Annotated in this window: 50 protein-coding genes and 1 pseudogene (2 of these 51 cut by a window edge); 35 read left to right on the forward strand and 16 right to left on the reverse strand. The window is 73.7% G+C overall.

Annotated elements, in window-relative coordinates:
* On the reverse strand, positions 1-2,577 hold the 5' portion of the coding sequence (locus tag ABZ883_RS16665) for an alpha-L-rhamnosidase N-terminal domain-containing protein (RefSeq protein WP_360906367.1). The gene continues 501 nt to the left of window position 1, outside the view; 2,577 of the gene's 3,078 nt are visible here — the first part of the coding sequence; its start codon is at positions 2,575-2,577; the stop codon falls past the left edge of the window.
* A gap of 250 nt (positions 2,578-2,827) precedes the next feature.
* Between ABZ883_RS16665 and ABZ883_RS16670 the strand changes: the two genes are divergently transcribed.
* Complete coding sequence (locus ABZ883_RS16670) at positions 2,828-3,280, forward strand: GNAT family N-acetyltransferase (protein WP_360906369.1); 453 nt, start codon at positions 2,828-2,830, stop codon at positions 3,278-3,280.
* Here ABZ883_RS16670 and ABZ883_RS16675 read toward each other — a convergent pair.
* Complete coding sequence (locus ABZ883_RS16675; protein ID WP_360906370.1) at positions 3,264-3,950, reverse strand: gamma-glutamyl-gamma-aminobutyrate hydrolase family protein; 687 nt, start codon at positions 3,948-3,950, stop codon at positions 3,264-3,266. The genes ABZ883_RS16670 and ABZ883_RS16675 overlap by 17 nt on opposite strands.
* Before the next feature lie 106 nt (positions 3,951-4,056).
* On the opposite strand from ABZ883_RS16675, the gene ABZ883_RS16680 reads away from it, so the two are divergent.
* The 4 genes from ABZ883_RS16680 to ABZ883_RS16695 are packed head-to-tail and all read left to right on the forward strand — an operon-like array spanning position 4,057 to position 8,617.
* Positions 4,057-5,433, forward strand: a complete 1,377-nt coding sequence (locus tag ABZ883_RS16680) for a glutamine synthetase family protein (protein WP_360906372.1) — start codon at positions 4,057-4,059, stop codon at positions 5,431-5,433.
* Between the two features lie 17 nt (positions 5,434-5,450).
* Positions 5,451-6,827 carry an aldehyde dehydrogenase family protein gene (locus ABZ883_RS16685; protein WP_360906504.1) on the forward strand — a complete coding sequence of 459 codons (1,377 nt, stop codon included), beginning with the start codon at positions 5,451-5,453 and terminating at the stop codon, positions 6,825-6,827.
* Between the two features lie 8 nt (positions 6,828-6,835).
* Complete coding sequence (locus ABZ883_RS16690; RefSeq protein ID WP_360906374.1) at positions 6,836-7,624, forward strand: 3-oxoacyl-ACP reductase; 789 nt, start codon at positions 6,836-6,838, stop codon at positions 7,622-7,624.
* Positions 7,625-7,678: 54 nt separating this feature from the next.
* Positions 7,679-8,617, forward strand: a complete 939-nt coding sequence (locus ABZ883_RS16695) for a DUF2510 domain-containing protein (RefSeq protein WP_360906506.1) — start codon at positions 7,679-7,681, stop codon at positions 8,615-8,617.
* Positions 8,618-8,682: 65 nt separating this feature from the next.
* Here the strand turns inward: ABZ883_RS16695 and ABZ883_RS16700 are convergent, their stop codons facing one another.
* A complete protein-coding gene (locus tag ABZ883_RS16700) occupies positions 8,683-9,885 on the reverse strand; it encodes an amino acid deaminase/aldolase (protein ID WP_360906376.1) in 1,203 nt (400 codons plus the stop codon).
* 148 nt (positions 9,886-10,033) lie between these two features.
* Here ABZ883_RS16700 and ABZ883_RS16705 point away from each other — a divergent pair, with 148 nt between their 5' ends.
* Positions 10,034-11,044, forward strand: a complete 1,011-nt coding sequence (locus tag ABZ883_RS16705; RefSeq protein ID WP_360906378.1) for a hypothetical protein — start codon at positions 10,034-10,036, stop codon at positions 11,042-11,044.
* Positions 11,041-12,252 (forward strand): type VII secretion-associated serine protease mycosin, encoded by a 1,212-nt coding sequence (mycP, locus tag ABZ883_RS16710; protein WP_360906380.1) that lies wholly within the window; start codon positions 11,041-11,043, stop codon positions 12,250-12,252. The genes ABZ883_RS16705 and mycP overlap by 4 nt, the downstream gene beginning before the upstream one ends.
* Here mycP and ABZ883_RS16715 read toward each other — a convergent pair.
* Complete coding sequence (locus ABZ883_RS16715) at positions 12,218-13,234, reverse strand: serine hydrolase (protein ID WP_360906383.1); 1,017 nt, start codon at positions 13,232-13,234, stop codon at positions 12,218-12,220. The genes mycP and ABZ883_RS16715 overlap by 35 nt on opposite strands.
* Before the next feature lie 94 nt (positions 13,235-13,328).
* Here ABZ883_RS16715 and ABZ883_RS16720 point away from each other — a divergent pair, with 94 nt between their 5' ends.
* Positions 13,329-14,060: an SseB family protein gene (locus ABZ883_RS16720; protein WP_360906385.1), complete on the forward strand. Its 732-nt coding sequence runs from the start codon at positions 13,329-13,331 to the stop codon at positions 14,058-14,060.
* A gap of 68 nt (positions 14,061-14,128) precedes the next feature.
* Here the strand turns inward: ABZ883_RS16720 and ABZ883_RS16725 are convergent, their stop codons facing one another.
* Entirely contained in the window at positions 14,129-14,506 is a 378-nt protein-coding gene (locus ABZ883_RS16725; RefSeq protein WP_360906387.1) for a DUF1844 domain-containing protein, read from the reverse strand.
* A 404-nt stretch (positions 14,507-14,910) separates the two neighbouring features.
* Here ABZ883_RS16725 and infC point away from each other — a divergent pair, with 404 nt between their 5' ends.
* The 10 genes from infC to ABZ883_RS16775 all read left to right on the forward strand — a co-directional run bounded on the left by infC (position 14,911) and on the right by ABZ883_RS16775 (position 26,853).
* Complete coding sequence (infC, locus tag ABZ883_RS16730) at positions 14,911-15,570, forward strand: translation initiation factor IF-3 (protein WP_360906508.1); 660 nt, start codon at positions 14,911-14,913, stop codon at positions 15,568-15,570.
* A gap of 130 nt (positions 15,571-15,700) precedes the next feature.
* The gene (rpmI, locus tag ABZ883_RS16735; protein ID WP_319662038.1) at positions 15,701-15,895 is read left to right on the forward strand and encodes a 50S ribosomal protein L35; all 195 of its coding nucleotides are present in this window, start codon (positions 15,701-15,703) and stop codon (positions 15,893-15,895) included.
* Positions 15,896-15,995: 100 nt separating this feature from the next.
* A complete protein-coding gene (gene rplT, locus ABZ883_RS16740; protein ID WP_018564305.1) occupies positions 15,996-16,379 on the forward strand; it encodes a 50S ribosomal protein L20 in 384 nt (127 codons plus the stop codon).
* A gap of 116 nt (positions 16,380-16,495) precedes the next feature.
* On the forward strand, positions 16,496-17,329 hold the full coding sequence (locus tag ABZ883_RS16745; protein WP_360906390.1) for an RNA methyltransferase: 834 nt from the start codon (positions 16,496-16,498) through the stop codon (positions 17,327-17,329).
* A 44-nt stretch (positions 17,330-17,373) separates the two neighbouring features.
* Positions 17,374-18,510: an ATP-binding protein gene (locus tag ABZ883_RS16750; RefSeq protein WP_360906392.1), complete on the forward strand. Its 1,137-nt coding sequence runs from the start codon at positions 17,374-17,376 to the stop codon at positions 18,508-18,510.
* A 134-nt stretch (positions 18,511-18,644) separates the two neighbouring features.
* Positions 18,645-19,778 (forward strand): phenylalanine--tRNA ligase subunit alpha, encoded by a 1,134-nt coding sequence (pheS, locus tag ABZ883_RS16755; RefSeq protein WP_360906394.1) that lies wholly within the window; start codon positions 18,645-18,647, stop codon positions 19,776-19,778.
* Entirely contained in the window at positions 19,778-22,282 is a 2,505-nt protein-coding gene (gene pheT / locus ABZ883_RS16760; protein WP_360906396.1) for a phenylalanine--tRNA ligase subunit beta, read from the forward strand. Before pheS ends, pheT begins: the two co-directional genes overlap by 1 nt.
* Positions 22,283-22,573: 291 nt before the next feature.
* Entirely contained in the window at positions 22,574-23,746 is a 1,173-nt protein-coding gene (locus tag ABZ883_RS16765) for a PP2C family protein-serine/threonine phosphatase (RefSeq protein WP_360906398.1), read from the forward strand.
* Positions 23,747-23,863: 117 nt separating this feature from the next.
* Positions 23,864-24,157, forward strand: a complete 294-nt coding sequence (locus ABZ883_RS16770; protein WP_360906400.1) for a hypothetical protein — start codon at positions 23,864-23,866, stop codon at positions 24,155-24,157.
* A 68-nt stretch (positions 24,158-24,225) separates the two neighbouring features.
* On the forward strand, positions 24,226-26,853 hold the full coding sequence (locus ABZ883_RS16775) for an AAA family ATPase (protein WP_360906402.1): 2,628 nt from the start codon (positions 24,226-24,228) through the stop codon (positions 26,851-26,853).
* Here ABZ883_RS16775 and ABZ883_RS16780 read toward each other — a convergent pair.
* Complete coding sequence (locus ABZ883_RS16780; RefSeq protein ID WP_360906404.1) at positions 26,844-27,707, reverse strand: 3-hydroxybutyryl-CoA dehydrogenase; 864 nt, start codon at positions 27,705-27,707, stop codon at positions 26,844-26,846. The genes ABZ883_RS16775 and ABZ883_RS16780 overlap by 10 nt on opposite strands.
* Before the next feature lie 249 nt (positions 27,708-27,956).
* Between ABZ883_RS16780 and ABZ883_RS16785 the strand changes: the two genes are divergently transcribed.
* Positions 27,957-29,195 carry a family 10 glycosylhydrolase gene (locus ABZ883_RS16785; RefSeq protein ID WP_360906406.1) on the forward strand — a complete coding sequence of 413 codons (1,239 nt, stop codon included), beginning with the start codon at positions 27,957-27,959 and terminating at the stop codon, positions 29,193-29,195.
* 202 nt (positions 29,196-29,397) lie between these two features.
* On the opposite strand, the pseudogene ABZ883_RS16790 reads toward ABZ883_RS16785, so the two are convergent.
* From ABZ883_RS16790 to ABZ883_RS16800, 3 genes and pseudogenes are all read right to left on the reverse strand, one after another.
* Positions 29,398-29,631, reverse strand: a pseudogene (locus ABZ883_RS16790) (hypothetical protein); the annotation flags it as partial.
* Between the two features lie 168 nt (positions 29,632-29,799).
* The gene (locus tag ABZ883_RS16795) at positions 29,800-30,009 is read right to left on the reverse strand and encodes a DUF1918 domain-containing protein (RefSeq protein ID WP_360906408.1); all 210 of its coding nucleotides are present in this window, start codon (positions 30,007-30,009) and stop codon (positions 29,800-29,802) included.
* A gap of 101 nt (positions 30,010-30,110) precedes the next feature.
* On the reverse strand, positions 30,111-31,571 hold the full coding sequence (locus ABZ883_RS16800; protein WP_360906410.1) for an aldehyde dehydrogenase family protein: 1,461 nt from the start codon (positions 31,569-31,571) through the stop codon (positions 30,111-30,113).
* 325 nt (positions 31,572-31,896) lie between these two features.
* Here ABZ883_RS16800 and argC point away from each other — a divergent pair, with 325 nt between their 5' ends.
* Genes argC through ABZ883_RS16830 form a run of 6 tightly spaced genes read left to right on the forward strand, consistent with a single transcriptional unit; the run spans position 31,897 to position 36,999 of the window.
* Entirely contained in the window at positions 31,897-32,925 is a 1,029-nt protein-coding gene (gene argC, locus ABZ883_RS16805) for an N-acetyl-gamma-glutamyl-phosphate reductase (RefSeq protein WP_360906412.1), read from the forward strand.
* Complete coding sequence (locus ABZ883_RS16810; protein WP_360906414.1) at positions 32,922-33,119, forward strand: hypothetical protein; 198 nt, start codon at positions 32,922-32,924, stop codon at positions 33,117-33,119. Before argC ends, ABZ883_RS16810 begins: the two co-directional genes overlap by 4 nt.
* Positions 33,116-34,267, forward strand: a complete 1,152-nt coding sequence (argJ, locus tag ABZ883_RS16815; protein ID WP_360906416.1) for a bifunctional glutamate N-acetyltransferase/amino-acid acetyltransferase ArgJ — start codon at positions 33,116-33,118, stop codon at positions 34,265-34,267. Before ABZ883_RS16810 ends, argJ begins: the two co-directional genes overlap by 4 nt.
* A complete protein-coding gene (argB, locus tag ABZ883_RS16820; RefSeq protein WP_360906418.1) occupies positions 34,264-35,205 on the forward strand; it encodes an acetylglutamate kinase in 942 nt (313 codons plus the stop codon). The genes argJ and argB overlap by 4 nt, the downstream gene beginning before the upstream one ends.
* Complete coding sequence (locus tag ABZ883_RS16825; RefSeq protein WP_360906420.1) at positions 35,202-36,449, forward strand: acetylornithine transaminase; 1,248 nt, start codon at positions 35,202-35,204, stop codon at positions 36,447-36,449. The genes argB and ABZ883_RS16825 overlap by 4 nt, the downstream gene beginning before the upstream one ends.
* Positions 36,450-36,456: 7 nt before the next feature.
* The gene (locus ABZ883_RS16830) at positions 36,457-36,999 is read left to right on the forward strand and encodes an arginine repressor (RefSeq protein WP_360906422.1); all 543 of its coding nucleotides are present in this window, start codon (positions 36,457-36,459) and stop codon (positions 36,997-36,999) included.
* 291 nt (positions 37,000-37,290) lie between these two features.
* Here the strand turns inward: ABZ883_RS16830 and ABZ883_RS16835 are convergent, their stop codons facing one another.
* From ABZ883_RS16835 to ABZ883_RS16850, 4 genes are read right to left on the reverse strand one after another with little or no spacing between them, the layout of a single operon-like run.
* Positions 37,291-38,070: an SDR family oxidoreductase gene (locus ABZ883_RS16835; protein ID WP_360906424.1), complete on the reverse strand. Its 780-nt coding sequence runs from the start codon at positions 38,068-38,070 to the stop codon at positions 37,291-37,293.
* Positions 38,071-38,103: 33 nt separating this feature from the next.
* Positions 38,104-38,841: an FAD:protein FMN transferase gene (locus tag ABZ883_RS16840; RefSeq protein WP_360906510.1), complete on the reverse strand. Its 738-nt coding sequence runs from the start codon at positions 38,839-38,841 to the stop codon at positions 38,104-38,106.
* A 44-nt stretch (positions 38,842-38,885) separates the two neighbouring features.
* Positions 38,886-39,428, reverse strand: coding sequence for an FMN-binding protein (locus tag ABZ883_RS16845; protein WP_360906426.1), 543 nt, complete (start codon positions 39,426-39,428; stop codon positions 38,886-38,888).
* Between the two features lie 7 nt (positions 39,429-39,435).
* Entirely contained in the window at positions 39,436-40,821 is a 1,386-nt protein-coding gene (locus ABZ883_RS16850) for a ferredoxin reductase family protein (protein WP_360906428.1), read from the reverse strand.
* A gap of 549 nt (positions 40,822-41,370) precedes the next feature.
* On the opposite strand from ABZ883_RS16850, the gene ABZ883_RS16855 reads away from it, so the two are divergent.
* The 5 genes from ABZ883_RS16855 to ABZ883_RS16875 all read left to right on the forward strand — a co-directional run bounded on the left by ABZ883_RS16855 (position 41,371) and on the right by ABZ883_RS16875 (position 50,701).
* Positions 41,371-42,564 (forward strand): argininosuccinate synthase, encoded by a 1,194-nt coding sequence (locus ABZ883_RS16855; protein ID WP_360906430.1) that lies wholly within the window; start codon positions 41,371-41,373, stop codon positions 42,562-42,564.
* Between the two features lie 92 nt (positions 42,565-42,656).
* Positions 42,657-44,084 (forward strand): argininosuccinate lyase, encoded by a 1,428-nt coding sequence (argH, locus tag ABZ883_RS16860; RefSeq protein ID WP_360906432.1) that lies wholly within the window; start codon positions 42,657-42,659, stop codon positions 44,082-44,084.
* A 108-nt stretch (positions 44,085-44,192) separates the two neighbouring features.
* Positions 44,193-44,774, forward strand: a complete 582-nt coding sequence (locus ABZ883_RS16865) for a TetR/AcrR family transcriptional regulator (protein WP_360906434.1) — start codon at positions 44,193-44,195, stop codon at positions 44,772-44,774.
* Positions 44,771-46,207 (forward strand): MFS transporter, encoded by a 1,437-nt coding sequence (locus ABZ883_RS16870; protein ID WP_360906436.1) that lies wholly within the window; start codon positions 44,771-44,773, stop codon positions 46,205-46,207. Before ABZ883_RS16865 ends, ABZ883_RS16870 begins: the two co-directional genes overlap by 4 nt.
* Positions 46,208-46,285: 78 nt before the next feature.
* A complete protein-coding gene (locus tag ABZ883_RS16875; protein WP_360906438.1) occupies positions 46,286-50,701 on the forward strand; it encodes a tetratricopeptide repeat protein in 4,416 nt (1,471 codons plus the stop codon).
* A gap of 9 nt (positions 50,702-50,710) precedes the next feature.
* On the opposite strand, the gene ABZ883_RS16880 is transcribed toward ABZ883_RS16875, so the two are convergent.
* Entirely contained in the window at positions 50,711-51,406 is a 696-nt protein-coding gene (locus ABZ883_RS16880) for a lysophospholipid acyltransferase family protein (RefSeq protein WP_360906440.1), read from the reverse strand.
* Positions 51,407-51,669: 263 nt separating this feature from the next.
* Between ABZ883_RS16880 and ABZ883_RS16885 the strand changes: the two genes are divergently transcribed.
* The 3 genes from ABZ883_RS16885 to ABZ883_RS16895 all read left to right on the forward strand — a co-directional run bounded on the left by ABZ883_RS16885 (position 51,670) and on the right by ABZ883_RS16895 (position 54,098).
* Positions 51,670-52,869, forward strand: a complete 1,200-nt coding sequence (locus tag ABZ883_RS16885) for a glycerophosphodiester phosphodiesterase (protein WP_360906442.1) — start codon at positions 51,670-51,672, stop codon at positions 52,867-52,869.
* Positions 52,870-52,942: 73 nt separating this feature from the next.
* Entirely contained in the window at positions 52,943-53,473 is a 531-nt protein-coding gene (locus ABZ883_RS16890) for a sigma-70 family RNA polymerase sigma factor (protein WP_360906445.1), read from the forward strand.
* Between the two features lie 121 nt (positions 53,474-53,594).
* Entirely contained in the window at positions 53,595-54,098 is a 504-nt protein-coding gene (locus tag ABZ883_RS16895) for a GNAT family N-acetyltransferase (RefSeq protein WP_360906447.1), read from the forward strand.
* A gap of 7 nt (positions 54,099-54,105) precedes the next feature.
* On the opposite strand, the gene ABZ883_RS16900 is transcribed toward ABZ883_RS16895, so the two are convergent.
* Together ABZ883_RS16900 and ABZ883_RS16905 are read right to left on the reverse strand one after the other, a co-directional pair.
* Complete coding sequence (locus ABZ883_RS16900; RefSeq protein WP_360906449.1) at positions 54,106-54,549, reverse strand: hypothetical protein; 444 nt, start codon at positions 54,547-54,549, stop codon at positions 54,106-54,108.
* Entirely contained in the window at positions 54,542-54,910 is a 369-nt protein-coding gene (locus tag ABZ883_RS16905; RefSeq protein WP_360906451.1) for a hypothetical protein, read from the reverse strand. The genes ABZ883_RS16900 and ABZ883_RS16905 overlap by 8 nt, the downstream gene beginning before the upstream one ends.
* A 463-nt stretch (positions 54,911-55,373) precedes the next feature.
* On the opposite strand from ABZ883_RS16905, the gene ABZ883_RS16910 reads away from it, so the two are divergent.
* Together ABZ883_RS16910 and ABZ883_RS16915 are read left to right on the forward strand one after the other, a co-directional pair.
* Entirely contained in the window at positions 55,374-56,447 is a 1,074-nt protein-coding gene (locus ABZ883_RS16910) for an ATP-binding cassette domain-containing protein (RefSeq protein ID WP_360906453.1), read from the forward strand.
* Positions 56,444-57,015, forward strand: the 5' portion of a protein-coding gene (locus tag ABZ883_RS16915; RefSeq protein WP_360906456.1) for a methionine ABC transporter permease. It continues 148 nt past the right edge of the window; the window shows 572 of its 720 coding nt (coding positions 1-572); its start codon is at positions 56,444-56,446; its stop codon lies beyond the right edge, outside the window. The genes ABZ883_RS16910 and ABZ883_RS16915 overlap by 4 nt, the downstream gene beginning before the upstream one ends.

Below are 57,015 nucleotides of genomic sequence, written 5' to 3' on the forward strand. Positions count from 1 at the left end.
GAGGATCCGCACCAGCGTGTCCGGCCGGTCGGTGACCCGCAGCGCCTCCAGCAGGGTGCGCAGCGTCATCGGGCCCTGCTGCATTCCCAGCGCGTCCATGCCGTCGCCGAGGGCCGCGTACTCCGACGGCGCGGCCACGCCGTAGGCGACCGGGAAGGACTGCGCGTGCTCGCCCTGGTGGGCGATGCGCGAACCGTCCGCCGTCAGGCCGTCCGACCACAGACCGCTGACGGGGTCCCGCAGCTGCGCGCGCATCGCGGTGGCGACGCTCTCCGCCCGGTCGCCGTACGTGGCACCGGTGGTGTGGTCGCCGAGCTCCGCCGCGGCCTCCGCGACGGAGCGCAGCGCGCCGACGCCGAGCGCGTTGACGACGGTGCGGTCCACGTTGCCGTCGGTGACGTAGCCGTACCGCATGGGCGCCGGCCAGTCGATGATGCCGTGCAGGTAGGCGCCGCTGCCGCCGGGCAGGTCGGCGACCAGGCCTCGGTCGTCGACCGCCGACCAGATGTAGTCGGCGATGTTGCGCATCACCGGGAGCGCCTGCGCGAGCAACTGCCGGTCGCCGGTGGTCCGGTAGTAGCGCAGCACCCACTCGGGGAACATCTCGGTGTAGTCGGGGATGTCCCGCTTGGCGTCGCCGTTGGGGTAGACGGCGTTCATGGCGCCGTTCGGCCAGTAGCGCGCCTGCGAGTTCATGAAGGAGACGATGGCCTGGCGGGTCAGGCCGCGCTCCCCGTTCGCCGTCATGGTCGCGAAGGACTCGTCGACGGTGTCGCCGAGGAACTGGCCCTTCTCGCGGGTCGGGGTGTCGAGGAAGACGTTCTGCGCCGACTGGAGCGCCGAACGCTGCATCAGGTCGAAGACCTGGTCCAACGTGTCGTCGCTGCTGCGGAAGGTCGCGTCGTGCGGCGCGTCGGTGTTCTGGACGACGGCGCTGATGTCGTGCGCCGTCAGCTTCTCGCCGGGGTCGCTGATCTGGAGGTAGCGCCAGCCCCAGTAGGTGAAGGGCTGCGCGGTCTGCCGGCCGTCCTTCTCGGTGAAGAAGAAGCGCATGTTGCTGCCCTGGGTGTCCAGACCGGACGTCCCCGCACGGGAGTTGTCCACCCAGCGGCCCGCGGCGTGGTCCTCGCGCAGCGGGCGGTCCAGGGTGACGGTGGTGCCGTCCACCGCGGTGACGGTGCGGGACTCCGGGTTCCCGGCGCCGTACCCGTCGGCGGGCCCGTCGACCGTGATCGCGTCTCCGGCGTGGACGTTGGCCGTGTTCGCGAGCGTCACGGCGGTGTCGCCCCTGGCCGCGGCCGCGCTCAGTGTGGAGTTGCTGCGCCGGTAGCTGGTGGTGAACGTCAGCTGCCGGCCCGCGGTGCCGGAGTCGAGCCGGACGGAGGGCACCGCGGCGTACACCTTGCCGAAGTCGGCGAAGACGGTGCCGTCGGGCAGGCGCAGCACCGAGACCGGGTGGATCGTGCTCTGCGACAGGTGGGCCTGGAGGGCCGACAGGTGGGTGAAGGCGCACGGCGACGAACCGCCGGAGTACGCCGCGCAGCTGACGGGGTTCGGGCGCGGGTGCGTGCCGACGACGGTGGCGGCGGCCCAGCCGCTGTCGTCGTATCCGGCGGTGTCCCAGCCGGTCAGCTCGGCGGTGGCGTCGTAGTACTCGACGCGGTCGCCGGAGTCGCTGTTGCGGTACGTCAGGGTGTCGACGCGCTGGGGGTCGTAGCGGTGCACCTTCCAGCTGCCGTCGGACACCGCCACGTCACGGCTGCCGTCGGCGTGCTCGACAACCACCTTGACCAGCGTGCCCGAGGGGCCCTCGGGGCTGCCCGGCCCGTTGGCCCGGCCCTGGCACTTGCACGACCAGTAGTGCGTCAGCACGCCGACGGCCAGGTCCCGGCCGGCCTTGACGCCCTGCACGGCGGCGACGTCGTAGAAGCCCTCGCCCGCGTACTCGTACGAGGAACTGCGCTGCACCTGGGCGCCGTTGACGTCGACCTGCCAGTCCCCGGCGGCCGCGACCCAGATCCGGGTACGGACCACGGGGCTGCCCGCCGAGACCCGCAGCACCTTGCGCGCGGCCGTCCACTCGTTGGCGGCGTCGTTGCCCGTGGCGGGGCGGCGGATCCACTGGGCGCCCGACCAGTCCTGGTCGCCCAGCCCGGCGCCGAAGGAGGCCTCGCGCGAGTAGGGGGACGCCTCGCCCGCGCGGTCCCAGGTCCTGACCTGCCAGCGGTACGTGGCGCCGGGGGCCGGCGCGGGACCGCCGTAGGGCACCCAGGACTGCTCGGAGCCGGCGACCTTGCCGCTGTCCCAGACCGTGCGCCCGGCGGCGTCGCGGACGAGGATGCGGTAGGCGGTCTGGATCTCGCCGGGGTCCTTGTCCTGGGGCAGCCAGCCGAACTGCGGCGCTCCGTCGACGGCGAGGGGGTCGGTCCGGTCGTCGACCGTCAGGCCGTCGGGCGCCTGCGGGGCGTGGTTGCGGGGTGCCCGGTCGGCGAAGGCCTGGGGCGTGCCCGCGAGCACCATGCCGAGGGCGAGCGCGAGCAGCGCGAGCCGGCGGGCGAGGGATGAACGTCGTTTCATGAGCGGTTTCATGAACACCTCATTGGTATCGCGACGCGTTTTAACGTTTCAATCCATGGGCGCGCAAAAGGGCGGCGCGCCGGGGGCGGCCGTGTTCGAGGGATGGAGGAGTGGTGGATGTCAAGGGGGTGATTGATACGTTTCAATCACCCTTGCGGAGCCTAGGGAGCACCGCGGCCCACTGTCAACGGTCGTGCACGCGCCAACCCCGCTTCCCGGCCGGGCCGCCGCCGACCCTAGGGTGAACCGCATGAGTGACCTGCACATGCGCCCCGCCACGCCCGCCGACCTGCCCGAGATCGTCGCGATGTTCGCCGACGACGCGCTCGGCAGCAGCCGCGAGACCCCCGACGACATGGCGCCGTACCTCGCGGCGTTCGAGCGCGTCGCGGCGGACCCGGGGCAGCACGTCGTCGTCGCGGAACGGGACGGGCGGCTCGTGGGCGTGCTGCAGCTGTCGGTGATCCCCGGGCTCTCGCGGCGCGGCGCGACGCGCTCCATCATCGAGGCGGTCCGCGTGCACCGCTCGGCCCGCGGCGGCGGCCTGGGAACGGCGATGATCGAGTGGGCCGTCGAGGAGTCCCGCCGGCTGGACTGCGCGCTGGTGCAGCTCACCTCCGACGTCTCCCGCACCGACGCGCACCGCTTCTACGAGCGGCTCGGCTTCACCGGCTCCCACGTCGGCTTCAAACTGCAGCTCTGACCAGCGCCCGCATCACCCGGTCGTCCGTGTCGTCCATCTCCGGGTGCCACTGCACCCCCAGCACGAAGGCGTCGCCGGGCAGCTCGACCGCCTCGGGCGTGCCGTCCTCGGCGTGGGCGGCGACCAGCAGCCCCCGGCCGAGGGCGTCGACCGCCTGGTGGTGGTAGGTGGGCACGGAGACGGCCTCCGGGACCGCCGCCGCGTACCGCGTGCCGGGCACCGGCTTGACGACGTGGCCGCCGAAGACCCCGGCGGCCGGTCCCCGGTGGCCGTCCAGGTGCTGCACGAGCGTGCCGCCGAGGGCGACGTTGAGCAGCTGCATGCCGCGGCAGATGCCCAGCAGCGGCACACCGCCCGCCAGGGCGGCCCCGATCAGGGCGAGTTCCCAGGCGTCGCGCTCCCGGGCCGGCGGGTCGGTCCGCGGGTCGCGCTCCGCCCCGTAGGTCCCCGGGTCGACGTCCGGGCCGCCCGCCACGACGAGCCCGTCCAGCCGCGCCACGGTCTGCGCGGCCAGCTCCGGCAGGTCCGGCGGGAGCAGCGCGGCGAGCCCGCCCGCACGCTGCACCAGCAGCGGATACCCGGCCGGCAGCAGGGCCGCGGGCAGCTCCCAGCCACCCCAGCGGGCGGAACCGACCCAGTAGGTGCTGATCCCGATGAGCGGACGGGCCACACGATCCTCCCGGCGACGCGCGGATTTCTTCCCGCACCGTACCCAACCGGCCCTCCCGGCCCGTACTTTTGGATCACCTGTCGGCCGGTAGAAGAGGTGACCACCCGTGGAGCACCGAACAGCCCCGCTCAGCACCCACGACCTGAGGCGTCTTGTCGACACCGGCGAGGTCGACACCGTGGTCGTCGCCTTCACCGACATGCAGGGCCGCCTCCAGGGCAAGCGCTGCGCCGCACGCCACTTCCTCGACGACGTGCTGGAGCACGGCACCGAGGGTTGCAACTACCTGCTGGCCGTGGACGCCGACATGAACACCGTCGACGGCTACGCCCTGTCGTCCTGGGAGCGCGGCTACGGCGACTTCGCGCTTCACCCCGACCTCGGCACGATGCGCCGCACCCCCTGGGACGCGGGCACCGCTCTGGTCATCGCCGACCTGCGGCTGCTGGACCACGACGCGGCACCGGTCGGCCCCTCGCCCCGGCAGATCCTGCGCCGCCAGCTGGAGCGGCTCGCCGGGCGCGGCTGGACCGCGTACACGGGGACCGAGCTGGAGTTCATCGTCTTCAAGGACACCTACGAGCAGGCCTGGAACAGCGGCTACCGCGGCCTGACGCCGGCCAACCAGTACAACGTCGACTACTCGCTGCTGGGCACCGGCCGCATCGAGCCGCTGCTGCGCCGCATCCGCAACGAGATGGGCGCGGCCGGCATGCGCGTGGAGTCCGCCAAGGGGGAGTGCAACCTCGGGCAGCACGAGATCGCCTTCCGCTACGACGAGGCCCTGGTCACCTGCGACCAGCACAGCGTCTACAAGACCGGCGCCAAGTCGATCGCGGCGCAGGAGGGTTACGCGCTGACTTTCATGGCCAAGTACAACGAGCGCGAGGGCAACTCCTGCCACATCCACCTCTCGCTGCGCGACGACGACGGCACCCCCGTCTTCGCGGGCGACGAGCCCGGCGGGATGTCGGAGACGATGCGCCACTTCCTCGCCGGGCAGCTCGCGGCGCTGCGCGACTTCGCGCTGCTGTACGCGCCCAACATCAACTCCTACAAGCGCTTCCGGCCCGGTTCCTTCGCCCCGACCGCCGTCGCGTGGGGCCCGGACAACCGCACCTGCGCGCTGCGCGTCGTCGGGCACTCCCCGGCCGCGCTGCGCCTGGAGAACCGCGTGCCGGGCGGCGACGTGAACCCGTACCTGGCGGTGGCCGGCATGGTCGCCGCCGGCCTGTACGGGGTGGAGAACAAGCTCGCCCTCCCCGAGCCCGTCACGGGCAACGCCTACGCGGCGGACGGCGTGGCGCACGTGCCCACCACGCTGCGCGAGGCTGCCGCCCTCTGGCAGGACAGCCCGATCGCGCGGGCGGCGTTCGGCGACGAGGTCGTCGAGCACTACGCGAACATGGCCCGCGTCGAGCAGGACGCGTACGACACCGCCGTGACCGACTGGGAGCGCTACCGCTCCTTCGAACGCATGTGAGGCCCGCAGTGCCCGATGTGCTGGACGCCCTGGAAGTGCTCAACCCGGCCACCGAGGAGGTGATCGCCACCGTCCCCGCGGCGGGTCCCGCGGACGTGGACGCCGCCGTCGCGCGGGCCGCCCGCGCCCAGACCGCCTGGGCGGCCCTGACCCCGGCGGACCGGGCCCGGCTGCTGCGCCGCTTCGCGGCCGAGGTCGACGCCCACGTGGAGGAACTGGCCGCCCTGGAGGTGCGGCAGGCCGGTCACACGATCGGCAACGCGCGCTGGGAGGCCGGCAACGTCCGCGACCTGCTGGAGTACGCGGCCGGCGGGGTGGAGCGCCTGATGGGACGTCAGATCCCGGTGCCCGGCGGCATCGACGTCACCTTCCTGGAACCGCTGGGTGTCGTCGGCGTCATCGCGCCCTGGAACTTCCCGATGCCCATCGCCGCCTGGGGCACCGCCCCCGCGCTCGCGGCGGGCAACGCGGTGATCCTCAAGCCCGCGGAGACCACCCCGCTGACCGCGCTGCGGCTCGCGGAACTCGCGCTGGAGGCGGGGCTTCCCGAGCACCTCTTCCAGGTGCTGCCGGGCCGGGGGCCCGTCGCGGGCAACGCCCTGGTGGAGCACCCGGGCGTGGCGAAGATCGTCTTCACCGGCTCCACCCGGGTCGGCAAACAGATCATGGCCAAGGGCGCGGACACCCTCAAGCGGGTCACCCTCGAACTCGGCGGCAAGTCGCCCAACATCGTCTTCGCCGACGCCGACCTGGAGAAGGCGGCGGCGACCGCCCCCCTGTCCTTCCTCGACAACGCCGGACAGGACTGCTGCGCCCGCACCCGCATCCTCGTGGAGCGCACCGCGTACGACCGGTTCATGGAACTGCTGGAGCCCGCCGTCCTGGCCGTCGCCGTCGGCGACCCCGCCGACCCCGCGACCGCCGTGGGACCGCTGATCTCCGCCGTGCAGCGCGACCGGGTCCGGGAGTACGTGGCCACCGCGGCGCCCGCAGTGCCCGCGGTGATTCGCGGCACCGCGCCGGAGGGCAAGGGCTTCTGGTACCCGCCGACCGTGCTCGCGCCCGCCGACCCGGGGGAGCGCATCGCGGTGGAGGAGGTCTTCGGCCCGGTCGCCGTCGTCCTGCCCTTCGAGGACGAGGCCGACGCGCTGCGGCTGGCCAACGCCACCCCGTACGGCCTGTCGGGCTCGATCTGGACCCGTGACGTCGGCCGCGCCCTGCGGCTCGCCCGCGGCACCGCGGCCGGCAACCTGTCGGTCAACTCCCACAGCTCGGTGCGCTACTGGACACCGTTCGGCGGCTTCAAGCAGTCGGGACTCGGGCGCGAGCTCGGTCCCGACGCGCTGGCCGCCTTCACCGAGACCAAGAACGTCTTCATCAGCACGGAGGAGTGATCCCGGCAATGACGCAAGCAGAAGCAGCGGTGTGCCGCCGCCTGGTGGGCCGGACGGCGGTGGTCACCGGCGCCGGCAGCGGCATCGGCCTGGCCGCGGCGCGCCGGCTGGCCTCCGAGGGCGCCCACGTCGTGTGCGCCGACATCGACGAGAGCGCGGGCAAGGCGGCGGCCGAGGAGGTCGGCGGGCTGTTCGTGAAGACGGACGTCACCGACGCCGATCAGGTCGACGCGCTGTTCAAGGCCACGTACGACACCTACGGCTCGGTCGACGTCGCCTTCAACAACGCCGGCATCTCGCCCCCCGACGACGACTCGATCCTCACCACCGGCATCGACGCCTGGCGCCGCGTGCAGGAGGTGAACCTCACCTCGGTCTACCTGTGCTGCAAGGCGGCGCTGCCCTACATGCAGCGGCAGGGCAAGGGCTCGATCATCAACACCGCGAGCTTCGTGGCGGTCATGGGCGCGGCGACCTCCCAGATCTCGTACACCGCCTCCAAGGGCGGCGTGCTGGCGATGTCGCGCGAGCTGGGCGTGCAGTTCGCCCGCGAGGGCATCCGGGTCAACGCGCTGTGCCCGGGACCGGTCAACACCCCGCTGCTGCGGGAACTGTTTGCCAAGGACCCCGAGCGCGCCGCCCGCCGGCTGGTGCACATCCCCGTCGGGCGCTTCGCGGAGGCGGAGGAGATCGCGGCCGCCGTGGCCTTCCTCGCCAGTGACGACGCGTCCTTCATCACCGGTGCGGAGTTCCTGGTCGACGGAGGGATCGCCGGGGCGTACGTGACCCCTCTGTGACCGGTGGTCTGACGGGAATCTTAGGGCCCTGGCCTTAAGGTGACGCCCGTGACCATGACGACCCCGCCCGGCTGGTACCCAGAACCCGGGCAGACAGGAAACGGCCCGGCACTCGAGCGCTGGTGGGACGGGTCCGCGTGGACCGAGTACACCCGCGGCACCCAGGTCCCCGCCCCGGTGTTCGACGCCGGGGCGCCGGGCTGGCCGGCGTACCCCGCCGCCTTCCCCGCCGCGCCGCGCAAGCGGCGCGGCGGCCTGATCGCGATCGCCGTCGTCGCCGCGGTCGTGGTGGCCGGCGCGGTCGTCGGCGGCGTCGTCGCCCTCGGCAGGGGCAGCGACTCCGGCGCGGACTCCGCCCGGCCCGCCCCCTCGGTCACGGCCCCCGGCCCCGGCCTGGAGGGCGGCAACGGCCCCGACGGCAACGGCCCGGGCGGCGGCCAGGACAACCGGCCCAAGGCCGACCCCGGCTTCGCCGTCGACCTGGTGGACGGCATCAGCATCCCCGTCCCCGACAGCTGGACGGGCGGTACGAGCCGCGACGGGCTCGCCCAGCTCACCGTGGGCGAGTACACCTGCCCCGGCGACGCCGTGAACACCTGCGTGCGCGGCGGCGTCTTCTCCATGCCCGCCGCGGCCGTGAAGCTGAAGTCCACCACCGCCGAGGCCGCGGCCAAGGAGGACATCGCGGGCAACGCCGAGGAGTCCTACGGCGGCAAGATCTACGGCGGTCTCACCTCGCACACGCAGCTGCTGTCGCAGAAGACCACGGTCGCCGGCCAGCAGGGCTGGCTGGTGCGCTGGAAGGTCGTCACGAAGAAGGGCGACGACGGCTACGTCCAGTCGCTGGTGTTCCCCTCGCCGCAGGACCCCGCCAGGCTCGTGCTGGTCCGCTCCGGCTTCGACATCAACGACAAGGCGCCGGAACTCTCGGTGATGGACGAGATCGTCAAGGGCATCAAGGCCGTCGGCTCCGGGGGCGGCACGGGCATCTGACCCGCCCGCCGCACGCCTCCGTTCCCGCCGGTGCACCGGCGCGCACGGAGGCGTGCCCGCGACCTCTAGAGGAACGTCCTGCCCTCGCCGCGGTACGTCGGGACCGTCGCCACGACCCGGTCGCCCTCCACGAGCCGCAGCGTGTCGAACCGCTCGCACAGCTCGCCCGCCTTCGCGTGCCGGAACCACACCTTGTCGCCGATCAGCAGATCGTCCGCGGCCGACCCGATCAGCGGGGTCTGCACCTCGCCCGGACCCTCCTGCGGGTCGTAGCGCAGCCCCTCCGGCAGGTACGGCACCGGCAGCCGGTCCGCGCCCGCCGCACCCGAGGCCGGGTAGCCGCCGCCGAGCACGGTCACCACGCCGACCCCCGGGCGCCGGACCACCGGCTGGGCGAAGAGCGCCGCCGGGCGGCCCCGGAACGAGGTGTAGTTGTCGAACAGCCGCGGCACGTACAGCCCGGACCCGGCCGCGATCTCCGTCACCGCGTCCTCGGCGGCCGTGCTCTGCACACTGCCCGTGCCGCCGCCGTTGACGAACTCCAGCCCCGGCGCGACCTCCCGCACCGCCCGCACGACCGCGGCCCGTCGCGCCGCCAGTTCCCCGCGCGCCCGCGCCTGCATCAGCCGGATCGCCCGCGAGCGCAGCGGACGTCCCGCGATCGCGTCGCCGACCCCGGCCACATGCCCCTCGTACGCCATGATCCCGACCAGGCGGAAGCCGGGCCGGCGGGCCACCTCGCCAGCCAGCGCGGCCAGTTGGGCGGGCTGGTGCAGCGGGGAGCGCAGCGCGCCGACGCGGACGCGGCCGCCCAGCATCCGCAGCGAGGTGTCCATCTCCAGGCAGACCCGCACGATCTCCGAACCGCCCGCGCGGGAGGAGTCGATCAGGTCGAGCTGGGCCACGTCGTCGACCATGACCGTGACGGCCGCCGCCAGCTTCGGGTCCGAGGCCAGTTCCGCGTAGCCGGCCCGGTCCGCCGAGGGGTAGGCGAGCAGCACGTCGTCGAAGCCCGAGCGGGCCAGCCACACCGACTCCGCCAGCGTGTACGACATGATCCCGGCGAAGCCCTCGCGGCCGAGCACCCGCTCCAGCAGCGCCCGGCAGCGCACGGACTTGGACGCCACCCGTATCGGTTTGCCGCCGGCACGTCGTACCAGGTCGGCGGCGTTGGCGTCGAACGCCTCCAGGTCCACGACCGCCACGGGCGCGTCGAGGTCGGCGGTGGCCCGGTCGTAGCGGGCCCGGTCTGCTGCGCGATCAGACATGCGCGCAGCTTGCCAGAATGCCCCTACCGAGCGGTAGGGGCAAGTGATCCGTACTCGCACCGCGCGGGGCCGTCACGACCAGTAGAGTGACGCCGCAGGTCCAATGGGCGAACAGGCCGTGTCCGAACCGGCCGTGAGGGGGCACCGGGTGAGCACCGGTTTCGACAGCGGGGGCACCACCCCCCGGCCGAGCTGGTCACCGCGCCCCATACCCCCCACCTCCGCCGCCTGGCCCCCGCCCGCCGCCGGCGCCATCCGGCCCGGGATCACGGGTCCGCCGCCGCAGCCCGGCCACCCGCCCACGATCGCGTGGTCCTCGCCCGTCCCGCAGCCCGCCCCGCCACCGCGTCCACCGGGCGTCGCCGCCCACGCCGCGCAGGCCCGGCCGCGCGCCGCCGCAGCCGCGCTGTGCCTGGTGCTCGGCCTCGGACTGCTCGGCGGAGCGGCGGCCGGACTGTGGATCAACCACGAGCCCGCCACCCCCGCCCCCACCGCGGCGCAGATCAGCGCGCGGCAGTTCGCGCAGGCCCGCGCCCTGTGGCACAGCACGCCGGTCGACACGCTCTTCCCGCCCGTACTGGACGGCCGCGGCGCGGGCCCCGGCGGTGCCGACCGCACCTGGACGCGGATCGGCGTGGCGCCGCCGAGCGGCTGCGCCGAGGCCTTCGACCCGCTGCTGGCCCAGGTGCTGCGGCCGGCCGGCTGCGTGAAGTTGCTCCGCGCCACGTACACCGACGCCTCGGCCGGGGCGGTGACGACCGTCGGACTCCTCGTCACCTCGGCCGGCGCCCCGGTCATGCGCGGGCTCCACGACCGGTGGACCACCCAGCGCCTCGGCTCCCGCGCCGATCTGATGCCCCGTCCGGTCGCCTTCCCCGGAACGGTGTCGGCGGGCTTCGGCGACAAGCAGCGCGCCACCTGGACCGTGGACATCGCCGCCGACCTGCCCGTGGTCGTGTACGCGGTCAGCGGTTTCGCCGACGGCCGCGACACCGCCGTCCCCCAGCCCGTCGCCTCCGCGGTCGCCGACGGCGCCACCGCGGCCCCCGCCCAGGCCGGCCTCGGCCACGACGCCAAGGCCCTCGCCGACACCGTCGGCAGCCGGGCCCGGCAGGCCGCGCGGTCGCTGACGGCGTCCCCCTCGGGAGGCGCGCGATGAGGACCGGCACGATGCGGCGCGTCGCCGCGGGAGTGGTCGCGGCCGCCGGACTCGCCCTGGTGCCGGTCGTCCCGGCGCACGCGGACGCGGTACGGGACGCGGACTGGGCACTGGACGCCCTGCACGCGCGGGACGCGTGGCGGACGACGAAGGGCCGCGGCGTCACCGTCGCCGTCCTGGACACCGGCGTGGACGACTCCCACCCCGACCTGACCGGGCAGGTGCTCCGGGGCAAGGACCTGATCGGCTTCGGCGACGGCCGCGGGGACGACGCGTGGGCCCGGCACGGCACCGGCATGGCGGGCATCATCGCGGGCCACGGCCACGGTCCCGGCGGCGAGGACGGCGTGATGGGCATCGCGCCCGAGGCCAGGATCCTCCCGGTGCGCGTGATACTGGAGGACAAGGACCCGCAGCGCAAGAAGGCCCGCACGACCCGCGGCGGCGCGCTGTCCGAGGGCATCCGGTGGGCTGCCGACCACGGCGCGGACGTCATCAACCTCTCCCTCGGCGACGACAGCCGCACCGCCCACCCCGAGGCGCAGGAGGACGACGCCATCCAGTACGCCCTGAGCAAGGGCGTGGTCGTGGTGGCCTCCGCGGGCAACGGCGGCGAGCAGGGCAACCGGGCCTCGTACCCGGCCGCGTACCCGGGCGTCATCGCCGTCGCGGCCGTCGACCGCTACGGCACCCGCGCCGCCTTCTCCACCCGGCGCTGGTACGCGGCCGTCTCCGCGCCCGGCGTCGACGTGGTCATCGCCGACCCCAACCGCCGCTACTACGAGGGGTGGGGCACCAGTACGGCCTCGGCCTACGTCTCCGGCACCGTCGCGCTCATCCGCTCCGCCCACCCGAAGCTGAGCCCGGCCCAGGTCAAGCGGCTGCTGGAGGACACGGCGCGGGACGCCCCGCCCGGCGGCCGCAGCGACTCCGTCGGCTACGGACTGGTGGACCCGGCGGCCGCCCTCGCGGCGGCGGACCACCTGCGGCCGCAGAGCCCGGCCCCGAGCCCCGCCGGCTACCCGCGCAGGTACTTCGGCCCCGGTCCCGGCACCGCGCGGGCGGCGGCCGCCGTGCACGGGGACACCTTCGGCGACGGGATCGCCGCGGCCTTCGCCGCCGGCGGCGCCGTCCTGGTCGGTGTCGCCGCCGCCCTGTGGCTGCGGCCCCGGCTCACGACGCGGCGGAGCCGCCCGCAGCCCTGGTGAACGCCGCCACCGCCGCCTCGGCCGCGTCCTCGACCAGCGCGATGCCCTCGGCCTGCGTCGCGCTGCCGCGCGAGACGACGGCGACCAGGTAGGTGTGACCGCCCGAGGCGATCCGGCCGATGCTGTTGATGTCCCACAGCGAGGTCGTACTCCGTTGCAGCCAGCCGTTCTTGACCTCGAAGGCGCCGTCGGCCGCACTCGTCACCCCCCAGTCCTGCCCCGCGTCGACCCGGCCCATCAACTGGCGTATGTAGCCGCGCGAGGCCGCGTCCAGCACCCCGTGCGATCCGAACACCGCCCGCAGCAAGGTCAGTTGGTCCGCCGCGGTGGTCTGCGTCAGCCCCCACAGCAGTCCGCTGCCGCCGCTCGTCCCGGTCAGGCCCAGGCGCTTGTTGGCGGCGTCCAGACCGGCGGCGCGGCCTATGCGCTGCCACAGTTCCAGGGCCGCCGCGTTGTCGCTGTCCTCGATCATGACCTCGGCCCGGGCCCGCTCGTGCGCGGTCAGGGCCCGCCCGGCGTCCTGCGCCTGGAGCAGCAGCGTGGCGAGGATGTCCACCTTGACGATGCTCGCGGTGTCGTACGCGCCCTGCCCGTGCACCGCGCTGTCGCCCGAAGCGGTGTCCGTGATCGCGACCGAGTACTCGGCGCGGCCGCCGCCGGTCACGCCCGCGAGCGCCGTGCCGACGACGTCGTCGAAGTCCACCTCCACGCGTCGTTCGGCCTCGCCCGAGACCACGTCCGCCGGCACCTCCGGCGTCGGCTTCGCGGGCACCGCGGAGACCGGCGCGGACGGCAGGTGCCGGTGGGTCGCGGACACGGACAGCACGGCGCTCAGGGCCGCGGTCGTCACGACCGCGACGGCCGCCACGTCGCGCACCGCCCCGTGCGGGCGCGCGCCGTCCGGGCCGGAGCGTTCACGGGAGCGGTCGCGACGGCGGCCGGCGAGCCGGCGCCGCCACGGGGCGGACGAGTCGGGTGCCATGTCCGTGAAGCTAGGGGCCGAACCTGCGTGTGCCATGAGAGAGGCATGAAGGACTGCTGACAATCGCCCCGAGTCCTGCGGCTACCCTCGGGGGGTGCCTCCCAAGAACATCCCGGACTCCGGATTCCCCGACGACGACGGCTCCGCCGACCCCCGGCTGGCGGCGGCACTGGCCGCCTTCGGCGCCGACCCGTCGGCGGAGGACGAGGTGCTGGCCGCGCTCCCGGGCGCGCGTCTGCTGGTGCCGGTCGTCGCGCTGCTGGGCGAGACCGAGGAGGGGCCCGGGGGGCTGCGCCGGGAGAAGACCAGCGACATGGCCGTGCCCACCATCGAGGCCGGCGGCCGCCGCGCCCTGCCCGCGTTCACCTCGACCGGGTCGCTGGCCCGCTGGCGCGCGGACGCCCGTCCCGTGGCCGTGCCCCTGGCCCAGGCCCTGCAGGCGCTGGTCCACGAGAAGGCCGACACGCTGCTGGTCGACATCGCCGGCCCGGTCCCCTACGCCCTGACCGGCGCCGCGCTGCGGGCGGTGGCCGCCGGCCGCGGCAGCGGCGACCCGCTGGCCGACCCCGCCGTCCGCGCGGCCCTGCGCACGGCCGTCGCCAGCGAGCCGGACGTCCTGCGCGCCCACCTGGTGCCCTCCGCCGGCTCGGACGGCACCCTGGGCATCGTGCTGGGGCCCGCCGCGGACGTGCGCGCCGTCGCGCAGCGCGTTTCCGCGGCGCTGGCGGGCGACGAGGTGCTGCGGGGCGCGCTCGTGCGCGGCATCGAACTGGCGCTGCTGCCCGACAGCGCGACGCTGCCGGGCGAGCCCCTCTTCACGCGCTGACGGCGCCCGCCCCGGCAGGGCCGGGAGGTCCCCCAGCGGCAGCCGGGGAGGGACTTTCGAAGCATGCCCTAGCCGTGGACGGCACCGGTGAACTTCTCGCCGGGGCCCTCGCCCGGCGCGTCCGGGACCGTGGACGCCTCGCGGAACGCGAGCTGCAGCGACTTCAGGCCGTCCCGCAGCGGGGCGGCGTGGTAGGAGCCGATCTCGGGCGCGCCCGCGGTGATCAGCCCGGCCAGCGCCGTGATCAGCTTGCGCGCCTCGTCGAGGTCCTTGTGCTGGTCGCCCTCCTCCGCGAGGCCGAGGTTCACCGCCGCCGCGCTCATCAGGTGCACCGCGACCGTCGTGATCACCTCGACCGCGGGAACGTCCGCGATGTCGCGGGTCATCGTGTCGAAGTCGGGGCGGTCCGCGGAGGGGGACTCGTGCTGGGAGGTGGCGTCGCTCATGCCTCACACGATAGGCCCACGTCGTCCGATTACGGTCTGCGGTCGATGGCTGGTATGCTTGACGATCGACCGGCTGGACAACCCTCCGCAGACGAGCGGCACACCGAAGCAGTACCCGGTGGAGCCCATGGACGCGGTGGACACCAGCCCACAAGTGGAGCTCCGATCTCCCACCTTGCCGGCCCTGGAGGCCGACGGGTCACCGGTCAGGCGACGTGTCCTCGACGAGGACGCGGTGCCCGACGCGCCCCGCGGGGAATACCGCGGCGGTGCTCCCGGTTGTGAGGAGCCCGCCTGTGACCCGTTAGGGGCGTTTTTTGCGTCTTCTCGCGGGCGGCAACCAACGACACAGATGTTACGCGGCTGTCGGCCAGTCAGCCGCGTGGTGCTACCGAGGAGGCCCCATCAGCGCCGAGCCCCGCATCAACGACCGGATTCGCGTCCCCGAGGTGCGACTCGTCGGTCCCAGTGGCGAGCAGGTCGGCATCGTGCCGCTTGCCAAGGCACTGGAGCTTGCGCAGGAGTACGACCTCGACCTCGTCGAGGTGGCGGCGAACGCACGCCCGCCGGTCTGCAAGCTCATGGACTACGGCAAGTTCAAATACGAGTCGGCCATGAAGGCCCGTGAGGCGCGCAAGAACCAGGCGCACACGGTCATCAAGGAGATGAAGCTCCGGCCGAAGATCGATCCGCACGACTACGACACCAAAAAGGGTCACGTCGTCCGGTTCCTCAAGCAGGGCGACAAGGTCAAGATCACGATCATGTTCCGCGGTCGTGAGCAGTCGCGCCCGGAACTGGGCTTCCGGCTGCTGCAGCGGCTCGCGGACGACGTCCAGGACCTGGGCTTCGTCGAGTCCTCGCCGAAGCAGGACGGCCGCAACATGATCATGGTCCTCGGTCCGCACAAGAAGAAGACCGAGGCGATGGCCGAGGCCCGTGAGGCGCAGGCCGCCCGCAAGGCCGGTCGCCTGCCGGGCAGCCCGGACGACGAGTTCGACCCCGCCGACGAGCACGGTGAGGAGCAGGAGCAGCAGCAGGACGCTCCCGCCGACGCCGGCTGACGCCACCGGACCGGTGTCCGGCGGCTACGCCAGGGCCCGGAGCACCGCTCCGGGCCAGGAAACGAAGGACTGACGCTCTCCGTCCGCCCCCGGGCGGACGGGAGGGCCAGCGACGAGGAGACTACGGCGCATGCCGAAGAACAAGACCCACAGCGGTGCGAGCAAGCGATTCAAGATCACCGGCTCCGGCAAGGTGATCCGCGAGCGCGCCGGCAAGCGCCACCTGCTTGAGCACAAGCCGTCATCGAAGACCCGCGCCCTGACCGGCACGGTCGTCCTGGCCAAGCCCGACGCCAAGAAGATCAAGAAGCTTCTCGGCAAGTGACGGCACGCCCCCTTCGACCAGGGGGCGCGCCGCTGGACCGGGACCCATTCGCTTTCGGACCGTGTGACGACTTCCGCGGTCCCTCAAAAGGAGTTATCAAGTGGCACGCGTCAAGCGGGCAGTCAACGCCCAGAAGAAGCGCCGGGCGATCCTCGAGCAGGCCAGCGGTTACCGCGGTCAGCGTTCCCGCCTGTACCGCAAGGCGAAGGAGCAGGTCACCCACTCCCTCGTCTACAACTACAACGACCGCAAGAAGCGCAAGGGCGACTTCCGTCAGCTGTGGATCCAGCGCATCAACGCCGCTGCCCGCGCCAACGGCATCACCTACAACCGCTTCATCCAGGGTCTGAAGGCCGCCAACGTCGAGGTGGACCGCAAGATCCTCGCGGAGCTGGCCGTGAACGACGCCAACGCGTTCGCCGCGCTGGTCGAGGTGGCCCAGAAGGCCCTTCCGAGCGACGTCAACGCCCCGAAGGCGGCCTGACCCACGCTCCTTCCGGACCCGCAGGCCGCGTGCCTGCGGGTCCGAGGTGTGTCCGGGGCGCCGTCGCCGTCCGCCCCCGCAAGCCCGCCAGACCCGACCGAATCGAGTGCACCCCCATGGCCGGCCCCGAGCTGACATCCCTGCGGTCCCCGCGCGTCGTCGCGGCACGCCGCCTCGCCAAGCGCAGCTTCCGCGGCAAGGAGCGCCGCTTCCTGGCCGAGGGGCCGCAGGCCGTGCGCGAGGCGATGGCCCACCTCGTCGAGGTCTACGTCACCCCCGAGGCCGCGGAGCGCCACGCCGGGATCGTCGCCGCCGCCCGGGCCGCCGGCGTGCCCGTGTTCACCGCGACCGACGAGGTCGTCGCCGAGATGTCGGACACCGTCACCCCTCAGGGTGTCGTCGGCCTCTGCCGCTTCCTGGACACCCCGTTCGAGGAGGTCCTGCGCGCCCGGCCGCGGCTGGTAGCCGTCCTCGCCCATGTGCGCGACCCCGGCAACGCGGGCACCGTGCTGCGCTGCGCCGACGCGGCCGGCGCCGACGCGGTCGTGCTGACCGACGCCTCGGTGGACCTGTACAACCCCAAGGCCGTGCGCGCCTCCGTCGGCAGCCTGTTCCATCTGCCCGTGGCGGTCGGCGTCCCCATGGAGACCGTGGTCGACGGCCTGCGCGGGGCCGGCGTGCGGCTGCTGGCCGCCGACGGCGCGGGGGAGCGCGACCTCGACGCCGAGCTGGACGAGGGCACGATGGGCGGCCCGACGGCCTGGATCTTCGGCAACGAGGCCTGGGGCCTGCCGGAGGAGACCCGCGCACTGGCGGACGAGGTGGTGCGCGTCCCCATCCACGGTCGCGCCGAGAGCCTCAACCTCGCCACGGCCGCCGCCGTGTGCCTCTACGCCTCCGCCCGGGCGCAGCGTGCTCCCGGAGGGTGCCGCACGGTAACCCTGAGCTAGTAGGGTGGCGCCCCGGGGACCGCCCTGGAGAGGGGGTTGCGCCAATGGATGTCAGGACGACCGACGGTACGGCGCCACGCGAGCTGCCGGCCTGGACCGCCGTCCTGACCGAGTTCGGCATCACGACCGACGAACTGCCCGACGGCCTCGTCGTCGCCGACGAGCGGGGACTGGTCGTCTGCTTCAACGCCGCCGCCGCCCGCATCACCGCGCTCGAACCCGCCCGGGTCATCGGCCTGCCCATCGACCGGGCACTGCCGCTGGAGGACCTGGACGGCCGCCGCTGGTGGCAGCTCACCCAGCCGTACGAGGGACTGTCCACCCGCACCGGGCAGCCCGAGCGCAACCTGCTGCTGCCCGGCGGACGCGAGGTGCTGGTCTCCGCCCGCTACGTCCGCGACCACCCCACCGGCCCGGTGCGGCGGCTGGTCGTCGCGCTGCGCGGCACCGAGGCCCGGCGGCGCACCGAACGCAGCCACGCCGAGCTGATCGCCACCGTCGCGCACGAACTGCGCTCGCCGCTCACCTCGGTCAAAGGGTTCACCGCCACCCTGCTGGCGAAGTGGGAACGGTTCACCGAGGACCAGAAGAAGCTCATGCTGGAGACCGTGGACGCCGACGCCAACCGCGTCACGCGGCTGATCGCCGAACTGCTCGACATCTCCCGCATCGACTCCGGCCGGCTGGAGGTACGGCGCCAGCGGGTCGACATGGTCGCCGCGATCCGCCGCCACGTGGACGCGCTCGTCGCCGCGGGGGAGTCTCCGGACCGCTTCCTCGTCCGGGTGGCGGAACCGCTCCCGGAACTGTGGGCCGACCCCGACAAGGTCGACCAGATCCTCGGGAACCTGCTGGAAAACGCCGTGCGCCACGGCGAGGGAACTGTCACCATTGACGTATCCGCGGCACCCCGCCCGGCGGACACCCCTCGCGAGCGGGACCAGGCCGGCACGGCGGTGACCGTCAGCGACGAGGGACCAGGCATCCCGGAGGAGTCCATGAACCGCGTCTTCACCCGCTTCTGGCGGGGCAGCAAGCGCGGTGGCACGGGCCTGGGGCTGTACATCGTCAAGGGCATCGTCGAGGCCCACGGCGGCACCATCATCGTGGGCCGCGCGCCCGGCAAGGGCGCCCAGTTCCGATTTATCCTGCCCGTCGGGGCGCCGGCCTTCCTGGCCTGAGCGCGCGTGGTCCTCCACCGGCCCCGACGGGCGTGACCAGCCTTTCCCCGTGGCCCCGATAGACTCGACCCTTGGCATTCAGCGGTCGGGCAGGCAGGTCGGCCACGCCATCACCCACATCGGAACGGGAAGAAATGTCGGCACCGAACAAGTCGTACGACCCTGTCGAGGTCGAGGCACTGAAACCGGAACAGATCGAGCGCCGGCGCGACGAGGCGCTCGCCGCGATCGCCGAAGCCGCCGACCTCGACGCGCTGCGCGAGGCCAAGGTGGCCCACACCGGGGACCGCTCGCCGCTCGCCCTGGCCAACCGTGAGATCGGCGCGCTGCCGCCGCACGCCAAGGCGGAGGCCGGCAAGCGCGTCGGCCAGGCCCGCGGCGCGGTCAACCAGGCGCTCAAGGCCCGCCAGGAGGTGCTGGAGAACGAGCGCGACGAGCGCGTGCTGGTCGAGGAGGCAGTGGACGTCACGCTGCCCTACGACCGCACCCCGCGCGGCGCCCGGCACCCGCTGACCACCCTGTCCGAGCGGATCGAGGACATCTTCGTGGCCATGGGCTACGAGGTGGCCGAGGGCCCCGAGGTCGAGACCGAGTGGTTCAACTTCGACGCCCTCAACATCTGGGCGGACCACCCGGCCCGGACCATGCAGGACACCTTCTTCGTCGAGGGCGACAAGCCCGCCGGGTCCGACCCGCAGGAGAGCGGTGTCGTGCTGCGCACGCACACCTCCCCGGTGCAGATCCGCTCGCTGCTCGGCCGCGAGGCCCCGGTCTACGTGATCTGCCCCGGCCGGGTGTACCGCTCCGACGAGCTCGACGCGACGCACACCCCGGTCTTCAACCAGGTCGAGCTGCTCGCCGTCGACGAGGGCCTGACCATGGCCGACCTCAAGGGCACCCTCGACCACATGGTCCAGTCGCTGTTCGGCGCGGACATCACGACGCGGCTCCGCCCGAACTACTTCCCGTTCACCGAGCCCTCCGCCGAGATGGACATGGTCTGCTACGTCTGCCGCGGCGAGTCCGTCGGCAACCCGGACCGGCCCTGCCGCACCTGCGGCAGCGAGGGCTGGATCGAGCTCGGCGGCTGCGGCATGGTCAACCCGCGGGTGCTCACCGCCTGCGGCGTCGACCCGCGGAAGTACAGCGGCTTCGCCTTCGGCTTCGGCATCGAGCGCATGCTGATGTTCCGTCACAACGTCGAGGACATGCGAGACATCGTCGAGGGTGACGTGCGCTTCACCCTTCCGTTCGGGATGGAGATCTGATGCGGGTCCCGCTTTCTTGGCTGCGGGAGTACGTCGACCTGCCCGCCGGCGAGTCCGGCCGCGACGTCCAGGCCAAGCTCATTTCCGCCGGCCTCGAGGTCGAGACCGTCGAGCAGCTCGGCGCCGGCCTCAAGGGCCCGCTGGTGGTCGGCAAGGTGCTCACCATCGAGGAGCTGACGGGCTTCAAGAAGCCGATCCGCTTCTGCACCGTCGACGTCGGTATCGCCAACGGCACCGGTGAGCCCCAGGAGATCGTCTGTGGCGCGAACAACTTCGCCGTCGGCGACAAGGTCGTGGTCGTCCTCCCCGGCGGTGTGCTGCCCGGGAACTTCGAGATCGCCGCGCGCAAGACCTACGGCCGCACCTCGCACGGCATGATCTGCTCGGGCGCCGAGCTGGGCATGGGGGACGACGGCACGCACGGCATCATCGTGCTGCCGCCGGAGCACGAGGCCGGTACCGACGCCATCGAGCTGCTGGAGCTCGTCGACGAGGTGCTGGACATCGCGGTGACCCCCGACCGCGGCTACTGCCTGTCGATGCGCGGCGTCGCCCGTGAGGCGGCCATCGCCTACGGCCTGCCGCTGCGCGACCCGGCGCTGCTCGACGTGCCCGGCCCGAACTCCTACGGCTACGAGGTCAAGGTCTCCGACCCGGTCGGCTGCGACCGCTTCACCGCACGGACCGTCACCGGGCTGGACCCGGAGGCCGGTTCGCCGGTGTGGCTGCAGCGCCGCCTGCAGAAGGCCGGCATGCGGCCGATCTCGCTCGCGGTCGACGTCACCAACTACGTGATGCTGGAGCTCGGCCAGCCGCTGCACGCGTACGACCGGCAGCGCGTCGAGGGCGCGATCGGCGTGCGTCGCGCGCAGCCCGGCGAGAAGCTGACGACGCTCGACGGACAGGTCCGGGTCCTGGACCCCGAGGACCTGGTCATCACCGACAACCGCGGGCCGATCGGCCTGGCGGGCGTCATGGGCGGCGCCAACACCGAGATCGACGAGACGGGCGCCACCACGACCGACGTCGTCATCGAGGCCGCGCACTTCGACCCGGTCGCCATCGCCCGCACCGCGCGCCGCCACAAGCTGTCCTCCGAGGCGTCCAAGCGCTTCGAGCGCGGTGTGGACCCGCTGGCCGCGTCCGCCGCCGCGCAGCGCACCGTGGACCTGCTGGTGCTGCTCGCGGGCGGTACCGCCGAGGCCGGCGTCACCGAGATCACCGCGCCCTCCGCGCCGCACACCATCACGATCCCGGCCGACCACCCGGACAAGGTGGCGGGCAGGGAGTACGGCCGCGAGACCGTCGTGCGCCGGCTCCAGCAGGTCGGCTGCGACGTGTACGGGGCCGACGAGCTGATCGTCACCGTGCCGTCCTGGCGCCCCGACCTGCGCGACCCCAACGACCTCGCCGAGGAGGTCATCCGGCTGGAGGGCTACGAGAACCTGCCCTCCACGCTGCCGAACCTGCCCTCCGGCCGCGGGCTGACCGAGTCGCAGAAGCTGCGCCGCCGGGTCGGCCGGGCGCTGGCCGGGGCGGGCTACGTCGAGGTGCAGAACTACCCGTTTCTGGGTGAGGGCGTCTTCGACCAGCTCGGTCTGGACGCGGACGACCCGCGCCGCATCACCGTCAGGCTCGCCAACCCGCTGTCGGACGAGGAGCCCGCGCTCCGCACGACCATGCTCCCCGGCCTGCTGGGCGCCCTGCGCCGCAACGTGGGGCGCGGCGCGCACGACCTCGCGCTCTTCGAGACCGGTCTGGTCTTCCGCCCCAGCGGCGAGGAGCCCGCGCCGCCGCGGCTGCCGGTCGACCGGCGTCCCACCGACGCCGAGATCGCCGCGCTCGACGCCGCTCTCCCGCGGCAGCCCCGCCGGGTCGCCGTGGTCCTGTCGGGCGCGCGCGAGCAGGCCGGCTGGTGGGGCGAGGGCCGCGCCGCGACCTGGGCCGACGCCGTCGAGGCCGGGCGGATCGTCGCCGGTGAGGCGGGGGTCGAACTGATCGTGCGCCAGGACCGGCACGCCCCGTTCCACCCGGGCCGCTGCGCGGCGCTACTGGCCGTCGTGGACGGCGAGGAGGTCCTCGTCGGCAACGCGGGCGAGCTGCACCCGCGGGTCATCAAGGCGATGCACCTGCCCGAGGGCACCGCCGCCATGGAGCTGGACCTGGACCGCCTGGAGCGCGCCTCGGCCGGCGTGGTGGCGGCCCCCACGGTGTCCGCCTTCCCGGTCGCCACCCAGGACGTCGCGCTCGTCGTGGACGCCTCCGTCCCGGCCGCCGACGTCGAGTCCGCCCTGCGGTCCGGTGCCGGCGGGCTGCTGGAGGCGCTGCGCCTGTTCGACGTCTTCACCGGCGACCAGATCGGCCCAGGGAAGAAGTCGCTGGCGTACTCGCTGCGGTTCCGTGCCGCCGACCGCACGCTGACCGCGGAGGAGGCCTCCGCGGCCCGTGACGCCGCGGTCGCCGTCGCCGCCGAGCGCACCGGCGCCACCCTGCGCGGCGCGTAGGACGGGCAAGGGCGCCGGGGCACCGGCGCCGGCGCGGAGCGGGGCGCTCCCGGGTCACCGGGGGCGCCCCGCGCGCGTGTCCGGGCGATGCGGGGCACGGGAGGCACGCGGGGCACGAGGGGCGGGGACGATCACCCCAATACCCCCGGCCGGGCCACATAAGGGTCACGTCGCACGATCGGGTGAACTGGCAGGGGAGAGGCTGGATCCCGGCCGGTCGGTCGACAGAATCGGGGGCGAACCAGCCCCGCTCGACGCGGGAGCGACGGCTGCGAGGGGGAGCCCGGCGGCATGATCGGACCCAGGGTGGCCATGGCGGTGACGGGCCGGGTGCGGGGGTGGCTGCTCCTCGTGTGGCCGGGTGCGTGGGTGGCCGCCGTACTGGGGCTGGCCTGCGGGGTGCCCGGCGGGGAGGAGTGGCTGCCCGGAGTCGCGGCGGCGCCCGCGCTCGCCTGCGCGGGCACCGGACGGCGGCGGTGCGTCGCGCTGAGCGGCGGGCTGGCGGTGGCCGCGCTGTTCGTACCGGGGCCGGGCAGACCACGGGCCGGTGCCGCGGTGGCGGTCGTCGCGGTGCTGGCGGCCTGCTTCTGGCTGGCGGACCGCAGGAGACGGCTCGCCGCCGAACTGACCCGCACCCGCGAGGTCGCGCTCGCCGCCCAGCGGGTGCTGCTGCGCCCGCTCCCGCAGCGGGTGAACGATCTGACGGTCGCCGCCGACCATGTGTCCGCCAGCCGGGGCGCGCACGTCGGCGGCGATCTGTACGAGGTCCTGGCCACGCCGCACGGCGTGCGCGCCGTCATCGGCGACGTGCGCGGTCACGGACTGGAGGCCATCGGCACCGTCGCGGCGCTGCTCGGCACCTTCCGGGAGGCCGCGTACGACGAGCCGGAACTCGGCGGGCTGCTGGCGCGGCTGGACCGGGCCCTCGCCCGGCACATCCAGGAACGCCCGTTCGCCGCCGAGGAGTTCGTCACCCTGATGCTGCTCCAGCTCGACGAGGACGGCCAGGTCGACGTCCTCAACTGCGGCCACCCCGGCCCCTACCGGCTGTCCGCGGACCGGCCCGGCAGCGTCCTGGCGCTGCCGCTGGACGCGGGGGAGCCCCTGCCGCCGCTGGGGCTGGTGGACGCGGCCGCCGGGGCGAAGGCGGTGCGCTGCGGGCGGCTGCTGCCCGGGCAGGCGCTGTTCCTGCACACCGACGGCGTGGCGGACGCCCGGGACGCGGACGGCACGTTCTTCCCGCTGGCGGCGGCCCTGGAGGGCGCCGCGCGTGCCGCGGGCGGCCACACGCTGTGCGCGCGGGCCCTGGTGGACGCCGTGCGCGCCGCCTACATGCGGCACACCCGCGGCCGGCTCACCGACGACATGGCGCTGCTCGTGCTGCACCGGGACGCTCCGCGGGTGCCCGAACAGGCGTCCGTCGCCCGGACCGTGACCCGGCGTCCCGGAGTGCCGCGCGTCTGATCGTGCTCATCCTTGGTACACCTTGGTCGATCCGTGAGCAAAACGCTCATTGTCTGCCTTGTGCGCACGCGCCGCACGAGGGGTGTCACCGGAGGAGAACCGAGCAGAGGGGCAGACATGGCACCACCGACCGCCACCGACATCGCGCTGTCCGCGCCCGCGGGCGAACTCATCGCCGTCGTCGGCCCGCCCGGCCCGCAGCGCTCCGCGCTCCAGCACGCGCTCAACGACGCGCCCTGGCACCGGGGTCCGGCCGTGACGACCACCGTCATCAGCGACGGCGCGTGGCACGAACTGCGCCGGGTCGCCGCCGCGGGCATCACCGTGGTCGCCGCCTGCGACGCCACCGTCGCCGCCGGGGCCCATGCCCACCGGGTCGTGCTGCTCCCCGATCCCGACGGGGTGGCGTGACCGATCCCTCCGCCCCGGGCGGACTCCCGCCATTGACAAGGTAGTTGCACAAACGTTGTCATGTGCATATGCCGTCCCTGATCGGGCGTCGGGAGATCCTCGACCATGCCCGGACACAGCTGAGCGCCGGTCCGGGCGTCCTGTTCCACGGGTCCGCGGGCATCGGCAAGTCCGCGCTGCTCACCGCGCTGAGCGCGCCGGCCGCCGGGCAGGCCGACGCCGACGGCTTTGTCCTGCGCTGCGCCCCCGTCGAGGAGGACGCCAAGCTCCCCTTCGTCGCGCTGATGGACCTCTTCGCCCGCGTCCCGGACAGCTACGTGGACGGGCTGGCCGAAGGCCCCCGCGCCGCGCTGCGCGCCGCGCTGCTGCGCGAACGTGAGCCGGTCTCCCCGCAGAGCCGGCTGGCCGTGCGCGACGCGGCTGTCGACCTCCTGCGGGCGCTGTCCGCCGCCGGCCCGGTCCTCCTCGTCGTCGACGACCTCCAGTGGGTCGACATGCCCAGCGCCGAGGTGCTCGCGGTCGCCCTGCGGCGCCTGTACGACAACGCCCCCGTGCGCTTCCTGGCCGCCGAGCGCGTCATGGACGGCGAGGAGCCGCTCGGCCTGCGCTGCTGCCCGCCGGGCACCACCACCGTGCCCGTGCCCCCGCTTGCCGACGGCGAGGTGGCCGACCTGCTGCGGGAACGCACCGGCCGGCAGCTCCCCGAGCACGCGCTGCGCGCGATCCAGGAGACCGCCGCGGGCAACCCGCTCTACGCGATCGAGCTCGGCGTCGCGGCGCTGCGCGACGGCATGCCCGCCGAGGCCGGCGACACCCTGTCCGTGCCGCCCCGGCTGCGGGACCTGCTGCTGGACCGGGTACGGCTGCTGCCCGCCTCCGCCCGGCAGACGCTGCTGGTCGCCTCCGCCGCCGCCCGTCCCACGCTGCCGCTGCTGACCGCCGCCGGCATCCCGGACCCGGCGGCCGACCTGGCCACCGCCGAAGCACTCGGGGTCGCCGTCGCCGACGCCGAGGAGACGATCCGCTTCCACCATCCGCTGATCCGCGCGGCCGTCTACGCCGACGCCCCGGAACACGGCCGCCGCGCCGTCCACAAGCTGCTCGCCCGCGCCGTGCCCGAACCCGTCGAGCACGCCCGCCACCTGGTCCTGGCCCATCCGCACGCCGACGAGACCACCGCGGCCACCCTCACCTCCGCCGCCGGGTCCGCACGCCGCCGCGGAGCCCCCGCCACCGCCGCCGAACTGGCCGCGCTGGCCGCCCGCCGGACCCCCGCCGACCGCCCCGCCGAGCGCGCCGAACGGCTGCTGGCCGCCGCCGAGTACGCCAGCGACGCGGGCCTGCGCGCCGACGCCGACCGCTTCGCGGAGACCGCCCTCGCCGAGGCGGCCTCCGCCCCGCAGCGCGTGCGGGCCCGGCTGATCATGCTCGGCAACGCCGGGCAGGCCCTGGGCGGCACCGGCCGGCTCATCACGGACGGCCTCGTCGAGGCCGAGGGGCACCCGGAACTGGAAGCCCGCCTGCACCACTGGGCCGCGGTACGGCACCTGATCGGCGGCCGTCCCGCCCAGGCCGCCGCGCACGCGCGGCGGGCCGCCCACCCGGCGCCCGGGACCGGGCCCTTCGCGGGCGCGGACGCCGTCACCGCCGACACCCGGGTGGCCGCCCTGGCCCTGCTCGCCCGGCTGCACGCGCTGCACGGCGAGGCCGACGCCGCCGAGTCCGCGCTCGACGAGGCGGCGGCGCTGCTGGGCCCCGCCGACGAGCCGGGCGCCCGCGAACTCGTACGGACCCGGGCGCTGCTGGCCGCCGACGCCGACCGCATCGACGAGGCGGAAGCCGCGATGGCCGGGCTCCTCGGCCGGACCGGCGAGTACGCCTCCGTGGAGGAGACCGCGGCCACCCTCGTCGCCCTGGTCCGCATCCAGGTCAGGTCCGGCCGCTGCCGCGAGGCCATGGACAACGTCGCCCGCTGCGGCGTCCTCCCGGTCCGCGCCGGCAGCGACTCCCCGCCGGTGCTCTACGCCGCGACGCTCGCGGAGACCGCGGGCGGCCGGCTGGACCGCGCCCTGGAACTCGCCGACCGCACCGTGCGCGCCTGCACGACCGACGGCGACCAGCTGTTCCTGCTGCGGGCCCTGGGCGTGCGCGGCCGGGCCCAACTGCTCGCCGGGGGACGGGAGAACACCGCGGCGGCCGTCGACACCCTGCGGCAGGTACGGCGGCTCGGGGAGACGATGGGCATCGGCGACCCGGTGCTGCTGCGCTGGTACGGGGACCTCGCCGAGGCGAGCGCCATCCTCGGCGACACCGACGCCGCCGCCGAGGTACTGCGCGCCGCCCGCCGCCGCGCCGGGCCCCGCCCGCCCGTGAGCGTGGCCGCCGCCCTGGAACGGGCCGAAGGGCTGCGGGAGACGGCGCTGGGCCACCACAAGCGCGGCATCGCCCGTATCCAGTCCGCCGTCACCCGGCTGCGCGGGCGGTCACTGCCGCTCGACCTCGCCCGCAGCCTGATCGTGCTGGGCGCCGCCGACCGCCGCCCGCGCCGGGCCGCCGCCGCGCGCGCGGCGCTGACGGAGGCCCTGGAGATCAGCACGGCCGTGGGCGCAGCCCCGATGGCGGCCAGGGCCCGCGCCGAGCTGGCCCGGACCGGCGAGGGCCGGCGGGCCGCGACGCGAGCCCCGGACTACGCGTAGTCGTAGAAGCCGTGGCCGCTCTTGCGGCCCAGCCGGCCCGCGTCGACCATGCGCTGGAGCAGCGGGGGAGCGGCGTACAGCGGCTCCTTGAACTCGTGGTACATCGAGTCGGCGACCGAGGCCACGGTGTCCAGGCCGATCAGGTCGGAGAGCTTGAGCGGGCCCATCGGGTGGGCGCAGCCCATCTCCATGCCGTTGTCGATGTCCTCACGGCTGGCGATGCCGGACTCGAACATCCGGATCGACGACAGCAGGTACGGGATGAGCAGGGCGTTCACCACGAAGCCCGCGCGGTCCTGGGCACGGATCGGGTGCTTGCCCAGCACGTCGGTGACCAGCTTCTCGGCGCGCACCAGCGTCTGGCCGTCGGTGGTCAGCGCCGGGATCAGCTCGACGAGCGCCTGCACCGGCGCGGGGTTGAAGAAGTGGATGCCGAGCACCTGCTCGGGGCGCGAGGTGGCGACGGCGAGCTTCACCAGCGGGATGGAGGAGGTGTTCGAGGCCAAGATGGCGTCCCGGCGGGTCACCACCTGGTCGAGGACCTGGAAGATCTCGGTCTTGACCTGCTCGTTCTCCACGACGGCCTCGATGACGAGGTCGCGGTCCGCGAAGTCCCCGAGGTCGGTGGTGAAGCTGAGGCGCTCCAGCGCCGTGTCGCGCTCCTCCTCGGTGATCTTGCCGCGCTCGGCGGCCTTGGCGAGCGACGTCGTCAGGCGCGTGCGGCCCAGTTCCAGGGCCTCGCCGGTGGTCTCCGCGACCCGGACGTACAGCCCGGCCCGGGCGCACACCTCGGCGATGCCCGCACCCATCTGGCCACAGCCCACCACACCGACAAAACGGATGTCGTCGTTCAACGCCCAGCCTCTCCCTGATCGCGAGACGGAGACCCGGACCGTTGTACGGGCCGGACCAGCCCGATCGACATTACACCCGGGTGGACCACCGCAGGCCGCCGATGCGACGCGCCCGCGGGACCGCACCCCGGGCCGTGCTCGCGGTACGCACAGGGCCGTCAGGGGACACGCCGGGGCCCGGCACGGGTTGCCCGGGGCCGCCGGTTCGCCGCATGATCGGCCGAAGTGACGGATCATCAGGGGGAACCGATGGCACACCTCTCACGCAGGGCCTTCACCGCCGGTGCGGCCGGGGCCCTCTCCGCCGCGCTGACGACGGCCCACGCGTCCGGTGCCGCCGGCCCGGCGGGCGGCGGAACAGCGCTGCCGCAGTTCCGGGGCATGTGGCTCGCCACGGTCGGGGGCCGCGACTGGCCGTCGGCCCGCGGCGGCACGCCCCGCGAGCAGCGCCGCGAACTGCTCGACTACCTCGACACGGCCGTGGACCGCCGGCTGAACGCCGTGGTCATGCAGGTCCGCCCCACGGCGGACGCGTTCTGGCCGTCCCCGTACGAGCCCTGGTCGGAGTACCTGACCGGCGTTCAGGGCCGCGACCCCGGATGGGACCCGCTGGGCACCGCCGTGGAGGAGGCGCACGCACGCGGGCTGGAACTGCACGCCTGGTTCAACCCCTACCGGATCGCCAACCACGCCGACCCGAAGCGGCTGTCGCGCGACCACCCCGCCGTGCGCAACCCCGGCTGGGCGGTCCCGTACGCCGGGAAGCTCTACTACAACCCCGGTCTGCCCGAGGTCCGCGCCTTCGTCCAGGACGCGATGCTGGACGCGGTGCGCCGCTACCCCGTCGACGGCGTCCACTGGGACGACTACTTCTACCCGTACCCCGTGGCGGGCAAGGCCTTCGCCGACGACGACGCCTTCGAGCGGTACGGCGGCGGCTTCGCCGACAGGGCCGCCTGGCGGCGGCACAACACCGACCTGCTGGTGAGCGATACCGCCGCGCGGATCAAGCGCCTGCGGCCCTCGGCCCGCTTCGGCATCAGCCCCTTCGCGGTCTGGCGCAACGCCGCCACCGACCCGCGCGGCTCGGACACCCGCGGCGGCGTCGAGACCTACGACGACCTGTACGCCGACACCCGGGGCTGGGTGCGCAAGGGCTGGATCGACTACATCGCCCCCCAGGTGTACTGGAACATCGGCTTCGAGATCGCCGACTACGCGACCCTGGTGTCCTGGTGGTCCGACGTCGTCTCCGGCACGGGTACGCAGCTCTACATCGGCGAGGCCCTGTACCGGGCCGGCGGCGCAGGCGAGGCCAAGGCCTGGCAGGACCCCGCGGAGCTGTCCCGGCATCTCACCCTGGACGCCCGCCACCCCGAGGTGCGGGGCAACATCTTCTTCTCCGGCAAGGAGGTCGTCGCCGACCCCATCGGCGCGATGAGCCGCGTCGTCCGCGACCACTACCCGACCCGGGCCCCGGCCCGCTGAGACCTGGCTCCGCCCGGCAGCCGGCCCACGGGGGCGGGGGCGACGCCGACGCCGCGCCGCGGGACCCGGCAGCGGGGCACCCGGCGCGGTTGTCGAAGCACACCCCAGGACCTGCGGCCGCGCGGGAAGTTCCCCGGCGCCGTGCCCGGCGACGCACCGAACCTGCGGGCACCCGCACAGCGGCCGGGAGAACCGTGGGGCCGGCCAGGGCTCTGCGGGGCGTGCGGCAGACGGCCAGGCCCGGGGCGGTGGCGCCGGTGAGCACGGCCGGCGACGAGCGCAGGGCGAGCTGCGCGGTGCTGTTCCGCACGTCGGTGGCGATCTCGTCCTGGAGCCCGCTCAGCCGCTCCGGGAGGCGGACCAGAGCCTGGGCGCGCTCGGGGCCGAGGGTGTCGACGTCCGCCACCAGCCGCAGCGGCCTGTCGTGGCTGTCCAGCCGCGGGCCGGCCGGGGCACTCCCCGTCGGCCTCGGGATCGCGGGGGCGCCCGAGCCGGTGCCGCCGCCCCCGCCCACCCATGCGACGAGGCACTGGCTACCGCGGCCGCCGGCGGGCGGCCGCGGTACCGGGGGCGGGAGGTCGGATCCGGGCGGCGGAGCGCAGCGCTACGGCTGGGGGGTGCGGGTCACGCCGTGTTCGTCCTCCACCGTCGAGTCCGGTCCGGGCGACAGGATGCACTCGTGCCCGTCCTCGTACCGCACCCGGTACGGCGGCTCCCCGCTCTTGCCCATGACCTCGACGATCTCGGCCACCTTGTCGTGCTGGCCGACGACGCGGCCGTGCTGCCTGACGTGGTCACCCTTGTTCGCGTGCATCGGTCGACCTCCTGGGAACTCGGCGGTCCACGGCTTGGCCTCTCCAGTCTAGGGTCGGCGGCCGGGTCCGCACCCGCTGCGCGCGGGGAGCCCCGGACGCCTCAGAAGGGGTAGCGGGCCTGCTGGGTGGCGACGGTCAGCCAGCGGGTCTGGGAGAACGCCTCGATGCCCCAGCGTCCCCCGAACCGGCCGTGGCCGCTGGCCTGGACGCCGCCGAAGGGCGCCTGCGGCTCGTCGGCGACCGTCTGGTCGTTGACGTGGACGATGCCCGTGCGCAGGCGGCGGGCGACGGCCAGGCCGCGGGTGGCGTTCTCGGTGATGATGCCCGCCGTCAGCCCGTGCTCGGTGTCGTTGGCCAGGGCGACGGCGGTGTCGTCGTCCGGGAAGGCGGCAATGGTGACGAGCGGCCCGAAGGCCTCGGCGTGGTAGAGCTCGGCCTCCCTGGGGACGCCGGAGAGCACCGTCGCGGGGTGGAGCGCGCCGTCCGGCGCGCCGCCGCCGGTGAGCAGCGTGGCGCCCTTGCCGACGGCGTCCGCGACCAGGGCGGCGACCCGCCGTGCCGAGGCCTCGCTGACCAGCGGCCCGACGACGGTGTGCGGATGGGTGGGGTCGCCCGCGGGCAGCGAGGCGACCTTCGCGGTGAACTTGGCCGTGAACTCCTCGACGAGGCTGTCGTGGACCAGCAGGCGGTCGGCGGACATGCAGATCTGCCCGGCGTTCAGGAAGACCCCGAAGACGGCGGCGTCGACGGCGTGGTCCACGTCCGCGTCCTCCAGGACGACCACGGAGTTCTTGCCGCCGAGTTCGAGGAGGACGGGCTTGAGGTGGCGGGCGGCGAGGGTGCCGACGATCCGGCCGACCTCGGTGGAACCGGTGAAGTTGACGGCGCGGACCCGCGGGTCGGCGACGAGTGCCTCGGCGACCCCGGCCGCGTCCTCGCGGGCGTTGGTGACGACGTTGAGCACCCCGTCGGGCAGTCCCGCCTCGCGCAGCAGGTCCGCGACGAACAGCCCGCACGCCACGGGCGCGTCCTCGCTGGGCTTGACGACGACGGTGTTGCCCGCCGCGAGGGGCGCCGCGACCGCGCGCACACCGAGGATGAGCGGCGCGTTCCAGGGCGCGAAGGCGGCGACGACGCCGAGCGGCTCGCGCACCGCCAGGCCGAGCACGCCCTCCTCCTGCGCGCTGAGCACCTCGCCGCGCGGGGCGGTGGTCGCGGCGGCGGCCTCGCGCAGGATCCCGGCGGCGAGTCCCACGTTGAAGTAGGCCCAGGGGCGGGTCGCGCCCGCCTCGTGGGCCATGATCTCGGCGGCCTGCTCGGCGCGGCCTTCCAGCAGGTCGGCGGCGGTGAGGAAGATCCTGCGCCGCTCCACGGGGCTGAGCGCCGCCCATTCGGGGAACGCGCCGTGCGCCGCGTCCACCGCCCGCCGGATGTCCTCGGGGCCCCCGGCCGCGACGGTCGCCCAGACCTCGCCGGTGTACGGGTCGATGTCCTCGGCCGTGCGTCCGGAGGCGGCCGGGACGTCCTTGCCGCCGATCAGCAGTTCGCGGGTGATGGTCATGGCAGCCCCTTGTCTGCGGCGAACGGCGTTGTTCGCCCAGTGAACCATCGTTCATTGAACTTTTGGCCACCGAGTTTCCGGCGCGGCAAGCGGTCTGTCAATGGACCGGCGTCGCGGGGCACATGCCGGACCGGGGGACTGTCGCCCGGCGGCGCCCGCCCCTCATCATCACGTCGCGTTTCCATGGAGGTCGGGTCGATGCCGCCTGTCCGCAGCGGACTCCCGGCACGGTGCGCGGAACGGACGGCGTGACCGGCGGGATCGCACAGGGCTTTGCATAAAAGTTCCGGCGGCCGTATAGTCATGCCATCGAGGAGGAGGGTCCATGGTGTATCGGGCAGCGGTGGCGGGCGCGAGCGGCTACGCGGGCGGGGAGATCCTGCGCCTGCTACTCAACCACCCCGAGATCGAGATCGGCACGCTCACCGCGAACTCCAGCGCCGGGCAGCGCCTCGGCGGCCTGCAGCCGCACCTGCTGCCGCTCGCGGACCGCGTCCTGGAGCCCACCGCGCCCGAGGCGCTGGCCGGGCACGACGTGGTCTTCCTCGCCCTGCCGCACGGCCAGTCGGCCGCCGTCGCGGAGCGGCTCGGCGACACCGCGCTGATCGTGGACTGCGGCGCCGACTTCCGGCTCGCCGACCCCGCCGACTGGGAACGCTTCTACGGCACCCCGCACGCCGGGACCTGGCCGTACGGCCTGCCCGAGCTGCCCGGCGCCCGCACCGCGCTCACCGGGACCCGCCGTATCGCGGTGCCCGGCTGCTACCCGACCGCCGTCTCCCTCGCGCTCTTCCCGGCGTACGCGGCCGGCCTGGCCGAGCCGGAGGCCGTGGTCGTCGCCGCCTCCGGCACCTCGGGCGCGGGCAAGGCGGCCAAGCCGCACCTGCTCGGCAGCGAGGTCATGGGCAGCATGACCCCGTACGGCGTCGGCGGCGGCCACCGGCACACCCCGGAGATCGTCCAGAACCTGACGGCGGCCGCCGGTGAGCGCGTCTCGGTCTCCTTCACCCCGACCCTCGCGCCCATGCCGCGCGGCATCCTCGCCACGTGCACGGCCGCGGCCCGGCCCGGGGCGACCGCGTCCGCCGTGCGCGCCGCGTACGAGAAGGCGCTCGCGGACGAGCCCTTCGTGCACCTGCTGCCGGAGGGCCAGTGGCCCGCCACCGCGTCGGTCGTCGGCTCCAACGCCGCGGTGCTGCAGGTCGCCCTCGACGAGGCGGCCGGCCGGATCATCGCGATCAGCGCCATCGACAACCTCACCAAGGGCACCGCGGGCGGCGCCGTGCAGAGCATGAACATCGCCCTCGGCCTGCCGGAGGAGACGGGCCTGAGCACCGCCGGAGTCGCCCCGTGAGCCCGACGACGCTCAGCCCCGCCACCCGCGCGCGCCGCGCCGTCGCCGTGCTGCTGACCCGGGCCGCGCCCTGCGACACGGTTTCCGGCGCCGGTACGACGCGCCCGGCCGCCGCGCCGCACGAAGCCACCATCACGAAGTCCGCCCCCACCGGGTGGGCCACCGCGGAAGCGAAGAAGGAGACCACAGCGTGAGCGTCACGGCAGCGCAGGGATTCACGGCGGCGGGCATCGCCGCCGGGATAAAGGAGAACGGGAACCCGGACCTGGCCCTGGTGGTCAACCGCGGTCCGCGCCTCGCCGCGGCCGGCGTCTTCACGTCCAACCGCGTCAAGGCCGCCCCCGTCCTGTGGTCCGAGCAGGTGCTGCGCGGCGGCCGGGTCTCCGCCGTCGTCCTCAACTCCGGTGGCGCCAACGCCTGTACGGGCCCGCTGGGCTTCCAGGACACCCACGCCACCGCCGAACGCGCCGCCGCCGCCCTCGGCCACAGTGCGGGCGAGGTCGCGGTCTGCTCCACGGGCCTCATCGGTGTGCGGCTGCCCATGGACCGGCTGCTGCCGGGCGTGGACGAGGCCGCCGCGGCCCTGTCCCCGCACGGCGGCGAGAAGGCCGCCATCGCCATCAAGACCACCGACACCGTCCACAAGACCGCCGTCCACGACGGCGACGGCTGGAGCGTCGGCGGCATGGCGAAGGGCGCCGGCATGCTCGCCCCCGGCCTCGCCACCATGCTGGTCGTGATCACCACCGACGCCGACCTGGACTCCGCCACGCTGGACAAGGCACTGCGCGCCGCCACCCGCACCACCTTCGACCGCGCCGACTCCGACGGCTGCATGTCGACCAACGACACCGTGCTGCTGCTGGCCTCCGGCGCCTCGGGCGTCGTCCCCGGGTACGAGGACTTCGCCGCCGGCGTCGAGAAGGTCTGCGCCGACCTGGCCCGCCAGCTCATCCGCGACGCCGAGGGCGCCTCCAAGGACATCAGGATCGACGTCGTGAACGCCGCGACCGAGGACGACGCGGTGGAGGTGGGCCGTTCCATCGCCCGCAACAACCTCCTCAAGTGCGCCATCCACGGCGAGGACCCCAACTGGGGCCGGGTGCTCTCGGCGATCGGGACGACCTCCGCCGCCTTCGAGCCCGACCGGCTGAACGTGGCCATCAACGGGGTCTGGGTCTGCAAGGCCGGCTCCGTCGGCGAGGACCGCGACCTGGTCGACATGCGCTACCGCGAGGTGCAGATCACGGCGGACCTCGCCGCGGGCGATCAGTCCGCGACGATCTGGACCAACGACCTCACCGCCGAGTACGTCCACGAGAACAGCGCCTACAGCTCATGAGCGCCCGCAAGCACACCGCCCTGCCCAAGGCGCAGATCCTCATCGAGGCACTGCCCTGGCTGACCCGGCACCACGGCAAGACGGTCGTCGTCAAGTTCGGCGGCAACGCCATGGTCGACGAGGAGCTGAAGGCCGCGTTCGCGCAGGACGTCGTCTTCCTGCGGCACGCCGGGCTCAAACCCGTGGTCGTGCACGGCGGCGGCCCGCAGATCAGCGCGCAACTGGACAAGCAGGGTCTGGTCAGCGAGTTCAAGGCGGGGCTGCGGGTCACCACGCCCGAGGCCATGGACGTCGTGCGCATGGTGCTGGCGGGGCAGGTGCAGCGCGAGCTGGTCAACCTCCTCAACCAGCACGGCCCCCTCGCGGTCGGCATGACCGGCGAGGACGCGCACACCATCAGCGCCACCCGGCACCGTCCGGTCGTCGACGGCGAGGCCGTCGACATCGGGCGGGTCGGCCAGATCACCGCGATCGACACCGGCGCCATCGAGGCCCTGCTCGACGACGGCCGCATCCCGGTCGTCTCCTCCATCGCCCGCAGCGCCGACGCCGGCGACGGGGCCGGGGTCTACAACGTCAACGCCGACACCGCCGCCGCGGCGCTCGCGGCCGCGCTCGGCGCGGAGACCCTGATGGTGCTCACCGACGTCGAGGGGCTGTACGAGGACTGGCCGAACAGCGACGAGGTCATCAGCCGGCTCACCGCGAGCGAGCTGGAGAAGCTGCTGCCCGAGCTGTCCAGCGGCATGGTCCCCAAGATGGAGGGCTGCCTGCACGCCGTGCGCAACGGCGTGAACACCGCCCGGGTCATCGACGGGCGCGTCCAGCACTCGATCCTGCTGGAGATCTTCACCGACGAGGGCATCGGCACCATGGTGGTGCCCGACGCCGCGCACCGCACTGCCAACGGAACTGTGAACCAAGGGGGACGGGTATGACCGGGACCGGAGACCGGAGCAAGCAGGGCCACCAGGGCAACCAGGGCAACGCGGCGCTCACCGAGCGCTGGCAGGGCTCCCTGATGGACAACTACGGCACACCACGGCTGCCGCTGGTCCGCGGCGAGGGCGCCACCTTCTGGGACGCCGACGGCAACGCGTACCTGGACTTCCTCGGCGGCATCGCCGTCAACGCGCTCGGCACCGCGCACCCCGCCGTCGTGCGCGCCGTCTCCGAGCAGATCGCCACCCTCGGCCACGTCTCGAACTTCTTCGTCGCCGAGCCCACCGTCGCCCTCGCCGAGCGGCTGCTGCAGCTGTCCGGCCGGCCCGGTCGGGTGCTGTTCTGCAACTCCGGCACCGAGGCCGTCGAGGCCGCCTTCAAGATCGGCCGCATGACGGGCCGTACGCACATGGTGGCCACCGAGGGCGGCTTCCACGGGCGCACCATGGGCGCCCTCGCGCTCACCGGGCAGCCCAAGAAGCAGGAGGCGTTCCACCCGCTGCCGGGCGACGTGACGCACGTGCCGTTCGGGGACACCGAGGCGCTGCGCGCCGCCGTCACGCAGGACACCGCCCTGGTGGTACTGGAGCCGATCCAGGGCGAGAACGGCGTCGTCGTGCCCCCGGCCGGGTACCTTGCCGCGGCCCGCGAGATCACCCGGGCCGCCGGGGCCCTGCTCGTCCTGGACGAGGTGCAGACCGGCATCGGCCGCACCGGCCACTGGTTCGAGCACCAGGCCCAGGGCGTCGAGCCCGATGTCGTCACCCTCGCCAAGGGACTCGGCGGCGGGCTGCCCATCGGCGCGGTCCTCGCCTTCGGCCCCGCCGCGGACCTGCTGACGCCCGGTCAGCACGGCACCACCTTCGGCGGCAACCCGGTCGCCTGCGCCGCCGCGCTGGCCGTCCTCGACACCATTGCCGCGGACGGCATCCTGGAGAACACCAAGCGCCAGGGCGAGAAGCTGCGGCAGGGGATCGAGGCGCTGGGGCACCCGCTGGTCGCGCAGGTGCGCGGTGCGGGCCTGCTGCTGGGTATCGTGCTCACCGAGCCGCTCGCCGCCCAGGTGCAGAAGGCGGCTCAGGACGCCGGACTCCTGGTGAACGCCGCCGTACCCGACACGGTGCGGCTCGCCCCGCCGCTCATCCTCGGTGACGCGGAGGTGGCGGCCTTCCTCCGGGCGCTGCCGGGGGTCCTGGACGCCGTTCAGGCCCAACACGAGGGATCGCGAGCCGGAGAATGACACGACGATGAGCGAGGCGCAGCAGCAGGCCGGCGCAGCCGCGGCCGTACCGCAGACCCGGATGGCACGCCACCGGCGGATCGTGGACATCCTCAACCGGCAGCCGGTGCGGTCGCAGAGCCAGCTCGCCAAGCTGCTCGCCGACGACGGGCTGACCGTCACCCAGGCGACGCTCTCCCGGGACCTCGACGAGCTCGGCGCCGTCAAGATCCGCACCAACAACGGTGAGTTGATCTACGCGGTGCCGAGCGAGGGCGGTTTCCGCACGCCGCAGGCCCCGCTGGGCGAGTCGGTGAAGGAGGAGCGCATGCGCCGCCTGGCCGGTGAACTGCTCATCTCCGCCGAGGCCTCGGCCAATCTCGTCGTCGTGCGCACGCCCCCGGGCGCGGCGCAGTTCTTCGCCTCGGCCATCGACCAGGCCGAGGTGTACGACATCCTCGGCACCATCGCGGGCGACGACACCGTCATGCTGATCAGCCGCGACCCGTCCGGCGGGCAGGCGGTCGCCGATCACCTGCTCCGCCTGGCCGGGGGCGGCGCCGAGCGGTGAGCCCGGCGCCGTACGACGGCCTGTCGACGCGTCAGACGACGGGGCTGAGGCCGCCGTCGAGGTTGATGCCGGTCCTCGGCATGTGGCCGGCGCGGTCCGACAGCAGGAATGAACTCCGCGGCGCGTCCTGCGCGGCCGAGCGGGATGCCCGACTCGCGGCCCATCGTGGTGTAGAGCTCCTCCACGGTGATGCCGCGCTCGGCGGCCGGGCGGTCGCCGATCACCTGCTCCGCCTGGCCGGGGGCGGCGCCGAGCGGTGAGTCCGGCGCCGTACGACGGCCTGTCGATGCGTCAGACGACGGGGCTGAGGCCGCCGTCGAGGTTGATGCCGGTTCCCGTCACGTAGCCGGCGCGGTCCGACAGCAGGAATGCCACCAGGTCCGCGAACTCCGCGGCGCGTCCCACGCGGCCGAGCGGGATGCCCGACTCGCGGCCCATCGTGGCGTAGAGCTCCTCCACGGTGATGCCGCGCTCGGCGGCCTGGCGGTCCCACTGCCCGCTCTCGACGAGGCCGACGAGCACGGCGTTGACACGGATGTTGTCGGGGCCGAGCTCCTTGGACAGCGCCTTGGTGAGCGCCAGGCCCGCGGCCCGGGACACCGAGGTGGGAGTGCTGCCCGCGCCCGGTGCCTTGGCGGAGACGGCCAGGGTGTTGACCACGCTGCCGCCGCCGGCGGCACGCAGGTGCGGCAGCGCCAGCCGGGTCAGCCGGACCGCGGCGTGCAGCTTGAGGTCCAGGTCCTCCTCCCACACCGAGTCGTCCTGGCGCTCGAAGAATCCCGCCGCGCTGCGGCCGGCGTTGTTGACGACGGCGTCGATGCGCCCCCAGCGGCCGTCGGCGGCGGAGACGAAGCGCTCGAGGTCCTCCACGCGCGTCACGTCGGCGGGCACGCCGAGGACGTCCGCCCCGGCGGCGCCCAGGTCCTTGACCAGGTGCTCGATGCGCTCGGCGTCGCGGCCGCACAGCGCCACCCTGGCGCCCTCGGCGGCCAGCCGCCGGACGAGGGCCGCGCCGAGTCCGTCGGACCCTCCGGTGACCAGCACGACCTTGTCGCTCAGATGCAGATCCATGGACGCATTCTTGCCACCGGGAACCGCTGATCGTCAAGCGCTCAACTGCGCGGTGAGACCCCCGAATCCCCGGGTCTGCCAGGTGGTGCCGTCGTTCTCCACCGCGAACGCCTCCGTGCCGGGGAGCTCTTCCAGCCACTCGCGCGCGGCCGGGCCCATGGCGTACCCGGCGGTGGCCAGCACGTCCGCCTCGGTGAGCCCGCGGCAGACCACGGTGAGCGAGGCGAGCGAGTCCGCGGGCGGCGCGCCGGTGTGCGGGTCGAGGATGTGGCAGCCGCGTTCCGCGGGACCGGAGGTGGCGACGGCGAGTTCGCCGTCCGCGCTCTCCACGACGGTCGCGAGTCCGCCCGGCCGCAGCGGGTCGGCGATGCCGACCCGCCACGGGCCGCCGGTGAGCTGGACGTCCCCGCCCCCGTTGACGCACACCGACTCCGCGCCGGCGGCGGCGACGGCGCGCGCGGCGCGTTCCACCGCCCAGCCCTTCACCAGGCCGGTGGGGTCCGGCGCGGCGTCCGGCCCGGCGTAGCGGAGCGTGAACCAGCCGCCGGTCGTGCGTTCGGCCTCCGCGCACCGCCGCAGCACCTCCCGCACCTCGGGGGAGCAGTCCTCGGGGCCGAGTTCGCCGCGGCCGAGCCGGCTGATCTCGCTGTCGGGGCGGTAGGTGGAGAACAGCGCGTCGGCTTCGTGGAGCCCGGCGACCGCGGCCTCCAGGGCCGCCCGCACCCGCGGGTCACGGGCACCGCGGACGTCGAAGGAGAACACCGTCCCCATGCAGTGTTCGACGTGGCGCAGTCGAGGAGGGTTGTCGGACACCGTCAGACACCGGCCTTGTCCAGCGCGCTCTGCAGGGACTGCTGGTAACCCTGGCTGGTGAAGGAGGCGCCGGAGACGGTGTCGATGGCGGCGCTCTGCGCGGTGACCGCCGCCTGGTTGAGCCGCGGGATCGCGGAGGCGGTCAGCTGCTCGCTCATCGGGGTGCCGCTCGGAGCCTGCACGGCACTCGCGGCGGTGATCCGCCCGCCCGCCACCGTGATGCTGACCTGCACCGGACCGTAACTGGTCTGCGCCACGTCCCCGGTGACCGTCCGCGCGGCGGGTGCCGCGGGTGCCGCGGGCCGTGCGGGCGTCGCGGACCTGTCCGGTGACCGGCCCGCCGGTGCGGACGGCACCGGCACCGACGGATCGCCGCCGGCCGCGGAGGGCTCCGCCGACACCGGCGGCTGCTGCTGCGGCGGCCGGGCCCCCGCCTGGGCGGCGAAGGGCGCGGTCGTCGGCTTCAGTGCCAGCAGCAGCACAATGGCGGAGACGGTCGTGGCACCGGTCAGGACGATCCGGCGCAGCGGATGCTTCTTCTTCACGGGCACCTCATAGCTCGAAGGACTCGTGGTGGATGCGGCGTTCGGGCACCCCGGCCTCCCGCAGCGCCGCATAGGACTCCTCGGCGAGCCCGGGCGGCCCGCACAGGAAGACGTCGTGCTCCTCGATGTCGGGCAGCATCCGGCGCAGCGCCTCCGCGGTGATCTCCGGGCGCGCCCCGCCGGGGCCGTTGACCGCGTAGACCAGACGGGCGCCGCGATCGGCGGCGATCTCCTGCAACTCGGCCCACAGCGCCAGGTCCTGCTTCCTGCGCGCGCGGTAGAGCAGCGTGAGGTCGCCGGGCGCGGCCGGCAGCGTCTCGAACAGCGCCCGCAGCGGGGTGATGCCCGCGCCGCCCGCCAGCAGCAGCACCTTGCCGCCGCGGCGCCGCGAGGCCGTCATCGCGCCGTACGGCCCCTCCGCCCACACACGGGTGCCGGGCCGCAGCCCGGCCAGCGCCGAGCTGTGCCCGCCGGCCGCCTTGACGGTGATACGCAGCAGGTCGGGCCGGGGCGGCGCGGACAGCGAGTACGGGTTGGAGCTCCACCGCAGCCCCTCGGCGAGGAAGCGCCAGCGGAAGAACTGGCCGGGCTCCGCCCCCAGCCGGTGCAGCCGCCGCCCCTTGATCAGCACCGACACCACACCGGGCGCCTCCTCCACGGTCTCCTCGACCCGCATGCGGTGCTTGAGGTTGAGCCGTACGGGCACCAGCACCCGGTACCACAGCACCAGGGCGGTGACGGTGCCGTAGAGGACGTACCAGACGGCGCGGGCCGTCGCGTCGCCCGCGAACTCCGCACCGGTGGCGAGCTGGTGCCAGAACGTCAGGTAGACGGCGGCATAGGTGAGCAGGTGGATGTAGTACCAGGTCTCGTAGCGCATCCTGCGGCGAAGCGCACCGGCCGAGACGAAGCCGATGACCAGGAGCAGCACGGTCCCGGCGGTCGCCTTGATCATCTCGGGGTAGTCCAGGACGACGCTCGCGGTCTGCCGGGTGATCGGCTGCCCGGACTGCGCGGAGTAGCCCCACAGGATGAGCACGACGTGCGCCACGACCAGGGAGATCGCGTAGCGTCCGGTCATCGCGTGCCAGCGGGCGACCCGGTCGGAGCCGACCCGCCGTTCCAGGGCCGGGACCCTGGCCATCTGCAGGACGACCAGGGAGATCATGTAGCCGCCGAGCAGGCCGGTGATCCGGCCGGCCGCGATCAGCCGGTCCGCCGTCACCGGCCGGACGTAGGGGGTGTTGCCCCACCACAGCCAGACGACCCCGGCGGCACCCGCCCAGGCCAGCAGGAGCAGGGGCACCGCGGGGGAGCGGCGGGGACGGATCCGGCGCATGGCCTGCCGTCTGCCCGCCCTGCTGTTGTGGATCATCGTGCTCGTGGCCGCCATGCGGGGGGATACGGGCGGCAGTTCGACGTGACTCAAAGCGGGGCTTCGCCTGACGGGCGGGGGAGGAGTGTGCTAAGCGCGGTCTGTGTGGGCCTGGGCGGGCCTGCGGGGTCGGGTGCGGGTTCGTGGGTGGTTGCCCGCGCAGTTCCCCGCGCCCCTTGGCGGTGCGACGGCGCGCCGCGGTTCTTTGGGGCCCGTGGCCGCGTGGCCGGGGCGGCGCCGTCCGCGCGGGCGGGGGTGGCTGCGTTGCGTGGTCGGGTGCGGGTTGGTGGGTGGTTGCTCGCGCAGTTCCCCGCGCCCCTTCGGGCGCGATCCCGGGGCCGCGGTTCCCGGGAACCGCGGCCCCGGGCGTGCCTGCGTGGGACTGCGGGGTCGGGTGCGGGTTCGCGGGTGGTTGCCCGCGCAGTTCCCCGCGCCTTCGGGGCGGTGACCTGCGGGGACGTGGGTGATTGACGAAACATACGAGGGAGTGCATACTTATACCCAACAGCGTATGCATCATCACGCCCCGCCATACGCACTCGACCTCGCGCACCAAAGGAGAGACCCGTGACCGAGCGCGTCGTACTCGCCTACTCGGGCGGACTGGACACCTCCGTCGCCATCGGCTGGATCGCCGAGGAGACCGGCGCCGAGGTCATCGCCGTGGCCGTGGACGTCGGCCAGGGCGGCGAGGACCTGGACGTGATCCGCAAGCGGGCCCTGGCCTGCGGCGCGGTCGAGGCCGAGGTCGCCGACGCCAAGGACGAGTTCGCCGACGAGTACTGCCTCCCGGCGATCAAGGCCAACGCCCTCTACATGGACCGCTACCCGCTGGTCTCCGCCCTCTCGCGGCCCACCATCGTCAAGCACCTGGTGGCCGCCGCGAAGAAGCACGGCGCCTCCGTCGTCGCCCACGGCTGCACCGGCAAGGGCAACGACCAGGTCCGCTTCGAGGCCGGCATCTCCTCCCTCGCGCCCGACCTCACGTGCATCGCGCCGGTCCGCGACTACGCGATGACCCGCGACAAGGCCATCGCCTTCTGCGAGGAGAAGAACCTCCCGATCGCGACCACCAAGAAGTCCCCGTACTCGATCGACCAGAACGTCTTCGGGCGCGCCGTCGAGACCGGCTTCCTGGAGGACATCTGGAACGCCCCGATCGAGGACGTCTACGAGTACACCCAGAACCCGGCCACGCCCCGCGAGGCCGACGAGCTGGTCATCACCTTCAAGCAGGGCGTCCCGGTCGCGATCGACGGCAAGCCCGTCACCGTCCTCCAGGCGATCCAGCAGCTCAACGAGCGCGCGGGCGCCCAGGGGATCGGCCGGATCGACATGGTCGAGGACCGGCTGGTCGGCATCAAGTCCCGCGAGGTGTACGAGGCGCCGGGCGCGATCGCGCTGATCACCGCCCACCAGGAGCTGGAGAACGTCACCGTCGAGCGCGAACTCGCCCGCTACAAGCGGCAGGTCGAGCAGCGCTGGGGCGAGCTGGTCTACGACGGCCTGTGGTTCTCCCCGCTCAAGCGGGCACTGGACGGCTTCATCGAGGAGGCCAACCAGCACGTGTCCGGCGACATCCGGTTGACCCTGCACGGCGGCCGCGCCGTCGTCACGGGCCGCAAGTCCGCCGAGTCGCTGTACGACTTCAACCTGGCGACGTACGACACCGGCGACACGTTCGACCAGTCCCTCTCCAAGGGCTTCATCGAGATCTTCGGCATGTCGTCGAAGATCGCCGCCAAGCGCGACCTGGCCTAGTCAGTAGCCTCGGTGCAGCAGCCCGCCTCCCCGCCCGTTCCACGGCGGGGAGGCGGCCGCACATCGCACCACCGACGGAAGCGAGCGAAGAGTTGAGCAGCAACACCGGTGACGTCCGGCTCTGGGGCGGCCGTTTCGCCGACGGCCCGGCGGAGGCGCTGGCCAAGTTGTCGGCGTCCGTGCACTTCGACTGGCGGCTCGCGCCGTACGACATCGCGGGCTCCCGCGCCCACGCCCGCGTGCTCACCGCGGCGGGCCTGCTGACCGGGGACGAGCTGACGCGCATGCTGGCCGGCCTCGACCAGCTGGAGGCCGATGTCGCCGACGGCAGCTTCACCGGCACCATCGCCGACGAGGACGTCCACACCGCCCTGGAACGCGGCCTGCTGGAGCGGCTCGGCCCCGACCTCGGCGGCAAGCTGCGCGCCGGCCGCTCCCGCAACGACCAGGTCGCCACGCTCTTCCGGATGTACCTGCGCGACCACGCCCGTGTGATCGGCGGCCTGGTCGCCGAGCTCCAGCACGCCCTGGTCGCGCTCGCCGAGGCGCACATCGACGTCGCCATGCCGGGCCGCACGCACCTCCAGCACGCGCAGCCGGTGCTCTTCGCCCACCACGTCCTCGCCCACGTCCAGGCGCTGTCCCGGGACGCCGAGCGGCTGCGGCAGTGGGACGAGCGGACGGCCGTGTCGCCGTACGGCTCCGGCGCCCTGGCCGGGTCCTCGCTCGGCCTGGACCCGGAGGCCGTCGCGCGGGACCTCGGCTTCGAGCACGGCTCGGCGGCCAACTCCATCGACGGCACCGCCTCGCGGGACTTCGTAGCCGAGTTCGCCTTCATCACGGCGATGATCGGCATCGACCTGTCGCGGATCGCCGAGGAGGTCATCATCTGGAACACGAAGGAGTTCTCCTTCGTCACCCTCCACGACGCCTTCTCGACCGGTTCGTCGATCATGCCGCAGAAGAAGAACCCGGACATCGCCGAGCTGGCGCGCGGCAAGTCCGGCCGCCTCATCGGGAACCTGACCGGCCTGCTGGCCACGCTCAAGGCGCTCCCGCTCGCGTACAACCGCGATCTGCAGGAGGACAAGGAGCCGGTCTTCGACTCCTGCGACACCCTGGAGGTCCTGCTCCCGGCGTTCACCGGGATGATGGCCACGCTCACCGTCAACCGCAGGCGCATGGAGGAGCTGGCCCCGGCCGGTTTCTCGCTCGCCACCGACATCGCGGAGTGGCTGGTCAAGCAGGGCGTCCCGTTCCGGGTGGCGCACGAGATCGCCGGTGAGTGCGTCAAGGTCTGCGAGGCCGAGGGCATCGAGCTGGACCAGCTGACCGACGAGCAGTTCGCCAAGATCTCCCCCCACCTCACCCCCGAGGTGCGGACCGTGCTCGACGTGCCCGGCGCGCTGGCGGCCAGGAACGGCCGGGGCGGCACGGCGCCCTCCGCGGTCGTCGTCCAGCTCGCCGAGATCAAGCGGGACCTGGCCGTACAGCTGGCCTGGGCGCGGGCCAAGAGCTGACGCTCCCCTCATGACCGCATGCAGCCCGGCAGGGGCGAGGACCCCCTGCCGGGCTCCATCGGGCTCTCGGATGAGACGGTCATGTCTCATTTCAGCTATCCTTGTCTCATGAGCTTCCACCGTGAGCAGGTCCTGCGCGACACGGCCGAGCTGCTCTCGCGCCGCGCCACCGCGTCCATGGACGAGATCGCCAAGGCGGCCGGCATCAGCCGGGCCACCCTGCACCGGCACTTCCCCGGCCGGGACGCACTCGTACGCGCCCTCGGCACGCTCGGCATCGAGCAGACCGAGGAGTGCCTGGACGCGGCCCGCATCGAGGAGGGCGACCCCGTCGAGGCCGTCCGCCGGCTCATCACCGAGGCCATGCCCGTCTCCGGCTTCCTCGCCTTCCTCTACGGCGAGAACCAGCTCTACGACCTCGACGAGATCAACGACGGCTGGGCCCGCATCGACGCACGCGTCGCCGCGCTCTTCCGCCGCGGCCAGGAGACCGGCGCCTTCCGTTACGACCTGACCCCCGCCTGGCTCGTCGAGGCGCTGTACGCGCTCATCGCCGCCTCCGCCTGGTCCGTCCTGGACGGCCGCATGGCCCGGCGCGACTCCGCCCGCATGGTCACCGACCTGCTGCTGGGGGGCATGCTGCGCGTGCCCGGCACGGGGGAGGGCCGCCGGACAGGGAGCGCGTCATGACCACCACCGCCCCCGCCGGCACCCTCCGCCGGGACGACCGCGGCCACCCCGGCCGCTGGCTCGCGCTCGGCGTGCTCACCCTCGCCCTGCTGCTCGTCGCCGTCGACGCCACCGTCCTGGGCCTCGCCATCCCCTTCCTCACCGAGGACCTGCGGCCCACCTCCACCCAGCTGCTGTGGATCGGCGACAGCTACTCCTTCGTCATCGCCGGCCTGCTGGTCTCGATGGGCAGCCTCGGCGACCGCGTCGGCCGCAAGCGGCTGCTGCTCACCGGCACCGCCGCCTTCGGCGCGCTGTCGGTCCTCGCCGCGTACGCCGGAACGCCCGGCACGCTCATCACCGCCCGCGCGCTCATGGGCGTCGCCGGCGCCACCCTCATGCCGTCCACCCTGGCCCTGATCCGCACGCTCTTCCCCGACGCGCGCGAACGCAGCTTCGCCATCGGCGTCTGGGGTGCGGTCTCGACCGCCGGCGCGGCGCTCGGGCCGGTCGTCGGAGGCGTGCTGCTGGAGCACTTCTGGTGGGGCTCGGTGTTCCTCATCAACCTGCCGGTGATGGCCGTGCTGCTGGTCGTCGGCGCGCGTCTGCTGCCCGAGTCCCGCGATCCGGGCCGCGGACCGTGGGACCCGGCGAGCGTGCTGCTGTCGCTGCTCGGCATGTTCGGGGTGGTGTACGCCGTCAAGCAGCTCGCCGTCCACGGGCCGGGACCGGCCGCCCTCGGGGCCGGACTGCTCGGCGCGGCGGGCCTGTACGGCTTCGTACGCCGCCAACTCGCCCTGCCCGTGCCGCTGCTGGACATGCGGCTGTTCCGGCACCGCGGCTTCTCCGGGGCGGTGCTGGCCGACCTGCTCACCGTGCTCGGGCTCGCCGGGATCGTCTTCTTCCTGTCCCAGTTCCTCCAGGAGGTCCAGGGCCGCTCCCCGCTCCAGGCGGGCCTGTTCGAGCTGCCCGCCACGCTGGGTGCCGCGGGCACCGGCCTCGTCGCGGGGGCCGTCGCCCGGCGCTGGTCGGTGCGGGCCGCCGTCACCGGCGGCCTGGGCGCCACCGGGCTCGCCCTGGTCGCCCTGCTGGCCCTGCGGCCCGGCTCGGGCTTCCTCTTCCTCGGCTGCGTCCTGCTCGTGACGGGGGCCGGGGCGGGACTCTCGTACACCGTCACCGCCGACGTCATCCTCTCCAGCGTCCCGCCGGCGCAGGCCGGTGCGGCCTCCGGCGTCTCGGAGACGGCCTACGAACTCGGCGCGGCCCTCGGCATCGCCCTGCTCGGCTCGATCGTCACCGGCATCGCCGGCGGCCCGGCCTCGGCGGCGCCCGCCGCGTTCACCGACGGCCTGCGGACGGCTTCCGCCGTGGGCGGCGGCGTCCTGCTGGTCGCGGCGGGGGCCGCGTGGGGGTTGCTGCGGGGGCAGCGGCTCGCGGGGGCGGTGCGCGGCTGAGCCGCGTTGGCGGCAACGCCGGTTCGGCGGCGGCGAGTCGTCCGTATGCTTCCGGTACTCGACGGGGGAGGGAGCGCCATGAGCACGGACGCACGGCCCGGCCAGGACACCGACGTCCTGGCAGTCCTGAGGGAGTACACCCTCGACTGCCGCTACGACGAGACCGAGGCGCTCATCGGCGCCGCACTCGCCCGCGCGGCCGACGGCCCGGAGCGGGCCCGACTGCACGTCGCACGGGGCAGGTTGCGACTGCGGCAGTACGAACACCAGGCCGCCCTGGATGAGTTCGCGCTCGCCCTCACCCACGACCCGGCCTGCGGAGCGGCCTCCGGGTGGCGTGTGGCGGCCCTCGACCGTATGGGCCGCCGTGACGAGGCCCTGGCCGAGGGCACGGCGGCCGCGGCACGGCTCCCGGAGGCAGTGGACGTCCACACGGCGCTGGGCTGGGTGCACCACGCCGAATGCCGCTGGGACGAGGCGCTGGCGGCATTCGAGCGGGCCACGGTCGTCGGGCCGCGTCATGCGGAGGGCTGGATCGGGGCCGCCTGGACCCGCGTCGAGCAGGGTGACACGGCGGCGGCGCTCCGGGGCCTGGAGGACGCCGAGGACGGTCCGGCCGACCCCGTCGAGATCCGTTGCGCGGCGGTGCGGATCGCGGCGAGCCAGGACGCGACCGGCCTCGCCCAGGCCAAGCTGACCTCCGCCCGCTCCCTCGACCGCGACCACATCGCCGTGCTGACGGCGCAGATCCGGTACGAGAGCGGCCGCGGCGCCCACCAGGCCGCCGCGGAGGCGGCCGAGCGCCTGGTCCGCCGCTATGGCCGCCGGCCCGACGCGCACGTCGAGCACGCCACGGTCCTGATCGACCTCGCACGGTGGGACGAGGCGATCGAGGCCTGCGACCGGGCGCTCGCGATCGAACCGCGCTGGGCGTCCGCATGGGAGCACAAGGCGGAGGCGCAGCGACTGCGCGGCGATGGGGCGGAAGCGGTTGCCACGGGGCGGCGGGGGGTGGAGGCGTGCCGGTACTCGTCCGGCGTCAGGCTCGAACTGGCCACCGCCGAGCGGGCCGACGGGGCATTCGGCCGCGCCCTCGCCCTCACCGGGCAGGCGCTGGCACTCGACCCCTGCTCCGACTGGGCGCTGCGCCTCCGTGCCGATGTGCTCAGGAGGACCGGCGCCGTGGACGAGGCCGTCGCGGTCGCCGAACACGGCGTGCGGCTGCGCCCCTCGAGCCCGGAGGCGCTGGGCACCCTCGCCGGCGCGCTGTACGAGGCGGCCCGGCACGAAGAGGCCCTCGCCGCACTCGAGCGCGCCAGGGAACTCGCCCCCGGCGACACCTCGCTGGTGGAGAGCACCCTGGCCGTGCTGCGCACCACGCACCGGTGGGAGGAGGCGGAACGCCTGATCGCCTCACTCCGGGAGGGCGACCCGGAAGGTCGACTGGAGTCCCTGATCCTGGAGCAGCGGGGTGCCCTCGCCTTTGTGCGAGGGTTCTACGCCCGCGCGCTGGAGGACTTCGAGGCCGCGCTGCGGGTGGACCCGGGCCACCGGACCGCCGCCCGGATGCGCGTCAGGTCGCTGGAGAGGCTCGGCCGCCTCGCCGAGGCGACAGCCGCCGCACGCGTCCGCGTCGAGGCCGACGCCGAGGACGCGGAAGCCCATGAGACGCTGGCCCACGTCCTGTTCGCCGCGGAACGCGTCGACGACGCGGTGGCCGCGATGCGCGGCGCCCTCACGCTCGACCCCCGTTCCGAGGAGGCGCATCTGGCGCTCGCCGACATCCTGCGGAGGGCGGAGCGGTGGGACGAGGCCTCCTCCGCACTGGAGGAGGCCGCCCGCCGGGGGGTGCCGGCCGGCTCCCTGGCGGTTCGGCGCGCGTGGGTGGCCCTGGGAAGGGACGACCACGAAGGGACCCTGGCCGCCGCCGAGGAGTGTCTCGGCCTGCATCCGGACGACCCGGAGGCACTGGAACTGCTCGTCGCGGCGCACTCGGCTCGCGGCGACCGGCCCGCGGCCGAGGCCGCCGCGCGCCGGGCCGCCGCGGCGTGGCCCCGTTCCGCGGTGGGGCCTTGCCTGCTCGCCCGGTGCTTCGGCGAGCAGGACCGCCCCGCCGAGGAGTGCGAGGCGTACGAGGAGGCGCTGCTGCGCGAGCCGGACCATTGTGGCGCCCTGCTCGGCAGGCTGGCGGTGCTGCAGAGCCTGGGGCGCTGGGACGAGGCCGAGGGCGCCGCCGAGCACGCCGCCGCGCTCCGGCCCGACGACCCGGAGGTGCTGGAAGCCGTGGGATGGCTGTACTCGGCGATGGAACGGCCCCTCGACGGCATCCCGTTCGCCCGGCGCGCGACGGAACTCACCGGCGGCGCCTGGGACAGCACCCAGTTGCTCGCGTGGCTCCTGCGCCGTTCGCGGCGCTGGGACGAGGCGGAGGAGCTGCTGCGCGGCCGCATCGACCGCGACCCGGGATCGGTCAACGCCCACATGGACCTCGCGTACTGCCTTCGCGACCGGGACCGGGACGAGGAGTGCCTGGAGAGCGTCGACCGCGCCCTGGCCCTGCGGCCCGACCGCGTCCGCACCCTGACCTTCCGGGTGGAGGTCCTGTGCGCGATGCGGCGGTGGATCGAGGCGGAGGCCACGGCCCGCAGGGCGCGCAGCCTTCACCCCGAGATCGCCTCCGGGCATGTCGCGACCGCGTACGTGCTCGCCGCCACGCACCGCCGTGAGGAGGCACTGCCCCACCTCCGCCGGGCCCTGCAACTCGTACCGGAGCATGAGTGGGCCTGCCGTCTGATGGTCGACACCCTGGTCGGGACGGGCCGCTTCGAGGAGGCCGTACAGACGGCGCAGGCCCTCCTCGGCAGGGTGCCGGACGCGGTGTCCGTGCGCTGCCGCCTCGCCTCCGTGCTCCGTGAGCAGCACCGGTTCGACGAGGCGCTGGCCCAGTGCGAACGCGCCCTGGTGGACGATCCGTACAGCGTGGCCGCCCACGAGCAGCGGGCCGACACGCTGCGCGACTGCGGCAGCCTCGACGAGGCGGAGCGGGCCATCGAGGAGTTCACCCGGGGCCGGCCCCACCTGACGTCGATCGGGTTCGAGCTGGCCGCGGTGCACGCGGAACGCGCGGACCTGACCGGGGCCGGGCGGGTCCTGAAGGACGTGCTGGCGACCGCGGCCGGTCCGCTCGAACGGGCCGAGGCCCGTGCCGCCATCGGATGGGTGGCCCTGATGGACCAGCGTCCGCTGGACGCGGCGGAGGACTTCGACGAGATCCTGCGCGAGTGGCCGCACGACCACGACTTCCGCGTGGGCCGCGCGTGGTCGCTGGTGCGACTGGCCGGGCTCGCCCCCGGGAGTCCCGAGGCGGACGGCCGTCTCATCGAGGCCGCCGACCACTGCCGTGCCGTCAGCCGCGAGGACCCCCGCAATGCGGGCGCCCACACCTGCCTCGGGCTGATCGCGCACCGTCGCGGTGCCATGGCCGCCGCCGAGCGTCACTTCTCCCGCGCCGTGGAACTGGACCCGTACGGGCGCTGCCACACCGACCTGGGGGCCCTGTACGTGCAGCTCGGCCGGTACGAGGAGGCCGGGACCGTGCTGCGCCGGGCCGTCGAGCTGGACTGGTACGACGTGCAGGCCCACGTCGAGCTCGGAAGCCTTGCCCTGCGCAGAGCGCGGGACAAGGAGGGCGATGCCACGATGGCTGAGGCGGCGAGCGAGTTCCGGCGGGCCGTCGCCGTCGACGAGGACAGCGGGAGCGCGGCCCTTGGGCTCGCCGTGGCGTTGGCGGAGGGCGCGGGAGACCTGGGCGCCGCCGAGGAGGAGCTACGGCGCGTGCTGGGCCGACCGGGGGTTCGGGACCAGCCGGAGTGGCAGTTGCGGCTCGCGCTGGCGCGGCTGCTGGTCCAGGCGGGTGACGCCGAGCAGAGCGCCGACCACTACCGCGACGCGGCCCAGGAGGCCCGCACCGCGATCCGGCTGGCCGAGAAGGAGCCCGAACCCCATTTCGTGGCCGGCGTCGTGGAACAGCGCCTGGGCACCGAGACAGCCGACGTCCGGCTGACACTGCTCCACCGGCGCCGCGCCCAGCGCTTCCTGACGCGCTGCCGCCGCCTCGACCCGGCGCACCAGGACGCCGGGCGGGCGCTGCGCCTGCTGGAGGAGGACACGAGGGCGGCACGGGGGAGCCGCGTCAGCAGCGCGGTACTGGTCTTCGTGGCGACGGCGGTCCTTGGCGCGGCCTGGGTGGACTTCCTGTGGAAGCACCACGTCACCGCGGTGATGCTGACGACGCTGACCCCCGTGCTGGCCGGCCTCATCGCCGTCGGCTTCCTGCTGCCGGTACTGATCCGGCTGAAACTGCCCGGCGGGATGGAAGCCGACCTGACGGCGAGCATCGGGCAGATCTCCCGGGGCCCGCGCGGCGTGGTGGTGCTGACCTCCGCCCGGGTGCCGACCGGCAGTGGCCCGGTCGGCCGGATGCCCAGACTCTGAGACCGAAGGTCACGCCGCCGTCGCGTGGTCGGCGGCCTTGGCCGCCTTCGCCTTGGTGGCGTAGACGTCGACGTACTCCTGGCCGCCGAGCCGCATGACGTGGCTCATCACCTCGTCGGTGACGGCGCGCAGCACGTAGCGGTCGCGGTCCATGCCCTCGTAGCGGGAGAACTCCAGGGCCGTGCCGAAGCGGACCGTGAAGCGGTGCACGCGCGGCATGCCGGCGCCGCCGGGCTGGATGCGGTCGGTGCCGACCATGGCGAACGGGACGACGGGCGCCCCGGTCATGAGGGCCAGCCGGGACACGCCGGTGCGGCCGCGGTAGAGGCGGCCGTCGGGGGAGCGGGTGCCCTCCGGGTAGATGCCGAAGACCTTGCCCTCGGTGAGGATGCGATGGCCGGTCATCAGGGCGGCGACACCGCCGTGGCCGCCGTCGCGGTCCACCGGGATCATGCCCACGGAGGTGAAGAAGGCCGCCATGAGGCGGCCCTTGAGGCCGGGGGTGGTGACGTACTCGTCCTTGCCGATGAAGAACACCTGCCGCTTGACGACCAGGGACAGGAACATCGAGTCGATGAAGGTGACGTGGTTGCCGGCGAGGATGACCGGGCCCTCGCCCGGGATGTGCTCCATGCCCTCGACCCTCGGGCGGAACAGTACGCGCATCAGTACTCCGAGCAGCGCCTTGAGGATGATGCGGAACAACGGGTCCTCCGGTCGTGGTCGGCAGAGGTCCGGCGGGACTCTGCGCAGGGTCTCGCTCACCAGTGTGCGCCTCCCCCGTCGAGGACGATACTTCCGCGGCACCACGACACGCACACCGGGTTCACACGACTGGCACGCATTGTTGATCCGCGTTACCGCCGTGTTCCGACGGCGGCCGCCCGGCTGCAACGGCCGGCCGCCTACGATGCGCGCGTCGCTTGACAGGGTCCGGACAGATGTTCGGCCGATTCGAGGGAGCGCACATGACGCACGAGCAGCAGGGCCAGGACCAGGGCCGGGGTCCCGGCCGCCGGGCACTGATCGGAGCGGCGGCCGCGTTCGGGGCCGGCGCCTCCGTCCTCGGCACGGCGGGGGGCGCGGCGGCGAACGGGCGCGAGTCCTCGCACGGTTCGTCGCACGACGGCCCGCACGGACCGGTGAGAGCCCTTCCCGTGCCGACCGTCGTCGGTCACCGCGGCGCCAGCGGCTACCGCCCCGAGCACACCTTCGGCTCGTACCAGCTCGCGCTGGACCTCGGTGCCGACGTGATCGAGCAGGACCTCGTCCCCACCAAGGACGGTCACCTGGTCTGCCGTCACGAGCCGGAGATCGGCGGCACCACGGACGTCGCCAAGCACCCGGAGTTCGCCTCCCGCAGGACCACCAAGACCATCGACGGCGTCGCCACGACCGGCTGGTTCACCGAGGACTTCACCCTCGCCGAGCTGAAGACGCTGCGCGCCGTCGAGCGGCTGCCCGCACAGCGCCAGCACAACACCCTCTACGACGGCCACTGGGAGATCCCCACCTTCGAAGAGGTGCTGCGCTGGGCCGACGACCAGGGCCGCAAGCGCGACAAGGCGGTGTGGCTGCACGTCGAGACCAAGCACCCCACCTACTTCCGCGGCATCGGCCTCGGCCTGGAGGAGCGGGTGGCCAAGCTGCTCCGCCGCTACGGCCGCGACCAGCGCAACTCCCCGCTGTTCCTGCAGTCCTTCGAGCCCACCAGCCTCCAGCGGCTCGGCGCGCTCGGCCTGCGCAACCCCAAGGTCTTCCTGCTGGACGCGGCCACCACCCGCCCGTACGACCTCGTGGCGGCGGGCGACCCGCGTACCGTCGCGGACCTGGTCACCCCGGCCGGCCTCAAGTGGATCGCCGGCTTCGCGCAGGGCATCGGCCCCACGGTCAACCTGATCATCCCGCGTGACGCGGCCGGCAACCTCGGCACGCCGACCACGCTGGTGCGCGACGCCCACAAGGCCGGGCTGATCCTGCACCCCTACACGATGCGCAACGAGAACGCCTTCCTGCCGGCCGCCTACCGCGTCGGCACCGACCCGAACGCCTACGGCGACGCCTTCGGCGCCTTCCAGCTCTACTTCGAGCAGGGCATCGACGGCATCTTCTCCGACAACTGCGACACCGCGCTGCTCGCCCGCGCGGCCTTCGTCAACAAGGCGTGACGCCACTGCCGCGCACGGGTGGTTCCCCCGCCAGGGGGCAACCGCCCGGCGCGGCACGGGTGTCCCGCGAGGCATGAGCGCATCCGTACGCCCCGACGAACTGACCCGCATCCGGCCCCTGCTCGCCGCCGAGGCGGCGGCCGAGTCCGTACCCGGCGCCGTCGAGGCCGCCGACCTCGAACAGTCCGTGTGGCTGCGGCTGCTGGAGCTGCCGGAACCGCCCGCCGACCCCGCGGGGTGGCTGCGCCGCGCGGTGCGCGCCGAGGCCCGGCTCGCCGGGCGGCACGCCCGCCACGAGACCCCGCTGGCTCCCGCCGCACTGGGCGGGCACGCCGCCGCGCAGGCGCCCACCGCGGAGCAGCAGGTGCTCGCCGCCGAGCGGCGCCGTTTCCTGCTGGCCGCCGCGGGCCGGCTGCCGGGGCGCTGTCCTGAGCTGGTATCGGCCCTGATCTCCCGTTCCGACCTCACTTACCGGGAAATCTCCCGGGAGTTGGGAATCTCACAGGGCAGTCTGGGCCCGCTGCGTTCCCGCTGCCTGAGTTGTCTGCGTACGATCCTCGCAACCGGGGTTGCATCTCCCGTACGACGGGGTAATGCACCGTAAACACTCGGCGACAGGGCGCTTGTGCGCGGCCGCGCCGTGTTCCGGTACCAGTCAGGGCAACGTCCTGGGCGCCCCCTCACCCCTCAGGCGCCCGGGCGACTCGAAGGGGAGGCCAGCGCACATGGGCATGAGCGTGACCATCTCTACCGCGATGGGCGACGACGCCGAGAAGATCCTCAAACTGCAATACCTGTGCTATCAGAGCGAGGCGGAGCTTTACGGCGACTACGGCATCGAACCGTTGACGCAGACCCTCGACGCGCTGCGCGAGGAGCTCACGCAGGGCACGGTCCTGGTGGCCAGGCTCGGCGAGGAGGTGGTCGGTTCGGTCCGCGGCGCGGTGGACGACGACGGCACCGCCCGCATCGCCAAACTGATCGTCCACCCCCGCATGCAGCGGCACGGCCTCGGCGGCCGGCTGCTGCGGGCCATCGAGGAACGGCTGGCGGCCGACCTCCAGGCCAAGCGCTACCGCCTCTTCACCGGTCACCGCAGCGAGTTCAACCTGCGGTTGTACCGCAAGCTGGGCTACGCGCAGGTGGGTTCGGCCGAGCCGGTCAGCGGCCGGCTGAGCCTGGTGCACATGGAGAAGCCGGCGGCGCAGTCCTACGCCGCCAGCGCCTGAGCGCGGATCAGGACGTCCGCTGTGGCTGCGCCGCCCGGCGCAGCCACAGCAGTCCGCTGACGGGGATGACCAGGGGCAGGAACAGATAGCCCATGCCGTAGTCCGACCACACCGTCTGGTCGGGGAAGGCCGAGGAGTCCACCAGCGTCAGCGTGCCCACGGTCAGCACACCGATCAGCTCCAGCGCGCAGCTGACCAGCGCCACCTTCCGGGCGCTCTCGCCGCCCCGCCACAGCGCCACCGTGATCACCGCGTACACGATCCCGGCGAGCAGGGAGAGCAGGTAGGCCAGCGGCGCCTCGTCGAACTGCAGGGCGATCTGCACGATCGCGCGGGACAGCGCGGCGACGGTGAAGACCCCGTACAGCGAGAGCAGCAGCCGTCCCGGGCCGCGGCCGATCCCCTTGTCCGGCGCCGCCTGTTCGGTGGTCCTGCCGGCGGTCTCAGGCACTGACGCCTCCCCAGATGTCGTACAGCCGTACTTCCAGCACGGCCAGGATGACCCCGCCCGCGGCCACGATCGCCGAGCCCCAGCGGGTGCGCTCGGTCAGCGACATGAATCCCGCCGCCGGGATCGTGCAGGCCGCGCCGAGCAGGTACGCGACGAAGATCGTCGTGCCGTCGACCGGCTTGTCGCCCGCGCCGAGCCTGACCACGCCGATCACCAGCTGGGCCAGCCCCAGCACGGCCACCACGGCCATGCCGATGAAGTGCCAGTCCTTGGTCGGCTGGTCCCGGAAGGCAGCGAAACCGCACCAGGCGGCCAGCAGCAGCGCCGTGGCGGAGACCACGATCGTGAGGACGTCGAGCATGGCGCGACTCTATTACGGGCGGGAATCGCCGGATCCCACCCCCCGGGCCTGTCCGCATGGCGGACGCCGGGACCGGATATTGGTACGCGGTCGGGGTGTCTGCTTTACTGGTGCCCATGACCACGACGAACCGCCGCTGCCGCGCGACCGAGGCGATGACGCCCGGTGTTCGTCGTATGTGTCGAATGTGTGCACGCTGAGGGCCCACGCCATCTGAGTCTCGCGCCCCGAAGTGAGACCCGCCCCTCCTGCCACGGATCGCGCACACCACCACCCATGGACATGGACACGGAACCGCAGCGCGCCCTCTGCCGCTGCCGGCTGACGCACGACCCCCAGCCGCCCGGCACCCGCTGCTGACTCCTCGCACCCCCTTCCGGGGCGCAGTCATGCCTGCCGACCGTGCATTCACCCCCCTGTGCGGCTTTTGTCTGCCGCGCACTCGACAGTGACGGAATTCCCAGTGATCACCACAACGGGCCTGACCAAGGTCTACCGTTCCCACGGCCGGGACACGGTGGCCCTCGACGGCGTCGACCTGCATGTCCGCGAAGGCGAGGTGTACGGCGTCGTCGGCCGCAGCGGCGCGGGCAAGAGCACCCTCATCCGCTGCGTCAACCTGCTGGAGCGGCCGACCTCGGGCACCGTCGAGGTCGCCGGGCAGGACCTGACCGCGCTCGCCGGCCGCTCGCCGCGCGCCGGTTCGGCCCTGCGCGCCGCCCGCGGCCGGATCGGCATGGTCTTCCAGCACTTCAACCTGCTGTCCTCGCGCACCGTCCAGGACAACGTCGAACTCCCCCTGGAGATCCTCGGCGTCTCCGGCCGGCAGCGCACGGCGAAGGCCCGCGAACTGCTCGACCTCGTCGGCCTCGCCGACAAGGCGCGCGCCTACCCCGCCCAGCTCTCCGGGGGCCAGAAGCAGCGGGTCGGCATCGCCCGCGCCCTGGCCGGCGACCCGAAGGTGCTGCTCTCCGACGAGGCCACCTCCGCCCTCGACCCCGAGACCACCCGCTCGATCCTCCAGCTCCTGCGCGACCTCAACCGGCAACTCGGCCTCACCGTGCTGCTGATCACGCACGAGATGGAGGTCGTCAAGGCGGTCTGCGACTCCGCCGCACTGATGAAGGGAGGCCGGATCGTGGAATCCGGCAGGGTCACCGACCTGCTCGCCACCCCCGGCTCCGAACTCGCCCACGAGCTGTTCCCGGTCGGCGGCGAGCCGTCCGGCGAGGACCGCACCGTCGTCGACCTCACCTTCCACGGGGAGGCCGCGACCGAACCGGTCATCTCGCAGCTCTCGCGCACCTACAACATCGACATCTCGGTGCTCGGCGCCGCGCTCGAGACCATCGCGGGACGCCAGGTCGGCCGCATGCGGATCGAACTGCCCGGCGCCTTCGAGGACAACGTGGTGCCCATCGGCTTCCTGCGCGAGAAGGGCCTCCAGGTCGACATCGCGCCGGCCGCCGGCGCCGAACGGGCCGAGCGGGCCGAGCGGGCCGAGCGGGCTGAGCGGGCTGAGGGAGTCGCGAAGTGACCTGGTCCGAGATGCAGCCGCTGCTGTCCCAGGCCTGCGGGGAGACGCTGGTCATGGTCGGCTGGTCCACGCTGATATCCGTCGCGGGCGGCCTGCCGCTCGGCGTGCTGCTCGTCCTCACCGGCCGCGGCGGACTGCTCGCCAACGGCGTGTTCTCCAAGGCGCTGGGCGCCGTGGTCAACGTGATCCGGTCACTGCCCTTCGTGATCCTCATGATCTACCTGATGCCGTTCACCAAGTCCCTGGTCGGCACCACGATCGGCCCGCAGGCGATGATCGTCCCGCTGTCGATCGGCGCGATCCCGTTCTTCGCCCGGCTGGTGGAGATCGCCGTCCGCGAAGTGGACTCCGGTCTCGTCGAGGCCGTCCAGTCCATGGGCGGCAGCACCTGGACCGTCGTGCGCAAGGCCCTGCTGCCGGAGTCGCTGCCCGCGCTGATCTCCGCCGCGACCACGACCGTCATCGCCCTGATCGGCTACTCGGCCATGGCCGGCCTCATCGGCGGCGGCGGCCTCGGCGACCTCGCCGTCCGCTACGGCTACCAGCGCTTCGAGACCGGGCTGATGAA

The organism is Streptomyces sp. NPDC046977 (assembly GCF_040644455.1).
Classification (GTDB): domain Bacteria; phylum Actinomycetota; class Actinomycetes; order Streptomycetales; family Streptomycetaceae; genus Actinacidiphila.

Bases quoted from the DNA above. Each gene is read 5' to 3' on its own strand.
- ABZ883_RS16895 (WP_360906447.1), top strand. From the start codon at position 53,595: ATGGGCATGAGCGTGACCATCTCTACCGCGATGGGCGACGACGCCGAG.
- ABZ883_RS16885 (WP_360906442.1), top strand. From the start codon at position 51,670: ATGACGCACGAGCAGCAGGGCCAGGACCAGGGCCGGGGTCCCGGCCGC.
- ABZ883_RS16875 (WP_360906438.1), top strand. From the start codon at position 46,286: ATGAGCACGGACGCACGGCCCGGCCAGGACACCGACGTCCTGGCAGTC.
- ABZ883_RS16670 (WP_360906369.1), top strand. From the start codon at position 2,828: ATGAGTGACCTGCACATGCGCCCCGCCACGCCCGCCGACCTGCCCGAG.
- ABZ883_RS16765 (WP_360906398.1), top strand. From the start codon at position 22,574: ATGATCGGACCCAGGGTGGCCATGGCGGTGACGGGCCGGGTGCGGGGG.
- ABZ883_RS16770 (WP_360906400.1), top strand. From the start codon at position 23,864: ATGGCACCACCGACCGCCACCGACATCGCGCTGTCCGCGCCCGCGGGC.
- rpmI (WP_319662038.1), top strand. From the start codon at position 15,701: ATGCCGAAGAACAAGACCCACAGCGGTGCGAGCAAGCGATTCAAGATC.
- ABZ883_RS16700 (WP_360906376.1), bottom strand. From the start codon at position 9,885: ATGTCTGATCGCGCAGCAGACCGGGCCCGCTACGACCGGGCCACCGCC.
- ABZ883_RS16840 (WP_360906510.1), bottom strand. From the start codon at position 38,841: ATGGGGACGGTGTTCTCCTTCGACGTCCGCGGTGCCCGTGACCCGCGG.
- ABZ883_RS16775 (WP_360906402.1), top strand. From the start codon at position 24,226: ATGCCGTCCCTGATCGGGCGTCGGGAGATCCTCGACCATGCCCGGACA.
- ABZ883_RS16870 (WP_360906436.1), top strand. From the start codon at position 44,771: ATGACCACCACCGCCCCCGCCGGCACCCTCCGCCGGGACGACCGCGGC.
- argB (WP_360906418.1), top strand. From the start codon at position 34,264: ATGAGCGCCCGCAAGCACACCGCCCTGCCCAAGGCGCAGATCCTCATC.
- ABZ883_RS16750 (WP_360906392.1), top strand. From the start codon at position 17,374: ATGGATGTCAGGACGACCGACGGTACGGCGCCACGCGAGCTGCCGGCC.
- pheS (WP_360906394.1), top strand. From the start codon at position 18,645: ATGTCGGCACCGAACAAGTCGTACGACCCTGTCGAGGTCGAGGCACTG.
- ABZ883_RS16825 (WP_360906420.1), top strand. From the start codon at position 35,202: ATGACCGGGACCGGAGACCGGAGCAAGCAGGGCCACCAGGGCAACCAG.
- mycP (WP_360906380.1), top strand. From the start codon at position 11,041: ATGAGGACCGGCACGATGCGGCGCGTCGCCGCGGGAGTGGTCGCGGCC.
- ABZ883_RS16890 (WP_360906445.1), top strand. From the start codon at position 52,943: ATGAGCGCATCCGTACGCCCCGACGAACTGACCCGCATCCGGCCCCTG.
- ABZ883_RS16800 (WP_360906410.1), bottom strand. From the start codon at position 31,571: ATGACCATCACCCGCGAACTGCTGATCGGCGGCAAGGACGTCCCGGCC.
- ABZ883_RS16695 (WP_360906506.1), top strand. From the start codon at position 7,679: ATGACGACCCCGCCCGGCTGGTACCCAGAACCCGGGCAGACAGGAAAC.
- ABZ883_RS16690 (WP_360906374.1), top strand. From the start codon at position 6,836: ATGACGCAAGCAGAAGCAGCGGTGTGCCGCCGCCTGGTGGGCCGGACG.
- ABZ883_RS16745 (WP_360906390.1), top strand. From the start codon at position 16,496: ATGGCCGGCCCCGAGCTGACATCCCTGCGGTCCCCGCGCGTCGTCGCG.
- ABZ883_RS16905 (WP_360906451.1), bottom strand. From the start codon at position 54,910: ATGCTCGACGTCCTCACGATCGTGGTCTCCGCCACGGCGCTGCTGCTG.
- ABZ883_RS16725 (WP_360906387.1), bottom strand. From the start codon at position 14,506: ATGAGCGACGCCACCTCCCAGCACGAGTCCCCCTCCGCGGACCGCCCC.
- ABZ883_RS16830 (WP_360906422.1), top strand. From the start codon at position 36,457: ATGAGCGAGGCGCAGCAGCAGGCCGGCGCAGCCGCGGCCGTACCGCAG.
- pheT (WP_360906396.1), top strand. From the start codon at position 19,778: ATGCGGGTCCCGCTTTCTTGGCTGCGGGAGTACGTCGACCTGCCCGCC.
- ABZ883_RS16865 (WP_360906434.1), top strand. From the start codon at position 44,193: ATGAGCTTCCACCGTGAGCAGGTCCTGCGCGACACGGCCGAGCTGCTC.
- ABZ883_RS16795 (WP_360906408.1), bottom strand. From the start codon at position 30,009: ATGCACGCGAACAAGGGTGACCACGTCAGGCAGCACGGCCGCGTCGTC.
- ABZ883_RS16835 (WP_360906424.1), bottom strand. From the start codon at position 38,070: ATGGATCTGCATCTGAGCGACAAGGTCGTGCTGGTCACCGGAGGGTCC.
- ABZ883_RS16715 (WP_360906383.1), bottom strand. From the start codon at position 13,234: ATGGCACCCGACTCGTCCGCCCCGTGGCGGCGCCGGCTCGCCGGCCGC.
- ABZ883_RS16850 (WP_360906428.1), bottom strand. From the start codon at position 40,821: ATGGCGGCCACGAGCACGATGATCCACAACAGCAGGGCGGGCAGACGG.
- ABZ883_RS16785 (WP_360906406.1), top strand. From the start codon at position 27,957: ATGGCACACCTCTCACGCAGGGCCTTCACCGCCGGTGCGGCCGGGGCC.
- argC (WP_360906412.1), top strand. From the start codon at position 31,897: ATGGTGTATCGGGCAGCGGTGGCGGGCGCGAGCGGCTACGCGGGCGGG.